Below are 53,910 nucleotides of genomic sequence, written 5' to 3'. Positions count from 1 at the left end.
ACGTGACCAATCCCCTGGCCTTCGAGGACGGTCGGCTGCGACTGGCGCCGGTCGAGTCGGACAGTGTGGGCGAGCAGATCCAGCGCGCGTTCCCGGACGCCCGCGTGGTGAAGACCCTGAACACCCTCAACTGTGCGGTCATGGTGGACCCGGGCCGGGTTCCGGGTTCGCACCAGGTCTTCGTCTGCGGCGACGACGGTGCCGCCAAGGCCGCGGCGGTCGCACTGCTGGGCTTGTTCGGCTGGCCGGCCGACCGCGTGATCGATCTCGGCGGCATCGAGGAGTCCCGGGCGGTCGAGATGTGGCTGCCGCTATGGATGGGACTCATGCGGCATTTCGGCGACCCGGACTTCAACCTCGAGATCAGAAGGCCCGGCTGATGGGAGGGAACGGGCCTGCTCCGCCCGGCGCCGGCCCCGGAAACCGACCGGGCAACCTCTTGAACTAGAAGCTACCGAGCGGTAATCCTTGCTGACAGGGTGTCCAGGAAGCCCCGGCGTCGCCCGATCCGCCGACAGGAGCAGGAGCATGTCCGCACAGATCTCGTTCCCCGTGGAGTCCCCCCGGGGTCGCCGCACGGTCTCCGTCACCTACCGCCGCACCGGCAGCGGTGAGCCCCTCCTGCTGCTGCACGGCATAGGGCACCACCTCCAGGCCTGGGATCCGGTGCTGCCCGCGCTGGCTGCGGAGCGCGAGGTGATCGCGGTGGACCTGCCCGGTTTCGGCGAGTCGCCCGCACTGCCCGACGGTCTGCCGTACGACCTGGCGCATGTGGTGCCGGCGCTGGGCGCGCTGTGCGAGGCACTGGACCTGGACCGCCCGCACGTCGCGGGGAACTCGCTCGGCGGACTCCTGGCACTGGGGCTCGGCAGGGCGAAGCTGGTGCGGTCGGTGACCGCACTGTCGCCGGCCGGCTTCTGGACACCGGCCGAACGGCGTTACGCCTTCGCCGCGCTGCTGGCGATGCGCCGGGGAGCACGCACCCTGCCGGTGCCCATGGTCGAGCGGATGTCCCGTTCCGCGGCGGGCCGAGCCGCCCTGACCAGCACCATCTACGCCCGGCCGGGCCGCCGTTCACCGGAGGCGGTGATCGCCGAGACGCTCGCGCTGCGCCACGCGCCCGGCTTCGAGCAGACCCTCGCAGCGGGCCGCGAGGTGCTGTTCGCCGACGACATCCCGGGCATGCCGGTGACCGTGGCCTGGGGCACCAGGGACCGGCTGCTGCTGCGCCGCCAGGGGGCCCGCGCCAAGCAAGCCATCCCCGGCGCCCGGCTGGTGCGCCTGCCCGGCTGCGGCCACGTCCCGATGAACGACGACCCGGCACTGGTGGCGCGCGTCATCCTGGACACAAGCCGCTGACACCGGTTCCCGCGGCGGCCGTGGAGCCGCCGCGGGAGGGCGGTGCGGGGCTGCCGGGCACGGCGAAGACCCCTCGGCTGCCCCCGCCAGGGCCGGCCAACGCGGCACGGACGGAGGGGACCCGGACCGGGCACCGGACGATCGGCGACCCGGACGCCGCGCAGGTCGGACCGGCAACGTCCCGGCCGTGCACCCGCCGTTGCCGGCCGACGAAACCCCGTAAAGCGTCGGCCAGTTGAGGGTCCCCCGAATGCGGCGCGAGTGTTCATCCGGGGTTCGTGCGCCCGCCGTTGCGGGGCAGTAGGCATGGGGCGTACTCCCGAGTCCGCCGTCCGCACCGCTTCCGGAGGCACATCGATGTCGCTCCTGCCCCGCAGTTCGTCCACCCGCCGCACCCTGCTGCGCGGTTCGCTGGCCGTGCCGGCCGCCCTGGCCCTGCCCGCCGTCGGGGCCGCGGCACCGGCGCTGGCGCTCTCCGGGCGCCCGCGTGCCGCCTGGGGCGTGCAGGCCGGGGATGTCACGGACTCCTCCGCACTGGTGTGGGTGCGCGCGGACCGCCCGTCGCGGATGATCGTCGAGGTCTCGGCCACCGAGTCGTTCCGCAACAGCCGACGCCGGTACGGTCCGCTCCTCGGCCCGGGTACGGACTTCACCGGAACCACGGCACTGAACGGGCTCCCCGCGGGCGAGCAGATCCACTACCGCGTGACACTCGCCGACCCGGACGACCCGCGCCGCACCGGCGAGCCGGTGTACGGCACCTTCCGGACGGCTCCGGCACTCCGGCGGGCCGGAACGCGCTTCCTGTGGTCCGGCGACATCGCGGGACAGGGCTGGGGCATCAACCCGGACATCGGGGGCTTCCGCGTGTACGAGGAGATGCGGCGGCTGGACCCGGACTTCTTCCTCTGCAGCGGTGACACGGTCTACGCGGACGGGGTGATCCTGCCCAGCGTGACCCTGCCGGACGGCCGGGTGTGGCGCAACGTCACAACGGAGGAGAAGTCGAAGGTCGCCGAGTCGCTGGCGGAGTTCCGCGGCGTCTTCCGGTACAACCTCCTCGACCACAACACACGGGCCTTCAACGCACAGGTCCCCACGATCGCGCAGTGGGACGACCACGAGGTCCGCAACAACTGGTACCCGGGGCAGATACTCGACGACAGCCGCTACACGGAGAAGAACGTCGATGTGCTCGCGGCCCGTTCGATGCGGGCCTTCAGCGAGTACTTCCCGGTCTCCACGCTCCGCCCCGGGGCCCGCGAGGGCCGGATGCACCGGGTGGTCCGGCACGGTCCCCTGCTCGACGTGTTCGTCCTGGACATGCGGTCGTACCGCAATGCGAACTCGCCCGGACGCCAGGCCGACGACTCGACGGGCATCCTCGGTGCGGAGCAACTGGCCTGGCTGAAGCGGCAGCTGCGCCGTTCGCGTGCGGTGTGGAAGGTCCTCGCCGCGGACATGCCACTGGGTCTGGTCGTGGCGGACGGGGCGACGGACTTCGAGGCCGTCGCCCAGGGCGACCCCGGGGCGCCGCTCGGCCGGGAGCTGCAGATCGCCGAGCTGCTGCGCTTCATCAAGCACCACCGGATCACCGGCACGCTGTGGCTGACGGCCGACGTGCACTACTCCTCGGCGCAGCACTACGAGCCGTCACGTGCGGCGTTCAAGGACTTCGCGCCCTTCTGGGAGTTCGTCTCCGGACCACTGGCGGCCGGTGGTTTCCCCGCGAACGCGCTGGACGGGACGTTCGGACCGGACCGGGTCTTCGTGCACGCGCCGACCCGTGCCAATGTGTCGCCCATGGAGGCCCCGCAGTGTTTCGGCGAGGTCGACGTCGACGGCGAGAGCGGCGACCTGACGGTACGGCTGCGCGCGGAGGGCGGCACGGTGCTGTTCAGCAAGGTGCTGCGGCCCGGGCTGGTCGGGCAGTAGCAGGAGGAGCGGCCGCCGTAAGGCCCTTGGCCCGGTCCGGGCGCAGGCCCGGACCCGGGTCCCGGCGCCCGGACGCGGACCCGCCTCCGGACCCGACTCGGCTGGGCGCTCCGGCGCCCTCCGTTGCGGGAGGGTGCCCCGCGCCCATCTGTACGGACCTGCTGCGCACTTGTCAGCCGGCGGCGGAGCGCGCCGGGCACAATACGGCGCACCGGCGGTCGAATTGCGACCCAAACCATCAAACAAGTTGACAAAATAGACGAAAACGCACTTAACCCGTCAGTCACAAAGCGTTCGTGATCACGCAACACCCCTCGGCCAGAGTGATGCCATGACCGAGACGATTTCCGCGAAGAACGCCCGCCGTCGTCACCACTGGCGCCGGGATCTTGTCGAGCTCGCCGCCCTCTTCACCGCCGTCGCCGTCGCCGACGCGATCGCGAACATGATCGCCCACGGTCCGGACGGGCCGTTCCTCCTCGTCACCTCCGCGGTGGCCCTGATCGCCACAGCCGCGTTCCACACCTGGTGGGCGCGTCGCCACAGTCATGCGCCTCCTGGTTCCCATACCGCCGGCACGGCGGAGGCGGAGCCCGCGTCCTCGCCCGCCGGACCGCCGTCCGGTGGCCCGAGCGGCACCTCGCTGTGGCGGATGCGCACCACCGTGCGCGACGAGCCGGGCAGTCTGGCCGCCCTCTGCACGGCGTTCGCCCGCCGGCACGTCGACATCCTGAGCCTCCAGACGCACCCGCTGGGGAACGGAACGGTGGACGAGTTCCTGCTGCGCGCACCGCTGGACCTCACCGCCTCGCAGCTCACCCGTGAGGTGTCCGCGGCCGGTGGCTGCGACACCTGGATCGAGCGGGCCGACGCCCACGATCTGGTGGACACCCCGACCCGGCTGCTGGGCCTGGCCACCCGGACCGCCCTCGACGCCGCCGAACTGCCGCTCGCCCTCAGGCAGCTGCTGGGACGCTGCACCATCCGTTCCTGGCCCGCCGTCCCCCCGACCGGTCGGCGAGAGGCCGTGCCGGCGCCGGTCGAGGGCGTGCTGGACGGTACGGAGATGCGGTTGCGCGACCCGAACGGCGGCGTGATCACCGTCGAACGCCCGTATCTGCCGTTCACCCCGACCGAGTTCGCCCGCGCCCGTGCCCTCGTCGAGCTGGACGCACGTCTCGGGCCGCGCATGCCGCGCAGCGAGGACGTGCTGACGCTGCCCGAGGGCAACGCCATCACGATCCGCCGGGTGGGCCAGGGCGACCTCGTCGCCGCCCGGGCGATGCACGACCGCTGCTCCGAGCGGACACTGGGCCTCCGGTACCACGGTCCGGTGGCCGACGCCGACCGCTACCTCAACCATCTGCTCAGCCCCCGCTTCGGCCGCACCCTCGCCGTGCAGACGGTCTCCGGCCGTCTGGTCGCGCTCGGCCACCTGCTCTGGGACGGGGACGAGACCGAGGTGGCGCTGCTGATCGAGGACGAGTGGCAGCACCGGGGCATCGGCTCCGAACTGCTGCGCCGACTGGTCGCGATGGCCGTCGAGGCGGGCTGCGACAGCGTGTACGCCGTCACCCAGTCGTCGAACACCGGAATGGTCGCGACCATGCGCGGGCTCGGTCTCCCCCTCGACTACCAGATCGAGGAGGGGACCTTGGTGATCACCGCACGGCTGGATGCGACTCCGGTGCGGTCCCGCCCGCCGTACGAGCAGGCCGAGCGCTGAGCGCGGCGTCCAGGTCCCGCCACAGGTCCTCGACGTCCTCCAGCCCCACGGACATCCGCAGCAGCCGGTCGCTGACGCCGGCGGACCGCCGGTCGCCCTCGTCCACGATGCGGTGACTGATGGAGGCGGGGTGCTGGATGAGGGTGTCCACACTGCCCAGGCTGACCGCCGGGGTGATCAGCCGGACTCCGGCGATGACCTCGTGCGGGTCGCCGTGCACCTCGAAGGCGACCATCGCACCACCCAGTTTCGGGTAGTGCACCCGCGAGACCCTGGGGTCGTCCGCCAGCCGCGCCGCCAGCTCCGCGGCAGCCGCCGACGCGGCCCGGACCCGTACGGGCAGCGTCGAGAGGCCCCGCAGCAGCAGATAGCCGGACAGGGGGTGCAGCACGCCGCCGGTGGCGAAGCGCACCTGGCGCAGACCGCGGGCGAACTCCTCGTCGCAGGCGACGACGCCGGCCAGGACGTCGCCGTGGCCGCCCAGGTACTTCGTGGCGCTGTGCAGCACGATGCGGGCGCCGCTCTCCACGGGCCGCTGGAGCACGGGGGTGGCGAAGGTGCTGTCGACCAGCAGCGGCACCTCGCCGCAGGAGTGGGCCACGGCCCGTATGTCGATCTCGGCCAGGGTGGGGTTGGCGGGCGTCTCGACCATGACCAGGCCGGTGTCGGGGCGGATGGCGTCCGCGACGCCCGCCGGATCGGTCCAGGTGACCTCGGAACCGAGCAGGCCCGCGGTCAGCAGGTGGTCGCTGCAGCCGTAGAGCGGGCGGACGGCGACCACGTGCCGCAGGCCCAGGCTCGCCCTGACGAGCAGGACGGCGGAGAGGGCCGCCATGCCGCTGGCGAAGGCGACGGCGCTCTCGGTGCCCTCGAGCCGTGCCAGTGCCGCTTCGAAGCGTGCCGTCGTGGGGTTGTCCAGCCGGGCGTAGACCGGCGGCCCGACGGGCTGGGCGCCGGTGGCCGCGAACTCGTCGATCCGGGCCGCCTCGGCCCGGCTGTCGTACGAGGGGTAGGTGGTGGACAGATCGATGGGTGCGGCGTGCAGGCCCTGCCCGGCGAGATCTTCGCGGCCGGCGTGCACCGCCGCGGTGGCCAGGGCCCATGGGGTGGGGGCGTCGGTGTCCATGGCGGAAAGGTGAACGACTACCGACAGGTAGCGTTCGATTGGCGTGTTACGTTCGGCCCATGGCCGATTCCGTCGTACTGGACGCGGTCGATCTGCACATACTGCGCCTGCTGCAGAACGACGCACGGGCCACCTACCGTGACCTCGCCGCCGAGGTCGGTGTGGCTCCCTCCACCTGCCTGGACCGGGTGGCGCGGCTCCGCCGCAGCGGGGTGATCCTCGGCTACGAGCTGCGCGTCGATCCGGCGAAGGTCGGCAGGGGGCTCCAGGCCCTGCTCTCCGTACAGGTCCGGCCGCACCGACGGGAGCTCATCGACCCCTTCGTCGAGCGCATCAGGGCGCTCCCCGAGTCACGGGCGGTCTTCCACCTCACCGGGCCCGACGACTACCTGGTGCACGTGGCCGTGAAGGACACCGCCGACCTCCAGCGGCTGGTCCTGGACGAGTTCACCTCCCGCCGTGAAGTGGCGCGGGTCGAAACCCGGTTGATCTTCCAGCAATGGGACTGCGGCCCGCTGCTGCCGCCCATGTCAAGCCACTGATCGGCGCATACTGATCGCCTGAGGGTGATGACGCGGACACCCGTTGCATACGAGGATGGCGGCATGCCAGACACCTCGAGCAGCCCGCTGCCCCGACAGGTCGCCGACGCCCATGTCGATGCGCTCATCACCCTTGATCCGGTCACCGGAACGCACCTGGGAGTGAAGGAGAGCTCCCGCCGGCTCCCGGACTACTCGCCCACGGGGCAGGAGGCAGTCGCCGAACTCATCCGCATCACACTCGCGCGGCTGACCGAGGCGGAGCGGCAGCCCGGCGCGGACAGCGAGGCCGAGCGGCGCTGCGCCCGGCTCCTGCGCGAGCGGCTCACCGCCAAACTCGCCGTGCACGAGGCCGAGGAAGGCCTGCGCACCGTGGGCAACATGCGGTCGCCGGCCCACAGTGTGCGCCAGGTGTTCACCATGATGCCGACGGAGACCGACGAGGACTGGTCGGCGATCGCGGAGCGGCTGCGGGCGGTCCCCTCGGCGCTGTACAGCTACCGGGTCTCCCTGGAAGCCGGTCTGGAGCGCAAGCTGTACGGCGGTCCGCGCGCGACCGCGACGTTCATCGGCCAGCTGACCGAGTGGGCCGGCAGCGGGCGCGGCTGGTTCGAGGAATTCGCGGATGCCGGTCCCGAGCCGCTGCGGACCGAGCTGGACTCCGCCGCACGGAGCGCCACCGAGGCGGTGGTCGAGCTGCGGGACTGGATGCGTGACGTGTACGCACCCGCCGTCGCCGACGCCCCGGACACGGTGGGACGTGAACGGTACGCGCGCTGGGCGCGCTACTTCAACGGCACCGATCTGGATCTCGACGAGGCCTACGCGTACGGCTGGTCCGAGTACCACCGGCTGCTCGACGAGATGAAGGCCGAGGCGGACAAGATCCTTCCCGGTTCCGGTCCGTGGGAGGCGCTGGCCTGGCTCGACGAGCACGGCAGGCACATCGAGGGAGTCGAGGAGACCCGAGTCTGGCTGCAGAACCTCATGGACGAGGCAATAGCGGCCCTGGACGGCACCCACTTCGAACTGGCCGAGCGGGTCCGGCGGGTGGAGTCGCGCATAGCGCCGCCCGGAGGGGTGGCCGCGCCCTACTACACGGGCCCTTCGGAGGACTTCTCCCGGCCGGGACGGACCTGGCTCCCGACCATGGGCGAGACCCGGTTCCCGGTCTACGACCTGGTGTCGACGTGGTACCACGAGGGCGTACCGGGCCACCATCTGCAGATCGCGCAGTGGGTGCACGTCGCGGACCGCCTGTCCCGGTACCAGGCGACGATCGGTCACGTCAGCGCCAACTCGGAGGGCTGGGCCCTCTACGCGGAACGGCTGATGGACGAGCTGGGGTTCCTCGACGACTCCGAACAGCGCCTCGGATACCTCGACGCGCAGATGATGCGTGCCTGCCGGGTGATCGTGGACATCGGCATGCACCTGGAGCTGGAGATCCCCGCGGACTCCCCGTTCCACCCCGGTGAGTACTGGACTCCCGCGCTGGCACAGGAGTTCTTCGGGCGGCACAGCGGCCGGCCCGCCGAGTTCGTGGAGAGCGAGCTGATCCGCTACCTGTCGACGCCCGGCCAGGCGATCGGCTACAAACTCGGAGAACGTGCCTGGCTGCGGGGCCGGGAGCACGCCCGCAGGGCCCACGGCGAAGCCTTCGACGCCAAGGCCTGGCACATGGCGGCGCTGTCCCAGGGACCGCTGGGCCTCGACGACCTGGTCGAGGAGCTGTCGCGGCTCTGACCCGTCCGGCGCGCGGCACAGGGCCGCGCGTCGCCGTACCGTCGCCTGTTCCCCCTCCCCCGATCGAGGAGATCACCTTCCTTGCCTCCCCGGTTCCTGTTCTGCGGCGATCCCCTGCGGCCCCGGCGGCCGGACGCCGCGTTCGAGGAGGAGTCCTCGGCGGTACGGGCGGCAGGCGGCGGAATCGCCCTCGTCGACCACGACGCGCTGCTCGCGGGGCGGGCCGAGGAGGCCGTCGCACGGGTGTGCAACACACGTAGCGCTGCTCGTGATGGGACTCGTTGAACGGGGTCGTGAGCCTCGCTCGGTGAACCCCTGTGCGCCGGCCGCAGAAGGGTCTGCCCCACCCTTTTCCAGGGGGCTTGTGAGAGCGTCGACGCCGGCCGGGGCCGAACGCCGGCGCCGACGCGCGAGAGCCCCGGCGGGCCGTCAGTCTCTGACCGCGGCCGTCCGGTGGCGGAGCGCGGAACCGTGCCGCTCCTTGACGACCTCCAGCTGTGCGGGGATGCGGCGGCGCAGATCCGCGACATGGCTGACGATGCCTACGCTGCGGTCCCGTTCCCGCAACGAGTCCAGGACGTCGAGCACCTCGTCCAGGGTCTGTTCGTCGAGGCTGCCGAAACCCTCGTCGATGAACAGCGTGTCGAGCCGCACTCCCCCGGCCTCGTCGGTGACGACATCGGCGAGCCCGAGGGCGAGTGCGAGGGAAGCGAAGAAGGTCTCGCCGCCGGAGAGGGTCGCGGTGTCCCGGGCACGTCCTGTCCATGCGTCCACGACGTGCAGCCCGAGCCCGGCGCGCTTGCCGCCCCTGCGCACATCGGAGTGGACGAGCGTGTAGCGGCCCCCCGACATGCGGTGCAGGCGCACCGTGGCCGCGGCAGCGACCTGCTCCAGCCGGGCCGCCAGCACATACGACTCCAGTCGCATCCGGCGGGTGTTCTCCCCGGAGGTGCCCGCCGCGAGGGCCGCGAGCCGCGACACCCGGTGGTACTCGTCGCGCAACGGCCCGAGCCTGCGCACCTCGTCGGCGGCCTGCCGGGCGAGCGCCGCCAGGGATGCGCACCGGTCGTGTGCGGCGGCGAGGGCGGCCGTGGCGTCACGGGCGGCCCGCTCGGCGGCGTCGTACGCGGTGCGGGCCGCGCCGGGGCGGGCCGGCGGCAGGCTTCCCGCCGCCGTGGTCGCGGCGTCGCGGAGCCGTTCCGCGACGCCGGCCTCCTCGGTCTGCCAGGCGTCCAGCCGATGCTGGGCGGCCCGGTGCTGCGCATCGTCCAGCAGCGCGGCCGCGGCCTGCGCCGGGGTGTCGAACCCGGCGCGGAAAGCGGCTTCGGAGAGCCGCCCGTCGGCCTCCTTGAGGATGCGGGCCGTGGTTTCCAGCGCGCGGGCCGCCTCCGCTGCCGCGGCCACGGCACGTGCTGTCCCTTCGAGGGCGGTCGCCCGCTCGGCGACGGTGCCGGACCCGCCGCCGGCCTCGGCCAGCCGGCGTCGGAGGACCAGCCGTTCCTCGGCGAGCGTTTCGATCCGGGAGGTGCTGCCGGCCATCCGACGCTCTGCCTGCCGGCGGGCGGCGAGCCGTTCGCCGTGTTCCCGCTCGGCGCGGTCGAGCTCCAGGTGGGCGGCGTGCGCGTCGGCGGCGCGGGCACGCGCCTCGTCGTGCTCCTGTGCCAGACGCTCGGCCTGCGCGGCGAGTTCGGCGAGGGTCGCCCCGCCCGCCCCGGCCGCGGCTACGGCGAGGTCCTGACTGACGGCTGCGAGCTGCCGTTCGGCGTCGGCGCGGGCGGCCTCGGCGGTGCGGCACTCCTCGAGGGCGGTGTCCTCGGCGACCCGGTCGACCCGGCCGGGGGCGGTCCGTGCGGGGTCGGGGTGCTCGGTGGCACCGCACACCTTGCACGGCTCGCCGACCCGGAGTGCGGTGGCGAGTTCGGCGGCGATGCCGTCGAGGCGACGTTCGCGGAGGTCCAGCCAGCGGCTCCGGGCCGCCAGTTCCGCCTTCTCGGCGGCGGTCACGCTCTGCCGGGCCGCATCGGCGCGGGTCTCCAGCCCGTCGCGACGCTGCGCGGCATCGCGTCGGGCACGCGCCGGTTCCAGCCGGGCGGACAGCTGCTCGGCACGGGCGGCGGCCTGCTGTGCGGTGTCGATCCGCTCCTGGCACGCGCGGCGCAGGTCGTCCCAGCCGGCCAGCCATTCGTCGGCCTCGCGCAGTCGGCTCTCGTCTTCCTTCCCCTGGCGGTCGAGCGCGGCGAGTTCCTCGGTGATCTCCTCGCTGCGCGCCTCGTCGCGACGGGCGGCCTCCAGGCCGCCCAGGTCCTGGCGCAGGCGGTCCGCGGCAGCGGCGAGCTGTTCCGGGCCCGCCTCGGCGAGCTCGGCGGGGAGGCCGGCACGCGCCCGGGCGTCGGTGTCGCGCGCCCGGGCGTGCTCGCGTTCCGCCGCGTCATGGGCGGCGAGCGGCGCGGCGACCCGTTCGGCCTTGCGGGAGCGTTCGAGCAGTGCGCCGACCCGGTCTCGCTCCTCCCGGGCGGCGGCGAGGGCGTCGGCGCGGCGCCGGGTCTCGGCGTACTGCTCCTGGAGCTCAGCGAGCCGTCGCTGCTCGTCGAGCAGGTGCCGGGCCTCGTTCTGCCGGTTCTCCGCGGCCCGGGCCGTGTACTCGGCGTGGTCGAGGCGCTCGCGGGCCTCGGTGCGGACGACGGCTGCCCAGGCGAGGACGGCGTCGGTGAGACCGGCGTCGCCGGGTTTGTGTTCGGGCAGCGGCCAGGCGCGGGTGTCCGCGGTGTCGCCTGCGGCCTGCGCCATGCGCTGGGCGAGGGCGAGCAGCCGTGCGTCGCCGGTGTGCACCCGGTCCGCGGCCGCGCGGCCCAGGGCGGCGAGGCGTTCCTCCACGTCCTTGAAGCGGCGGGTGTCGAAGAGCCGTCCGAGCAGTCTGGCGCGCTGTTCGGCGTCGGAGCGGAGGAACTGCGCGAACTCCCCCTGGGGCAGCAGGACCACCTGGCAGAACTGCTCGCGGCTCATGCCGCCGAGGAGCTCGGTGATCTCGACGCCTATCTCCTGGAGGGAACGGCTCAGGGCGTGCCAGTCACCGGTCCGCGGATCCCGTTCGCGGAGCCGGCACTGTGCCGGTTCGGTGGTGGTGCCGGCGCCGCGCCGCTTGGGGCGCTCCTGTGCGGGGCGGCGGGTGATCTCCAGGTGCCGGCCCGCCACGGTCAGTTCGAGGACGACCTCGGTGGGTGTGCCGGCCGGGGCGTGGTCGCTGCGCAGTGCGGCTCCGGGGCCCTGGCGGGCGCCGGGCACCGCGCCGTACAGCGCGAAGCAGACGGCGTCGAGTACCGAGGTCTTGCCGGCCCCGGTCGCGCCGTGCAGCAGGAACAGGCCGGCGGCGGCCAGGGCGTCGAAGTCGACCTCGTGCCGGCCTCCGAAGGGGCCGAAGGCGGTGACGCGGAGCCGGTGCAGCCTCATGCCGGCACCTCGCGTGCCGCGGCAGCGGTCCTGACGTGCTCGAAGGCGTCGCGGAGCACGGTCCGTTCCAGGTCGTCGGGTCCGGTGCCGCCGCGTACATGGGCCACGAAGTCCTCCGCGATCTCCTGGTCGGTCCGGCCGTCGAGGCGCTCGGCGTACGAGGCCGGGGAGTCCTGGCCGGTGCTCTCGGGCTCGTAGTAGAGGGAGACGGTGTGCGGGAAGCGCGTGGCGAGCCGTGCCATGGCGTCGGTGGGCCGGGTGGGGTCGGTGAGGGTCGCCTCGGTCCAGGAGCCGGTGTGCGGTTCGAGTGCGGGATCGTCCAGCAGGTCGGCGAGACGTCCGCGGATACGCGCGAGGGGGCGCGGCACAGGGCAGTCGATCCGCTCCGCGGTGATCTCGCCCGCCGGGCCGAGGTCGACCAGCCACATGGTCTTGCGGTGGTGGGTCTCGGAGAAGGAGTAGGCGAGCGGTGAGCCGGAGTAGCGGACCCGGTCGGCGATCGTCTGGCAGCCGTGCAGGTGCCCGAGGGCGACGTAGTCGGCTCCGGAGAACACGCCGGCGGGGACCGACGCGACGCCGCCGACGGTGATGTCCCGTTCGCTGGCGCTGGGTTCGCCGCCGGTGACGAAGGCGTGGGCGAGGACGACCGAGCGGGTGCCGGGGGCCCGGGAGGCGAGGTCGGCGCGGACCCGTTCCATGGCCGCGGTGAGCACCGCTTCGTGGCTGGATCGTTCCGCCCGCAACTCGTCGCGTACGAAGGCCGGTTCGAGGTAGGGGAGGCCGTAGAACGCGACGTCCCCGTGTTCGTCGGACAGGACGACGGGGGTGCCGCAGCCGGCCGGATCGGTCCGCAGGTGGATCCCGGCCTTGTCGATGAGGCCGGAGCCGACGCCCAGCCTGCGGGCGGAGTCGTGGTTGCCGGAGATCACGATCGCCGGTACGGACAGGTCCGCGAGCCGGTGGATGGCCCGGTCGAAGAGCTCGACGGCGGTCAGCGGCGGGATCGCCCTGTCGTATATGTCCCCTGCCACCAGCACCGCGTCCACCTCGTGCTCCCGCACGGTCGCCACGAGGTGGTCGAGGAACGCGGCCTGGGCGTCGAGAAGGCTCACCCGGTGGAACGACCGTCCCAGGTGCCAGTCCGACGTGTGCAGGATTCTCATGATCGGGAGATTAACGGTGGGGTCCGACAACGCGTGGGGCAATCGGGGTTTCCGTCCGCTCGGCGGCCGTACCGCGGACGCCACGCGCGCGTCAGGCGTCGCCGTACGCCTCCCCGCCCAGTTCGAGTGCGGCCGTGCCCGCGGTGGTGTCGGCGAGCCAGGCGTGGAACGCCTCGACATCCGCCTCCGGGAGCCCGACCTCGATGGTCACCGCCTCGCCGTAGTGCACGGCGCGCACCGCCCGGCCGGTGGCGCGCAGGTCGTTCTCGAGCTTCCCGGCGCGGCGGTGGTCGACGGTGACGACGGCGAGCCGGAAGCGCTGCCGGGTGAGCGTGCCGATCGCGTCGAGGGCTTCGCCGACGACTCCGCCGTAGGCGCGGATCAGGCCGCCGGCGCCGAGCTTGACCCCGCCGTAGTACCGCGTGACCACGGCCACCACGTAGCGCACCTCGCGGCGCATCAGCATCTGCAGCATCGGAACCCCGGCCGTCCCGCCGGGCTCGCCGTCGTCGCTCGCCTTCTGCACCGCCGCGTCGGCTCCGATGACGTACGCGAAGCAGTTATGCGTCGCGGTCGGGTGCTCCTTGCGGATCCGTGCGACGAACTCCTGGGCCTCCTGCTCGGTGGCGGCGGGCGCGAGCGCGCAGATGAACCGCGATCGGTTGATCTCGGCCTCGTGCACGCCCTCGCGGGCGATGGTCCGGTACTGCTCCTGCATCCCGCCACCCTATGCGCCCCTCCGGGAATCCCCCGAACCCGTCGTCGGTTGCGGAGAGGAGGAAACCGCGCCGACCAGTGGAGGCAGCACGTGTACGGGGACGCCGAGACCGTTCGCAGGATCCTGACCGAGTCCGGGGACACCTGGGCCGTCGTGGGACTGTCCACCAACGAGAGGCGCGCCGCGTACGGGGTCGCGCGGGTGCTGCAGCGCTACGGGAAGCGCATCGTGCCGGTGCATCCGAAGGCGGAGTCGGTGCACGGCGAGCAGGGCTACGCCTCGCTGGCGGAGATCCCCTTCCCCGTCGACGTCGTGGACGTGTTCGTCAACAGCCACCTCGCGGGCGAAGTCGCGGACGAGGCGGTGGCGGCCGGTGCCAGGGCCGTGTGGTTCCAGCTCGACGTGATCGACGAGGAGGCCTACGGGCGGGTGCGGGCCGCGGGCGTCGACATGGTCATGGACAAGTGCCCGGCGATCGAACTCGATTCCCTGCGTTAGCGGATCGTAGGGTTCACGTGGTCGACGTTCTCGTTCCTCGCCTGCTCCTCTCCCGTACCGGAACCATCCGGCCTCGTGCAGACGACGAGAATCCTGACCGTCGTGGAGGCGGCGCCGAGCACTTCGGCCAGTCGGTCCAGCCGACGCGTGCCGAGGACCACCAGTCCCGTGTGCGCGGACTGCCGTACCAGCGCCTGTGCCGGGGTCGCGTCCGTGATGAACGTCGTCACCTCAAGCCCCGGCTGCCGTTCATGGCCACGCGCCTCGGCCCTGTCGAGCGCCTCGTCCCCCAGCTGACGCAGGGCCTTGTGTGTGCGGTCTCCTCGACGCCGCGCACGTGACGGATGACAGGCAGCACCGCGCGGACCGGCTGGAGGGGCACCCCCGGCGGACGGCTGTCTCGGCCGCCCAGGCCAGGGCGGCGTCCCGTTCCACGATGTCGACGCCGAAGGCGATCGGGAGTGCTTCACCGGCAGATGCCCTGGCCACTCCACCTGTCCGCATCCCACGCGTCGGCAGCCGTCGGCTGCGGCCGGCTCATACCTGCACGCTGCGCAGGAGGCGGTCGACGCGGCAGGACCGAGTGGCCCCCTTCATGGAATCCGATCGTCCGTGAACCTGCGTTCCTGGGGACCTTCGGACCTCGATGATGCCTCTTCGGCCCCTGCGATCTTGCACCTGGTGCGGTGGACTGGACGTATGTCGTAACCGCCATACCGAGGAGCCTGGTCATGGCTGTACTCGCACGCAAGCAGAAGTTCCCGTTTCCCGACCTGCCCGAGTGGTTCGAGGCCTTCCCCACCCGATTCACCATGCCGGCCATGGCGGATCTGTACGCGATGAGGCTCGAGGAGTACACCGAGGAGGGCCGGTACGTCGTCCGGGCCGAACTCCCCGGCATCGATGTCACGGACCTCGACGTCACCGTCGACGACGGCGTCCTCACCATCAAGGCCGAGCGCACCGAGCGCGAGGTGGACAAGCACCGCAGCGAGATCCGCTACGGATCCCTCACCCGCAGTCTCACGCTGCCCAAGAGCGCGGACGAGAACGACGTCCGAGCCGAGTACGCCGACGGCATGCTGACCGTCAGCGTGGGCCTCGGCGAAGAGAAGCCGGAACCGAAGCACATCGAGATCAAGCACACCGCGTGAGTCGCGCCCCTAGGATGCCTGGACGGACTGCTGCACAGCCCGCCCAGGCGCCTCGCGCAAGGGGCTTGCCCGCCGTCGTGGCCGTGAGCGGGACGTCGCCCCTCGCACCCGCGATCAGGGCGTTCGGCCCCCGCAGAGGGTTCTCGGCCCCACCGTCACCTCCCGTCGGCCAGTGAGGCTGGACGGGCAGCCGCACATGGCCGCTGAAGGAGATCCCGCACCAGGCCCGGGGTTCCTCGCTGGATCCCGCTGAAATGATCAGTGAGCCGAATGAAGGGCCTGAAACGTCCCCGCCTCGGTGAACGCGTCGGTGATCGGCGCGATGAGCGAGGCGAGGCGGCGGGCACCCGCGTCGCCGATCGGCGCCCACAGCGCGGCACAGTGCTCGTCCGTCTCCACCTCGATCCGCTCGCGCGCCGCGCTGCCGGCGTCGGTGATCGTGGCGTCGGAGTCGAGCCAGCCGCGCGCGGCGAGGCGTGCCGTCGCCGCGGCCCACTCCTCGTCGTTCCACTGGCGGGTCACCCGAGCGAGGGCCGTGGGAAGACGACCCGTCGCGGTGTGCAGAACGAGGCAGTCGCACGGCCCGAGACCGTTGTCGGCGAGCACGACGAGATGCGCGTCACCGCGCCATTCGCGCGCCACCGTGATCTGCTGCCACAGCGCGACGAGTGGATCGGACGGAAGCGCGACCGACGCGTTCGCGGCGGCCAGCACCTTGCCGACGTAGTCGGCACCGGCGACGACCGGATCAATCAGCGATCGCGCCTCGGAGAGTCGGTCGCCCGCGAGATGCACGCCGACGCGCCGCATCGCCCGCCCGGCTGCCAGGAAGCGGGCGGCCTGCCACTGCTCGGGCAGCGCGGCGTCCCAGACGCCCGCCATGGCCCGCACTGCCCGCGGGCTGAAGTTGTAGAAAGCCGCGAGCGTGACCTGCCACGGAACCGCGCCCATCGCGGCCGACCGGAAGGCGAGGTACGCCGGTCCGCGGTCAGTCACGCCGAGCTTGGCCGCCTCATGGGCGCTCTCGGGGGCGAGGTAGATGAACAGGTGGGCCGCGCTGATGGCGCGGCTGACTTCGCGGACGGCGTTCAGGTCCATCAGGCCGTCGCCGGGGTGGACGGCGTCGGGAAGGTCGGTGAGGTGCATCGCGGTTGCTTCTCCCGGGAGTTGGACGGCGCCGTCAGGCGGGGGTCTCGGCGGTGGCGATCAGTACCGCGCGGCCGAGGATGTGACCGGCCATGGTGAAGCCGAGGGCGGCCGGGGTGGCGTCGGCGGGGACGCCGATGGAGGCGACGTCGAGGGCGTGCACCACGATGAAGTAGCGGTGCAGGCCGTGCCCGGCCGGCGGGGCGGCGCCGATGTAGCGGGCTGCGCGGGCGTCGTTGGGCAGCTGGTAGGCGCCTTCGGGCAGGCCTGAGCCGGTGTCGTCGCCGGCGCCCTCGGGCAGCTCGGTGACCGTGGCGGGAATGTCGGCGACCGCCCAGTGCCAGAACCCGGACCCGGTGGGAGCGTCGGGGTCGTAGACGGTGACGGCGTAACTCTCGGTGCCGTCCGGGGCGCCGCTCCAGGACAGCTGCGGAGATATGTCCTTCCCGCCGGGCAGGCCGGAGGCGTGCTGCTCGTGCGGCCAGGCGGCTCCGTCGGCAACGGTGGTGCTGGTGACGGTGAAGGACGCCGCCTCGGGGAGGCGGGCGAAGGGGTCGTTGGCGTACACCGCGGTGTTCCTTTCCGGCTGTGCGCTGGGGCGGTGGTGCGGCCGGTCATCGAGCCGCAGAGTCGACGGAACGGCGCCGTCGATGACTCTCGTCCACCATTAAATCGACCGTAACACAGATAATCGATTATTCAAGGGATCGTCTATGCTGAAGCCATGACTGGCACGCTCCACAACCCGGCTCCCTCCGGGAAGCAGATGCTTTCCGAGCAGGTCTACGCACACCTGCGGGACGCGATCATGCGTGGGGACTACGCCCCCGGTGACGCCCTCAAACCGCAGGACCTCGCCAAGGAACAGGGCGTGAGCCTGGCCGTCGTGCGCGAGGCGCTCGTACGGGTGGTCGGCGAGGGGCTCGCCGACCGGCTGCCCAACCGCGGATTCGCGGTCCCGTCCTTTTCCGACCGTCGCTGGCAGGAGATCGCGGAGGCCCGCCGAACCACCGAACCGGCCGTACTGCGCATGTCCATCGAGCGCGGCGACGTCGACTGGGAGGCCCGCGTGCGGGCCGCCCACCATCGCCTGGTTCGCACCCCGGCGTACGTGCCGGAGGAGGGCGAGTACTACAGCGGCGCGTGGTCCGAGGCCCATAGGGGCTTCCACCGCACCCTGCTGGAGGGGTGCGGCAACCCCGTCCTGCTGGAGACCTTCGACCGGTTGTGGACCGCGAGCGAACTGGCCCGCCGCTGGTCGGCACACCGCAACCCCGACCGGGACGGCTCAGAGGAGCACCGCAGGCTGGAGGAGGCGGCGCTGGCCCGCGACGCCGACACCGCAGCCGCGGTACTGGTTCAGCACCTCACCCTGACCGCGGCCGCTCTGGCCGACGACTCCGTTCCGGAGGGCGCGTAAGCATCGTTGACCCCGGCGGCGGGCGCTTTGGCAGTGGGCCGTGCGTCATTCGTCGCCCGGCCCGTCTGTCCCTTGCGGGCCTTCACGGCGGTCGGCGGCCGGGTGGATGCGACCGCCGTCGCCGGTCCTGGCGGGTCGCGGCGCGGAGGTGTCGACCCGCCAGGGCCGAGGGCTGTTCACCAGGAACGTACGACGGCCTCCAAGACCTCGTGGACGGTCTTCGCGGGGTGGCCGATGGTGGCTTCCAGTGTGGGGGCGGTGGCATTGAACTCGCCATTGCGCGATGCGGCGAACATCGTCAAGGAGAACTCGGCCGCCGACTGCGGCATCCCGCCGGCGACTGCTGCGGATATCCACTCGTTGTCGTCCATGACGACTCGGGTGACCGTCCGGCCGGTGATGCGGCTGAGGATTTGGGCGACGTCGGCGAAGTCCAGCGCATGGAAGGCCGTCAGCGGCGGTGTGATCCCTTCGAGTGCTCCGTCTTCGGTCAGAGCGAGGGCCGCGGCTTCTGCCAGGTCCTCGTGGGCCGTCCAGGACACCGGGCCGTCCTGCGGCACGGCGAGCGTGCCGGTCTCCAGCGCCGCGCCTATGTGGCAGCGCAAGGTGGAGGTGTAGAACCCGTTGCGAAGGGCGGTGTAGGGGACTGCTTGCCGCTTGAGGTGCTCCTCGGTGGCCGCGTGGACCTTCTGCGGAGGGAAGAGCGACGCGGGAGAGGCAGCCTGGTGGCTCGTGTACAGGATGCGCCGGGCGCCCGCTTCCCGCGCTGCGTCGATGGCGGCCCTGTTGGCGGTGAACGCGCCGCCGCCTCGGATGGCCGCGGAGACGACCAGGACGCGCTCGGCACCTTCGAAGGCGTCCTTCAGGCTGTCGGGTTCGGTGAAGTCGCCCGCTCGGACTCGGACGCCGCGCTCGGCGAGGTCGGCGGCCTTGCTCACGTCGCGCACACTGACGCCGATCCTGTCGGCCGGTACCCGCTCCAGCAGGCGGTTGATGATCAGTGACCCGAGGCGACCGGTGGCTCCGGTGACGATCAGCATTGGTGGCTCCCATCCGATGACGTTTCCAGCGGAACGAAAATTACGGTAACACCGATAATTCCGTTGGATGCAACCGCATGTGTCCATGCGGGGGTGGTCGACCAGTGCCGACACCTTCGGGCAGGTGGTACAGCAGAGAGTTGGCAGTATCAGCGATAGCATCACCTGTCACGCGCGGGCGATACCATCGTTTCCATGGCACCGAACACGCAGCGACGGGACACCACTCGGGACCGCATCGTGAAGGCTGCGGCCGACCTGCTGCGCGACCAGGGGCCGACCGCGGTGACCACGCGTCGCGTGACCCACGAGGCCGGACTGCAGCCTCCTGCCATCTACCGCTTCTTCCAGGGCAAGGACGACCTGCTGGATGCCGCCGCGGAGCATGTCTTCGCCGAACACGTGGCGAGCAAGCAGACCACCGCGCCCTCGGACGACCCTGTAGAAGACCTCCGCGCCGGATGGAACATGCAGATCAGCTTCGGCCTGGCCAACCCGTACGTCTACGGCCTGTTGCTCGACCCGGCCCGCGCACGCGACACCCCGGCACAGGTCAAGGGTGTACTGATCCTTGCCGAGCGTGTGCACAGAATCGCGGCCGCCGGGCGGCTTCGGGTGAGCGAGGAACACGCCGTCAACCTCATCCGCTCGGCGGGGGTCGGGACCGTCCACACCCTGCTGACCCTGCCACCAGAGCAAAGCGACCCGCACCTGGCCGATGCCGCCTTCGACGCGATCGCTCGCGCCATCCTCACAGATGAGCCCGCCGTCTCCGCACAGGACCCGGCGGCCGTCGTTGCGGCCTTCCGCACCGTCCTGCCCGAACTGCCCGGTCTCAGCAAAGCTGAGGCCACGCTTCTCGACGAGTGGCTGCGACGCTGATCCAGTACCGCGCTACGGCCTGGCCACGATGGCAAAGTCTCGACCACCACTTCCGGAAAGCGCCTCGTGTGCGCTGTGAGCGGAAGCCCCTCACGCGGCAAGAGCGGGTCCGCCGTCCCAGCGGATTCCCTTCTCACTGCGGATGCGTGCGCGCCCTCGGTGTTTCCCGACGACGGCCGAACGCTGACCCTCTGACGGCGTATCACCCCGGGAGGACCGACGTATCAGCCGTCGAGCAGCGGAGCCTTCTCCGTGCCGTGGAAGACCTGCGGCACCTTCCGGGCGGCGTCGACCACAGCAGCCAGATCTGACAGTTCCTGCGTGAGCTGCCAGAACAGGTCGTCAAAGGCGATCATTCCGATGAGGCGTCCCTCGGCCACCACGGGAAGGTGACGCACCTGGACGGACCTCATGAGGAGGATGGCGACCGCTACGGCGGTATCTGCCTCTACGGTCACTGGGTCAGTGGACATGACCTCCTTCACCGGGGTCCGCGGTGACAGGCCCCGGGCCATCGCACGAACCACCAGATCCCGATCGGTGACGACGCCGATCACCCGGTCACCGTCGACCACGGGGAGGGCTCCGACGCCTGCACCGGCCATGTGGCGTGCGGCGTTCTCGAGCGACTCCTCCTTGGACACACAAGCCGGCGGTGCATTCATCATGTACTGAATTTGCATACTGACAGCCCCTCGGGGCGTCGAGGCCGCATCCACGGCTCATCACGGCACCGGGTGATCACCGGCCACGTGGGCGCTGCGCTGCTACAGCCCTTGCGACAGCAGCAGCTCATGGGCCATGCGAGCGCCACGCGCCGCTTGCTCCTCCTGCTCCGTATCCTGTGACGGATTCTGTTCAAGGCCTTCGGCAAGCGCCCTGATGGCTCCGGCGAGCGTCTCCACCTGCGATTCCAGCCGGCGCAGGCGCTCATCCGTGGTCTGAGGCACGTGTCCGTGTCCGCTGTTCCCCGTCGTCATCATCAACCTCCGCGACAGTGGGATGTGCGGGCCGACCCGTAGGGGGCTCATCTCTGCGGGGCCCGCGGGGATCCGACGAGGCGTTCTCTCCTCGTGCGTACTTCCCAGACTCGTCTCCCCGGCGAGTCCTTGCAGAGGGCCGAAGGTCCCTCCCTGGCGGCTGCCCGGCCCGTCACCGATCCGTGGCGAGCAGCCGTCGGGACACCGGCCGTGGGCGCAGTACCACTGACCTCGCGGGCTTCCAGGGCATGCCGATCGGAACATCGTTGCAGGTCAGCGAACCGCGAGCCTGTTGAGTCAGCGGCATTGGCTGTAGGCGACATTCGTCGCCCGGGCCGAGGTGCAGGGACGGCGTCGCGGTCCGCACGGGGCCGGGGCTTCGTTCGGATCCTGCCGGGCCCGCGGTTCCGGCACCGCATCTCGCTGCATTGTCGTCGGTCACCGACGCTCCGCGTCGATTTCCCCCACGCCTCGCGACGCCTGGCACCAGAACCCGTTCCCTGATCCGGCCTGATCCAGACGAGAGACCCTGTCGGCCCCCTCGGCCTGGACCGGTCGGCCCTGCGCCTCGCCCGACGGGGCTGTGGTGCCGTGGAAATGAGCCGAGGGCCACCAGAGACACGGCGGAGCGAAACAGCGCACCGTGCAACCGGGTCCGCGAGAAGCAGGCGGCCCCCGGCTCCACGAACGGTCCTGGATGCGTGCGGTTCCGGTGGCCTCCGATCAGTACCGGACCCTCACCGTGCGGCCCGGTTCTGGCTCGGCGACTCTGGAGGCAGGAGCAGGCGTCGGGAGGAGCGCCCATGCGCTGGGAGACGATCCACAAGGGCACTGTGCCGGGCGCCGCGCCGAATCTCGCCGACTATGAGCAGGCTCGCTCTGGTTTCACCTGGTCGCAGGCGCGCAACGAGCTGGCTGGTCTGCCCGGTGGCGGGCTGAACATCGCGCACGAGGCGGTCGACCGGCATGTCGGCGCGGGCCGTGGAGACAGGGTCGCGCTGCGGTGCATCGCCCGCGACAACGCCGTCTCGACCGTCACCTACGCCGAGCTGGCCCGCCGTACGGCCCGCTTCGCAAACGTCCTGCGATCGTCCGGCGTCGGCCATGGCGACCGCGTGTTCACCCTGCTCGGCCGTTGTCCCGAGCTGTACACGGCGGTGCTGGGCACGCTGAAGAACACCAGCGTGCTGTGCCCGCTCTTCTCCGCGTTCGGCCCAGACCCGGTCGAGCAGCGGCTGCGGCTCGGCGATGCCCGGCTCCTGGTCACCACCGCCCCCCTGTACCGACGGAAAGTGGCGGAGCGACGGTCGTCGCTGCCCGCGCTCGAACATGTACTCATCGTAGGGACCGGGGCGGAGGAACTGCCTGGCACGGTCTCCTTCGACGAGCTGATGTCCGCCGCACCCGACGCGTTCACCATCCCGCCGACGTCGCCCGACGACATGGCTCTGCTGCACTTCACGAGCGGAACCACGGGCGCTCCCAAGGGTGCGATCCATGTCCACGAGGCGGTGGTGGCCCACTACGCAACGGCCGCTTACGCGCTCGATCTGCATCCCGATGACGTGTACTGGTGCACCGCCGACCCCGGCTGGGTCACGGGCATGTCGTACGGAATCATCGCCCCGCTCGTCCACGGAGTGACGGTTGTTGCCGACGAAGGCGACTACGACGCCCGGCGCTGGTACCGGATTCTCTGCGAGCAGCGGGTCAGTGTCTGGTACACCGCGCCCACGGCCCTGAGGATGCTGATGCGCTCCACTCCCCGGGAGGGTCCGTACGACCTGCCGCGCTCGTACGACCTGTCCGAGCTGCGCTTCATAGCCTCGGTCGGCGAGCCCCTCAATCCTGAGGCAGTGGTGTGGGGCCGGGACGTGCTGGGTCTTCCGGTGCATGACAACTGGTGGCAGACCGAGACCGGCTGCATCATGATCGCGAACTTCGCGGCATGCGACATCCGGCCGGGTTCGATGGGACGTCCGCTGCCGGGTGTCGAGGCAGCCGTGCTGGAGCGAGGCGAAGACGGTCGGGCGCTCATCACCGACGGCCGGGTGACGGTGGTCGACAGCCCCGGCGTCGAGGGTGAGTTGGCGTTGCGGCCCGGCTGGCCGTCAATGTTCCGCGGCTATCTGCACGACAGGGAACGCTACGAGGCCGCGTTCGCCGACGGCTGGTATCTGACCGGCGACCTGGCCCGGCGGGACGCCGACGGCTGGTACTGGTTCGTGGGGCGCGCCGACGACGTCATCAAATCGGCGGGACATCTGATCGGGCCGTTCGAGGTGGAGAGCGCACTGATGGAGCACTCATCGGTCGCGGAGGCCGGAGTGATCGGCCGACCGGACCCTGTCGCCGGCAACATCGTCAAGGCGTTCGTGTCGCTGCGCCCCGGCATCGCGCCGAGCCCCGATCTGGAACGGGAACTGCTGGCCTTCTCCCGGCGCAGGCTCGGCCCCGCTGTCGCGCCTCGGGAGATCGCCTTCGACCAGAACCTGCCCAGGACCCGTAGCGGCAAGGTCATGCGCCGGCTGCTCCGTGCGCGTGAACTCGGCTTGCCCACCGGTGACTTGTCGACCTTGGAGGGATCCGCATGACCTCGGCCCGCGGCAGCCGCACCCGGAAGACCTCCGCGACGTCGAAGCCTGTGAGGAAGGCCGCGACGGACAGGCCGAGCGCACGAAGCGGATTTCCTGCCGACCGGGCGGCCGCCGAGCACAGGATGGATCTGCTCGAGGCGATGCTGCGCATCCGGCGTTTCGAGGAGCGATGCGTCGAGCTGTACAGCGCCGCGAAGATCCGCGGCTTCGTCCACCTCTACATCGGCGAGGAGGCCGTCGCCGTCGGTGTCAACGAGGCGCTGAACCCCGAGGACGCCGTCGTCTCCACCTACCGCGAACACGGCCACGCGCTGGCCCGGGGCATCACCGCCGAGGCAGTCATGGCCGAGATGTACGGCAAGACGACCGGCTGCAGCGGAGGGCGGGGCGGATCCATGCACCTGTTCGACGCGAGCCGCCGCTTCTACGGCGGCAGCGCGATCGTCGCCGGCGGGCTCCCTCTGGCCGCGGGGCTCGCGCTCGCCGACCGGATGCGCGGACTGCCCCGTGTCACGTGCTGCTTCTTCGGCGACGGGGCCTTCGCCGAGGGGGAGTTCCACGAGACGGCGAACCTCGCCGCCCTGTGGAATCTGCCACTGCTGCTCGCCTGCGAGAACAACCTCTACGCCATGGGCACCTCGCTCTCCCGGGAGCACGCGCAGACCGATCTGGCGATGCGTGCCGCCTCCTACGGAATGCCCGCCTGGGCCGTGGACGGCATGGACGTCGAAGCCGTCGAGCAGGCCGCCCGCCGGGCCGCCGAGGGCATCCGGGCCGGCACCGGACCGCACTTCCTGGAGCTGCGCACGTACCGCTTCCGCGCCCACTCCATGTACGACCCGGACCGCTACCGGGACAAGGCGGAGGTCGGGCAGTGGAAAGCCCGGGACCCGATCACCCGGCTCATCGACCGCACGCGCGAGCAGGGCCGGCTGAGCGACGAGGAGCTCACCCGGCTGGAGCAGCAGGTCACCGACGAGCTCGACCGCGCCGTCGAAGCGGCCGAGCAGGCGCCCGAGGAGCCGGTCGAGGACCTGCTGCGCCATGTCAGCAGTACGCCGACGGAGGTGAGCTGACCATGGGCGCAGGCGGGCAGCCCCAGGAACTCAAGACGACCTACCGAGAGGCCCTGCGGGAGGCTCTGCGAGAAGCCCTGAGCTCCGACGACCGCGTCTTCCTCATGGGCGAAGACGTGGGCCGGTACGGCGGGTGCTTCGGCGTCAGCCTCGGCCTGCTGGAGGAGTTCGGACCGGAGCGGATCCGCGACACCCCGCTCTCGGAATCCGCATTCGTGGGTGCGGGCATCGGCGCGGCGCTGGCCGGATTGCGGCCGATCGTCGAAATCATGACCGTGAACTTCAGCCTGCTCGCCCTCGACCAGATCCTCAACAACGCGGCCACGCTACTGCACATGTCGGGCGGTCAGCTGCCGGTACCGCTGGTGATCCGTATGACGACCGGCGCGGGACGGCAGCTCGCCGCACAGCACTCGCACAGCCTGGAGGGCTGGTACGCCCACATCCCCGGCATCCGTGTGGTGGCTCCGGCCACCATCGATGACGCCCGCAACATGCTGGCCGCGGCGCTGGCCGACCCCGACCCGGTGCTGATCTTCGAGCACGGCAGCCTCTACAACGCCTCCGGTGATGTCCCCCCGGCCACCGCCGTGGACCTGGACCACGCCACGGTCCGCCGTCCCGGCACCGACATCTCCCTGATCACGTACGGCGGTTCGCTGACCAAGGCCCTCGACGCGGCGGACGAGCTGGCCGCCGATGGCATCGACGCCGAGGTACTCGACCTCCGATCCCTCCGGCCCCTCGACGACGCGGCCATCGCCGCCTCGGTGGCCCGTACGCACCGAGCAGTGGTCATCGACGAGGCATGGCGCACCGGCAGTCTGGCCGCAGAGGTGTCCGCCCGCATCTCCGAGGGTTCGTTCTACGAACTGGACGCCCCCGTGGAGCGGGTGTGCAGCGCAGAGGTGCCCATTCCGTACGCCAGGCGGCTCGAGGATGCGGCCTTGCCGCAGACCGCCGACATCGTGGCAGCGGCGCACCGGGCGGTGGACTGACCATGGGCGAGTTCACCATGCCGTCCCTGGGCGCCGACATGGACGAGGGCACGCTCCAGGAGTGGTTGGTGCAGCCCGGTGCGCGGGTCCGTAAGGGCGATCCCGTCGCGGTCGTCGAGACCGCGAAGTCCACCATCGAGGTGGAGTGCTTCGAGACCGGGACGGTGGGAAGGCTGCTCGTCGAGCCGGGCACGACGGTGCCGGTCGGCACTGCGCTCGCGCTGATCGAGCCCGCCGCAGAGGTATCCGCGACACGCGAGGAGCGTGAGAAGGCCGAGAAGGCCGAGGTGCAGCGCCCGCATCGGCCGGAACGGGAGCGTGCGACGCACCCGGCCCGGCCCGAGCCCGCCCGCCTTCCGGTGTCATCCGCCGCCGCCCACGAACACGGGCACACCGAAGCCGGCCCGTTGCTCCGGCACCTCGCGGAGCGCAGCGGCGTCGACCTGGAAGCCCTCCATGGATCCGGGCCCGGAGGGCGTGTCACCCGGAGCGACATCGAGCACGCCGCCGGGGCTGCGCCGCGGCCGGCACGGATACGGGCGACTCCGCTGGCCCGACGGCTCGCCGCCGAACTGGACGTCGATCTGGCCGCTGTGGCCGGGACGGGCACCGACGGCGCCGTGCGTGCCGCAGACGTGCGCCAAGCAGCCCCGGGGCCGGCAACCGCAGCCCCACCCGCGGGCCGCAACGCCGCCCGGGCACGTCTCCCCGAGGACCGCGCAGCCGCGATGCGCCAGACGATCGCCGCACTGATGACACGTGCCAACCGCGACATCCCGCACTACTACCTGTCCGCAACCGTCGACATGGCCGCCGCGATGGACTGGCTGCACGAGCACAACCGGCACAGTCCGGTCGGCGAACGGCTGCTTCCCGCAGCCCTCCTGCTCAAGGCCGCGGCCCGCGCGGCCCGGGAGGTGCCCGAACTCAACGGCTTCTGGACCGACGACCAATTCGTCCCGGGCGGCGGCGTACACCTCGGCGTGGCGATATCGCTGCGCGGCGGTGGGCTCGTCGCCCCCGCCCTGCACGACGCCGACGCTCTCCGACTCCCGCAGCTGATGGCCGGTCTGAAAGACGTGGTCGCCCGCGCCCGCACGGGTCGACTGCGTGGATCCGAAGTCTCCGAATCCACGATCACGGTCACCAACCTCGGCGATCAGGGTGTGGAGACCGTGTTCGGCGTGATCTACCCGCCCCAAGTGGCCCTGGTCGGCTTCGGACGGGTCGTCGACCGGCCGTGCGCTGTCGACGGCCTGCTCGGCGTCCGGCCTGTGGTCACGGCCACCCTGTCCGCCGACCACCGAGCGACGGACGGCGCTGTCGGAGCTCGCTATCTGACAGCCGTGGACCGCCTGTTGCAGAACCCGGAGCAGCTGTGAACCGAGCCGAAGCACTGGATGTGGTCAAGGAATCGATCGCCAGCGTCATCCCCGACGCCGACTTCGCCGCTCTGGGGCCTGACGACTCGTTCCGCGACGCTCTGGAGATGGACTCGCTGGACTTCCTGAGCTTTGTCGAGACCGTCGGTGAACGGACCGGGATCCGCATCGAGGACGAGGACACGCCACAGCTCACCACGCTCTCCAGCTGCACCGACTTCCTCATCGCCCGCACGGCGGCGTGAGCCGCCACGGCGGCGGCCGGACCGATCAGTCACAGCCGGTGCGTATCCGGGCGCCGTCACTTCGTGCAGCGCCGAGGCGCCGCCGCGCTCCCTCTCCACCGGCAGGACCGCATCTTGATTCCGCCGCGTCCAGTCGTCCTCGACGACCGGTGTGCCACGTCGAACGCTGCTGCTGAAAGACGGCGGGGACAGTCCGTCGGACGTCCAGGGCCGGCGCGGACTCCGCCCCCGACCAGGCGCGGGTCTTGTCGGTTCAGCGGCGTCGCAGGGTTGTCGGGGTGCGCTCGAGGTCGGCCGGAGCCGGTTGTGCGGCAGCTCGGCCAGGAGGGCACACGGTGCGGGCGGGAGCTCCATCGTCCCCACCGCCTTCTTTCCGGACATTACAAGCCTCTGTGAATACCGTCGCACCGCCCTGGAGCCATCGCGACATGCGAACCGCCCCGGACCCGGGGCCTTCGGCCCGGTTGCACCGCGCCGGTTTGCAGCGATGGTCGAGTCATACGGCCGGTCGGCCCACCTCCGTGCCCCTTAAGGCCCTGGAGCCGGCCGCCTTCCCGCCAGAGGCTGAAGCCGAGAGCACGACCACGGCGGTCCACACCTGCGAGAGGAAGCCAGCCATGAAGCACAGCAAGATCGGCAGCCTGATGGTGAACGACGTCGTCTCGGTGATTCCGCAGACCCCGTTCAAGGAGGTCGCCAAACTGCTCGCCCTGCACGGGATCAGCGGTCTGCCGGTGGTCGACACCGATGACAAGGTGCTCGGTGTCATATCCGAAAGCGACCTCATACTCCGGCAGGCGGGCGTTCCACCCGAGCCGGGAGCCATCCGCGGCGCACGGCCGGCCTGGCGATCGTCGCCGGCGGGCGGCGACGACACCGCAAGCGGCACAGAAGCCGAGGCAAAGGCGATGAGCGCCCGGGAGCTGATGTCGCACCCCGCGATCACCGTCAAGGCCGGCGACACCATCGCCGTGGCCGCCCGCACCATGGCGGAGCATCGCGTCGAGCGGCTGCCCGTGGTCGATGAGGAGGACCGCTTGGTGGGCATCGTGACCCGCCGCGACTTGCTGCAGGTCTTCCTGCGGCCGGACCCTGACATCCGCCGGGAGATCGTCGACGAGATCCTGGATCAGACGCTGTGGCTGTCCCCGGACTCGGTCCAGGTGCATGTGATCGACGGTGTGGTCACTCTCGAAGGACGGTTGGAGCGGTTCAGCGACATACAGGTCGCGGTGCGGCTGGCGCAGGAGGTGGACGGCGTGATCTCCGTCATCGACAAGCTGACCTACCGCATGGACGACTCCGGCTCGCGCCCCGCCCGGAAGAAGACTGCCATCGTTCCCGACGACGCCGAGCGCGACAGGATGCATTGGGAAAGATCACCGTGATCAGAGGGCACGGTCACTTCGGCGCGCTACCCCGCAGGAGGAGGTCCGAGGTGCTTGAGACTCCGCGCATCTTGAGCGATGTGAGACCCGGCCGGTGGTGGCCGTCGGGCGCGACAGGCCCTCCGAAGAGATCGTTCGGACCATGGAGCGGTGGAGGTCAGGGCGCCCCGAGGGCGGCGGGCGGGTCATCGGTGCCGTTTCCGAGGCGCAGCACGATCTGCGTCCCAGGCTCGTGCTCCACGTGACGGACCTGCGCGTCGGGCCCGGGGAACACCGGCGTCACCTCGTCCGTGTCCGACCAGCGCAGACCGCCGGGAGGCGTTCCATCCGCATGGTGCAGTCCGACAATCTCGCCGTCGCGCCTGGTAGCGCCGGTCTTCTGGCTTTCGATGACGAGTTGATCGCCAAGGTGAGCTCGCACGATCGCCACCGCTTCCTCAGAATGCTGCTGTACCCAACGTGCCACGCACGGCGTGCCGCCGCACGGGCCGGCAAGCCCTGCCCCGGGGGGTCGACCAGACCGGTCTCGGGACCAATAGCCCCTGGGCCTCGGCTGGTCACCCCTGGGCCACTGGTTCCCGACACGCTCGACACGTGACCACAACTGGCTGTCACGGGCCTCGAAGGGGAAGGCGACATGCACCACCGAACGGTCGCAGAGCTCATGACCCGACAGGTTGTCCGGGCGCGGCGTGACCTGCCGTTCAAGGAGATCGTCAAGCTGCTGGCGGACAATGACGTCACCGCCGTACCCGTGGTGGACGAGCACGACCGCCCCATGGGTGTCGTGTCCGAGGCCGACCTGCTGCGCAAGTCCGCGGACCAGGCCGACCTGTCCGGCAGGACGCCGATTCCGCGTCTGGAGGCGTGGGAGCGGGCCAAGGCCGAGGGAGCCAGGGCAGAGGAACTGATGTCGGCCCCTGCCGTGTGCGCACGTCCGGAGTGGACCGTGGTGGAGGCGGCCCGCCTGATGGAGGTCCATGGCGTCAAGCGGCTGCCCGTGGTGGACGAGACGGACAAGCTGCAAGGCATCGTCAGCCGCAGCGACCTGCTGCGGATCTTCCTGCGCCGTGACGACGCCATCCGCGAGGAGGTCATCCGGGATGTGCTGCAGCAGACGATGGGCCTCGCTCCCTCGGAGGTGACCGTCGAAGTGCGCGAGGGGCAGATCACCCTCGGCGGGTCCGTCGAGTACAAGAGCCTGATCCCCATCATCGAACGGCTGTGCCGGAGCGTGGACGGCGTGGTCTCTGTCACGGAACACATCGGGTACCGGAGTGACGATGCCAGGAGTTCCGCGACAGGCACATGATTCCAGTACCGGGAAGAGCCCACGGGCCTACGGCGGGATCGTGGGCCCTTCCCGGACAGGACGACAGTCACCCGGTGATCTCGATGCGGTGCGGCTTGGCGTTCTCGTCCATCCGGCTGCGCAGATCCTCAAGTTCGCGGAACGGATCCCATAGAGGGAGTGGCCCCTGCTGCTGGAGGGAGTGCCCACTGCTGCGACGGACCCGCTTCGGGTTCGTCGGTCATTGGGCCGCGGCCGCCTGTCACATGCTCGGCCCGGTGCTTCGTGCCCGGCTCCGGGGCCGTGTGGCGGAGACCAGCGTCTCCTCCTCGATACGACGCCGGACTTGGTCGGCCAGTGCGCCCAGTCGCTCGGAGACCGTCGCAGACGGCGCCACCGGGGCTCGGATCAGCCGGGCCTTCGGCGGCAGTTCGGCCAGATCGGTTGCGAACCTCTCCCGGCATCCGCCGAGCGTGAGCCTCGCTCTGGTGCGCTGCCCCTTCTGCATCACCGTCTCCAGCAACGGCCGCGCGCCCTCAGGCGGCTGCTCGTCGGCGAGGCCGATGATGTCGGCGTAGCCGGCGCGACGGAATACCTGCTTCGGGCCAGGTGCCGTCACCTTCGCAGCAGAGAGCTTCATCACCGGGCGGCCGTCGTATTCCACCATCTTGTACGCCGAGTCCAGATACGGGGCGTCGGCCGAGACCCCGACGCGCGTACCGACGGCGTAGGTGTCGATCGGCGTACCGGAACGGACCAGTTCGTCCACGGCGTATTCGTCGAGACTTCCGCTGGCGACGATCCGTACGTCCGACAGCCCGGCGGCGTCGAGGATGGCGCGTGCCCGTACCGCCAGGGCTCCGAGGTCGCCGCTGTCCAGCCGGATGGCCGAGCCGGGCCCGCGGTCCAGGTCCCTCAGCACGCGTGCCGCGACGTGGACACCCCGCTCGGTGTCGTAAGTGTCCACCAGCAACGTCACCGGACCGGGGTGGGAGCGAGCGAAGGTGCGGAACGCCTCCTCCTCCGTCGGGAACGCCTCGACGAACGAGTGGGCCATGGTGCCGACCGCGGGGATGCTTTCGGCCGTGGCCGCCGCCACGTTGCTGGTCCCTGCGAAGCCCACCATGGCGCCCAGCCGGGCCGTCTGGAATCCGGCCTCGGGGCCATGGGTGCGCCGCAGGGAGAAGTCCACGACCGGGTGCCCGGCCGCGGCGAGCACGCACCGTGCGGCCTTGGAGGCGATCATCGTCTGATGGCTGAGCTGGTTGAGCACGTATGTTTCGGCCAACTGTGCCTGTGGAAGCGGAGCGGTCACCTCCAGCAGCGGCTCTCCCGCGAGCACGATCCGCCCCTCCGGCACCGCCCGTACCTGGCCGCTGAACTCCAGGCCGAGCAGCGGCTCCAGATCCCGCCGCGGCCGGTGCAGCGCAGCTGCGAAGGCATCGACGTCCTCGGAACCGACACGGAGACCGGACAGGAAATCCAGTGCCGACTCCAGTCCCGCGGCGACCAGAAAGCCGCGGTCGCGCGGCAGGTTGCGGACGAAGAGACTGAACGTCGCCGGAGCGGTCATCCCCTCCTGCAGATACGACATCGCCATCGTCACCTCGTACAGATCGGTGGTCATCGCATCGGACATCACCTCACCTCCTCGGTGCCAGTACGGCCCTCCGGCCTGTCACTGGTGGAAGCGTGCGGACCAGCCGGGCTCAACCAGGTCCCACTCTGCGTCCCACTGCGCGTACCTCCTACGGTCCAGCACCAGGCGCATCCCCGCCCTCGCGGCGAAGACCCCCATCCCCACCGCCACCGCCGTCATCCCACCCGCCAGCCAACCCGTGGCCGTCGCATTGGCCATGGTCATCGGCGGAGTCCTCATAGTCCCCGCACGGTCCACCCACACGTGTACGGCAGCGCCCTCGCGCGTTCCCGCCTCCACCCGCGCGATCCCGGACCTCTCCTTGCCATCGGCCCCGGTCCAGCTGACCCGTGCCCGCTGCACGACGTCCCGGGCCGGATCTCCCTCAGCGGGCCCGAGCACCCGAGCGGTGATCTCCTGCCGTTCCGCCGACTGGGCCTGCACGATGCGCATCGAGGACTCGTACGACGCCAGCCCGGCACTCGCTGAGGCCGCCGGCAGTCCGAGGACGAGCACGAGCATCAGGAAGCGGAAGAACCAGGATTCGACCCTGTCGGACGTACGCCTCAGGGGGTTTGCCCCCTTGGACGAGTGTCTCCGGGCCGAGGGGTGAGGGCTTGATGCGTGCGGCGAACCTTGTGCACTCATGGCTTGTTCCTCCAGCTGTCGCTGGTCAGTTCCCCACCACGGTCGAACAGCCACGGCCCACCGTCACTGGGCCGAAGGTCCCCGGTGGGCGGCCACCCGGACTCCACGTGCTGACGGACTCCGTTCCCCGGCCGTCGACCGTCATATCTGCGGAACGACCACGACGGGACGCCGCGTCCTCATGCGAAACCTCGCTCGACGGCCGCAGCGTAGGAGCACTCTTCCCGGCCCGTTCCGAGGCAGCGGCGATCAGATCGCCCGCGTCGTGGTCCGGCGCGACCGCGTGGACGAGGTGGAGCGGCACCTCATGGCGGGCGGCTTCGTCGGCGGCCCACTCCACCGCCTCCAGGCTCGCCTCGGACCCGTCGATGCCGACCACCAGGGGAATCGCCACCGCCCTCACCACCTGCCCCGCACCTCTCCGAGCCCTGCCACAGCGCGGTCCGCATGCGCAGCCGGACGCTTTGGGGTACTCCTCGAATCAGAAGGAGCTGTACTCGGCGTGCCGACGCAGGCCACGGCACGCGGACTCATGCACCGTTCACCGTCATTCCAGCTTCTTACGAGACGGAGGCAGTCGCCATGGAGGCAGTGATCACCGTGGGTCTCGACGGCTCGCCGGAGAGCCTTGCCGCCGCCCATTGGGCCGCCGACGAGGCCGAGCGGCGCAAGCTCACGCTGCGCCTGCTGCATGCGTGGCCCATGCTGGTTCCGGAACCGGCCCACCTGCCTGCGGAAGTGGATCAGAACTACTGGGCGAAGCGGATTGTGCACAATGCGCGGGCGGAGCTCCAGGCACGCCATCCGGGCCTCACAGTTGTCGGCGACCTGGTCGCCGAGGATGCCGAGGACGCTCTCCTGCAAGCGGCGTCGGAGTCCGAGATGACCGTCCTCGGTTCGCGGGGGCTGAGGCCCGTCGAGAGCTACTTCCTCGGCGACATCAGCATGTCTGTGGTGGGACGGGCCGAGCGGCCAGTGGTCCTTGTACGTGCCGAGGAGCGCGAAGGAGGGCGTCCGCCCGTTCCAGGTGCGGCAGGTGCCGTCGTGGTGGCACTGAAGCTCCATGGCCCGTGCGACGACCTGCTCGAATTCGCCTTCGCCACCGCCGCGGCGCGAGGCGTGCCTCTTCGAGCCGTCCATGGCCGAAGCGTGCCGGTCCATGCGTACACCTGGGGCGTAGACCCTGACGTCAAGCAAGAGATCGCACAGGACGCGCAGAAGCACTTGGGCCAAGCCCTCCGCCCCTGGCGCGAGAAGTTCTCCGGGGCGGAGGTAATCGACGTGATCCAGCTCGACAGCCCGGCCAGGGCCGTCGTACGCGACGCCGAGAGCGCCGGGCTGCTGGTCGTCGGCCGACGCAAGCACCGTCCCCCCTTGGCACCACGCCTGGGCCCCGTAGCCGAAGCCGCCATCCACCACGCACGTTGTCCGGTCGCCGTCGTCCCCCATGACTGACGCGAACCACGGCACAGAGCCGACGATTGCGGCACAGCCGGCCGACGCGTCCGCGCTCCGGTCCGGCACGGGCTACGACGCTCCGCCGCTTCCGCGTGCAGAGGTGCGCGAGACCCACACCGCGATCGTGTTCTTCGTCCGTGACCGCGCCTACAAGCTCAAGAAACCGGTCGATCTGGAGTTCCTGGACTACACCACCGTGGCCGCTCGGCGGGCCGCGTGCGAGCGGGAGGTCGCCCTCAACCGCCGCTTCGCCCCCGACGTCTATCTGGGTGTGGGGGAGATCCGCGATCCGAACGCGGAGGCGCCGGAACCGCTCGTCGTGATGCGCCGCATGCCGACTGACCGCCGGCTCTCCCTGCTGGTGCGGGAAGGCGCCGCCGTCGACGACGCCCTCAGGGCCGTCGCCCGGCAGCTCGCCGCCCGTCACGCGGATGCCCTCCGCAGCCGAGAGGTGGACCAACAGGGCAGCCGGGACGCCCTGTTGTCGCGCTGGGAAGCGAGCTTCGCCCAGGTCCGCGCGCTGACCGGCAACGGCCCTGTGCCCGAGGGCGTGGAGGAGATCGAGCAGCTCGTACGCCGCTATCTCGTCGGCCGCGACAAGTTGTTCGCCCTGCGCATCGAACAAGGCCGGATGGTGGACGGCCACGGAGACCTGCTCGCCGACGACATCTTCTGCCTCGACGACGGCCCGCGTGTCCTGGATTGCCTGGAGTTCGACGACCACCTCCGCTATGTCGACGGCTTGGACGACGCCGCCTTCCTCGCCATGGATCTGGAACAGCTCGGTGCCCCGGAGGCCGCGGCGCTTTTCCTCGCCCAGTACAGCGAGTACTCCGGCGACCACGCGCCGCCCTCCCTGTGGCACCACTACGTCGCCTACCGCGCTTTCGTCCGTGCCAAGGTCGCCCTGATCCAAGCCCGCCAAGGCGCGCCCGGCGCGGACCCCGCCGCACGGCGACTGACCACCACAACCCTGCGCCACCTGCGTACCTCCGCCGTCGGCCTGACCCTTGTCGGCGGGCTCCCGGGTAGCGGGAAGTCGACGCTCTCCGGCGCGCTGGCCGATCGCCTGGGTGTCACGCTGCTCAGCAGCGACCGCCTGCGCAAAGAACTGGCGGGCATCCCAGCGGACCAGCCTGCTGCCGCCGCCTACGGCGAGGGCCTGTACACGCCCGAGTGGACCGCCAGGACCTACGCGACCCTTCTCGACCGCGCATCCACACTGCTGTCCTCCGGGGAATCCGTCGTCCTGGACGCCACCTGGTCCGATGCGGGGCAACGCGAAGCGGCCCAACGCATGGCCGAGCGCACCAGCTCCGACCTGGTGGCACTGCACTGCCAGGTTCCGGCCGATCTCTCGGCATCCCGCCTGACCACCCGTGCCCTCGGACCGTCCGACGCCGGCCTGGACGTGGCCACTGCCATGGCGGAGAAGGAGCCGCCGTGGGAGCAGGCCCTCACAGTGGACACCAGCGGCTCCTTGGAAGCCGCTGTCTTCCAGGCGCTGGCGGCCGTGCGCCCGTACGGCACCGGCCAGGTTCCGGTCTTCCGCCCGTCCTACCTGGAGCCGGACTGACTCGCCGGGCAGCGATCCGCTCTCGATGCGCGCCATTTCCGCGAGGTTCGCGCCCTTGCCCCCGAGCAGATCGACCTTGTCCCGGCGCCCTCGGCGAAGTCGTACACATAGGTGACCATGACAGGTTGCCTTTCTCTTCCGTGGGTACCGTGTGCCGTCCGGGACGGCATTCCGGGGCCGGGAGCGGTTCGTCAGTCGTGCGGTACGACCGCGACGGGGGCCACGGAGTGGCGCAGAACCCCATGGGTGACGGCACCGATGTGGGTGCCGATCCGCGCGCGGCGAGCCCGACGTCCGACGGGGTGACGACGCTGCGGACACCGTTTCGTGATTCCCGGGGTCCGCTCCCCCCGTCAGCGTGCTGTCGCCGGATCGCCCCACCGGGTGTGGCGTTCCTCGTCCTTGTTCCAAAGGAAGAAGGGGACCAGCCCACGTCTTCCACGGTGGCCGCCCGGTGGCATGTGCGGAGGAGCGGCAGGCCCCTGCCTGGGGACGATGGGCCCGCAGACGGCGTGTGCGATCCGCGGAGGGGCTCTTCCGATCCGCCCCGGGATTCAGGCAGGGGCCGACCCCGGTCGGCCGGTGCTGCCAGTCGTGCTACGCGGCCGGTCGGCCCCACGTGTCGGGCCGACCGGCCCTCGTCGAGCAGCCACCGGCTGCGTGAAGATCGAAGGACAGAGGGACGGCCGCAGCGGTCGTGCCCACCCGACCCTGTGCGGAGGCCATGACATGACTCGCCCTGTCGCTGTAGGAGTGGACGGATCCCCCGAGAGCCTGGCCGCCGCCGACTGGGCAGCCCGCGAAGCCGAGCTCCGTGGGCTGCCGCTCCGTATCGTCCATGCCTGGCTCTGGCAGCCCCTGGACGTACCGATCGTCCAGGACAGGGAGACACAGGCCCAGTCGGCCGACGCCGTGCTCCGGGAAGCCGAGACCCGCGTGTCCGGCCGGTACCCGGACCTGGCCGTCAGCGCCGAGGTGGTGCCCGACACACCGGTATCCGCCCTGCTCACCGAGGCCGAGCGGTCCGAGATGCTGGTGCTCGGCTCGCGAGGTCACGGCGCCCTCCTCGGTTTCCTGCTCGGCTCATACGGCCAGCAGGTGATCGCGAGCGCGACGTGCCCGGTGGTGTCGGTCCGGGCCCTCGACCGGCAGACACACGAGCCGGAAGCCGGCGAGGTCGTCGTGGGCCAGCAGGGTGAGGCCGAGGACAGTGACGCCGTCCTGGAGTTCGCCTTCGAGGCCGCTGCCGCGAGAGGCGCCGCCGTTCGAGCGGTGCGGGCCTGGAGTCTGCCGCCCGTCTTTGCCTACAGCCCGGGGTCGATGCGCCTGGCCGACGAGGCGGGAGGACTGGAACCGTTCGAGAGGAAGGCGCTGGAGCAGGCGCTCGCTCCCTGGCGGAAGAGGTTCCCCGGCGTGCCGGTGATCCCGCACGTCGAAATCGGCAGCGCAGGGCAGGTGTTGCTGTCAGCCGCCTCGCAGGCCCAGCTGCTCGTGCTGGGCCGCCGGGTACGCCGCTCCCCCGTCGGTACGCGCATCGGCTCGGTGGCACATGCCGCCCTGCACCATGCCGCCTGCCCCGTCGCGGTGGTGCCACACGCCTGAGGAGCTTCTCGGCACGAGGCGGGACAGAAGCTGCCGGGATCGAGTCCTGCGATACCCGCGGCGCCTTCCCGGGATCAGGTGCCGAGGCCGTCCACCACCACGGCGCCGGGCAGGTCGGCGAAGGCCCTGCCGGGGAGGATCGGTTTGCCGCGGCGACGGCCGCTGCCGACGAGTACCCACTCGGTGTCGACCACGGCGGAGTCGACCAGCAGTGGCCCGTGCGCGGGGAGCCCGATCGGGGTGATGCCGCCGTACTCCATGCCGGTCTCGCCGGTCGCGGTGCCCATCGGCGCGAACGAGGCCCTGCGTGCGCCGAGCCGGGCGCGGACGGTGCCGTTGACGTCGACCCGGTTGCCGGCCAGGACCAGGCATGCGGCGAGCGCGGTGCCGCCGCCTCGTTTGCCCGCGACGACCACGCAGTTGGCGGAGTGGTCGAGGAGCTGCCGGCCGTGGTGCTCGACGAAGACCGCGGTGTCGGCGATCGCCGGGTCGGTGTCCAAGTAGACGAGCTGCTCGGCGGGCACCTCGCCCCGCCAGGAGCGGACCGCTCCGGCGACGGGGGCGACGAGCTCGTCGAGGCACCGGCGGGCGGGCCGGGCGTCGGTGAAGTCTCCGATGGGTGCGCGCATACGGGCACGCTGACAGTCGTGTGAGGCGGGGGCGGCGGTCTCGGCGGGGGCGGCGGTCTCGGCGGCCGCCCGGTCCGCTGCACGTCCGGACCGGGGCATCCCGTTTCCGCGGGTGGTGGAGGCCGGCGAGCAGTCCCGGCTGACCGGAGGCGGAATGAAGCCCGGGGTCGGCCCGGGTCAGCGGACGGCCGGCACGGAGATGGCGAGGGTGAACTCGGCCGGTTCCGTCCCGTCGTTGCGGTAGGTGTGCGCGGCGCCGGCGGCGAAGGAGGCCGAGGAGCCGGCCGGGACGCGGTGCTCGTTGCCGTCGACGACGAGGGTGAGCTCGCCCGCCGTGACATGGATGAGCTCGGCGGTGCCCGCGGGATGCGGGTCCGAGGAGCTGCCCTCGCCGGGCATCAGCCGCCAGTGCCAGAGCTCCAGCGGTCCCGGGGCCTCGGTGCCGGCGAGGAGCAGGCTGTGGCTTCCCGCTTCGGTGGACCACATGCGGACGGCCTGCGAGGGGGGCACCACGCGGACCTGCGGGCCGGCCTCGAAGTCCAGCAGCGTGGTGATGCTCACGCCGAGTGCGTCACCGATCTTGACGACGGTGCCGAGGCTGGGGTTGGTGCGGGCCTGCTCGATCTGGATGAGCATGCCGCGGCTGACGCCCGCCCGGGTGGCGAGCGCTTCGAGGGTGAAGCCGCGCTCACCGCGCCAGCGCTTGACGTTGCGCGCCAGGGACTGGGCGAGCAGATCGAGATCCGACACATTCCGTCCATTATTTTGAATGACAGGGTTCAGTTTACTGAACTACGGTGGGCTGTACCCAACGTTCACTGCACTGTACTGCGAGGACCGGAATGACGGCGCTGTTCGCCCTGGCAACCAGCCTTCTCTGGGGGCTGGCCGACTTCGGCGGTGGTCTGCTCACCCGACGGATGCCCGCCCTGACGGTCGTCGTCGCGTCCCAGACGATCGCCGTGCTGGTGCTCGGCGCCGTCGTGGCCGCCACCGGCGGCTTCGCCGAGGCGGGCCCGCAGCTGTGGTTCGCCGTGGCCGCGGGAGTCGTGGGCCCGGTCGCCATGCTCGCCTTCTACCAGGCGCTCGCCCTCGGTCCGATGGGCGTGGTGTCACCGCTCGGGTCCATCGGCGTCGCCGTTCCGGTCGGGGCCGGGCTGATGCTCGGCGAGCGGCCGGGGGTCCTCCAGTTCGCGGGGATCGCGGTGGCGGTGACCGGGGTGATGCTCGCCGGCGGCCCGGAGCTGCGCGGGGCCCCGGTGCGACGGCAGGCGATCCTGCTGACCGTGCTCGCCGCATTCGGTTTCGGCGCCGTGATGACCCTGATCGCGGAGGCTTCCACGACGGTCACCGGGCTGTTCCTGGCGCTGTTCGTCCAGCGGGTCACCAACGTCGCGGTCGGCGGGGCCGCGTTGTACGCGTCGGTCCGCCGGGGAGCCAGGGCACTCCCCGCGGACGGAGGAGCACGCCTGCTGTCGGCCGCCTTGCCGGCTCTGGCCTTCGTGGGGCTCGCCGATGTCGCGGCCAACGGCACCTACGCGATAGCGGCCCAGCACGGACCCGTCACGGTCGCCGCCGTCCTCGCCTCGCTCTATCCGGTGGTCACGGCGCTCGCGGCGCGGGGCGTGCTGAAGGAGCGGCTGCGCGGTGTCCAGGCCGCGGGTGCGGGCCTGGCGCTGGTCGGCACGGTGCTGCTGGCCAGTGGCTGACGGCGTCAGGCCTCGCGCCCGAGCCTGCGCTCCAGCTCGCCCAGGTCGTGTTCGAGCTCCCGCTCCAGCGCCGCGACGGCGAGCAGCTGCTCGGTGGTGACGCCGTCGGGAAGGGGGACCGGCGCGGGCGTCCGCAGCGGCGGCTGCCAGCCGGTCTCCGGCTGCCAGCGCCGCACGACACGGGCCGGCGCCCCCGCGACCACCGCGTGATCGGGCACTTCGCCCCGGACGACGGCGCCGGCCGCGACGACGACGTTCCGCCCGAGCCGTGCGCCCGGCAGGATCACCGCCCCGGTGCCTATCCAGCAGCCCGGGCCGATCTCCACGGGGGCCGAGCGCGGCCACTGCCGGCCGACGGGCTCCTCCGGGTCGTCGTAGCTGTGGTTGGTGGACGTGATGTAGACGTACGGGCCGCAGAACACGTCGTTGTGGATCGTGATCGGGCCGTCCGCGACGACGTGGCTGCCCCGGCCCAGCACGACACCGTCACCGAGCCGCACGACGGGATCGGAGCCGAGGTCGAGGCCCGGCATCATGCCGGCGGTGAGGGTGACCTGTTCGGCGATGATGCAGCATTCGCCCAGCTCGATCCACCGCTCTCCGAAGACCGTTCCCTGGGGGAACGCGAGGCGGGTGCCGGCACCGATCCGCCGGAACCGCAGGGGCCCGGGGCGCTCGGCGCTGACCGTGCCGGCCTCCTGGATCCACTTCCAGCCGCGGAGGACGGCGCCCGTGGCGACACGGCGCCGCCAGGCGGTCAGCTTGGGGGGAAGGATTCGGATCCTGGGCACCCGGCCACGTTACTCATCCGTAGACGGGAGGCGGAGAGCCGGGACCTGTGATCTTGGGCTCAGCCCGTGGACTCGGCCGGCCCGGCCCGGGCACACGCCCGTGATCACGCCCCGGCGCGCACAGTTGGTACGGGGGTGACTACCGTTCCTCTGCGCGAACGGGCGGACGGAGGAGATCGAGATGACGATGGCGGACCGGGCACTGGTGATGGGTGTCGGCGGCAAGGAGCCGCGGATCGACACGGAGGCGTTCACCGCACCGATGTCCGTCGTGACCGGGGAGGTCACGATGGCTGCGGGATCGAGCGTCTGGTACCACGCGGTGCTGCGCGCCGACTGCGGGCCGATCTCGATCGGCGCGGACAGCAACATCCAGGACCAGTGCACGCTCCACGTCGACCCCGGGTTCCCCGTGTCCGTCGGCGAGCGGGTGTCGATCGGCCACAACGCCGTGGTGCACGGCTGCACGGTCGAGGACGACTGCCTCATCGGCATGGGTGCCACGATCCTCAACGGCGCGGTCATCGGTGCCGGTTCCCTCGTCGCGGCGCAGGCACTGGTGCCGCAGGGCATGCAGGTCCCGCCCGGTTCGCTGGTCGCCGGGGTGCCCGCGAAGGTCCGGCGGCAACTGACGGACGAGGAGCGCGAGGGCATCAAGCTGAACGCGGTGATGTACGTCGAGCTGGCCAAGCACCACCGGGCCGCGGTGGCATCGCTCGGCGAGGACTGACGGGCGGCGCCCAGCCGGCCGGGCCGGAGCGCCGGACCCGTGACGGGCCGGAGCGCCGGACCCGTGACGGCCGCGGTGACCCCTACGATCAGCCGATGGCCTTCTTCGTGATCCGCCGCCGCTCGCCGTACTCCGTCGAGGAGACCTGGCACCGCGTCACCGATTGGGAGCGGCACTCGGGCACGGTCCCGCTGGCCCGGGTCGCGGTCACCACGCCGCCGCCGACCTCCGTCGGCACGGTCTTCGTCGTCCGTCAGGGATGGGGACGGCTGGGTTTCGACGACCCGATGGAGGTCGTCCGCTGGGAACCGCCGACCCCCGGCGGGCCGGGCCGCTGCCGGGTGGAGAAGCGCGGCCGGGCGGTGACGGGCTGGGCCGAGTTCGAGGTCGGCGAGGACACCGAGGCGGCCGCCGAGGCTCGGCGCGCCGTCCTGGTCTGGCGCGAGGAGCTCCGGCTGCGTGCCGTTCCGCGTGCGGCCGACCCCCTGGTCACGGCCGTGGCCCGAGTGGTCTTCGGACGTGCCGTCACGGCACTCCTCGGCGACGGCGACCGTCGGCACTGAACGGGCCCGCGCCTGCCCCGGGCGGCGTCAGCCCGCCCCTGGCGGCACGTCCTGCCCGGCGCCGAGCTGATGGTCTGCCCAGACGTAGCCCACGGGCAGCAGGTCGGTGACGGATACGCTCCGCAGGCCGTCGGCTGTGGCGACGATGACCTCAAGGCCCGGGAAATAGTCGAGGAGGACCTGACGGCACCGGCCGCACGGCGGAACCACCCCCCGGTCGCGGTCTCCGACGGCGACGACCGTGTCCAGTTCGTGGATGCCCTGGGCAGCGGCGGTGCCGATGAGGACCAGCTCGGCGCAGGGACCTCCGGTGAAGTGGTACGCGTTCACCGCGGTGACGATCCGACCGTCCCGGGAGCGGGCGGCGGCCGCCATCGTGTGGTTGTCGCCCCGGCAGCGCGTGCGCGCGACGCGGGCCGCCGCCTCCACGAGTTCCAGGTCGACACGGCCGTCGGGTCCGTGGTCGACACGGCCGTCGGGTCCGCGATCGACACGACGGGAAGAGGTGGGCATCTGCCGGGCTCCCTGCGGTGTGCCGGGCGACGTGGGCCCGGGTGACGCGCTCCGCCGACAGGCGAAGCCTTCGGTCGTGCTCCCCCAGGGCTCACGCGCGGGCAGGCCCGCACCGTCCGGGCGGAGGAGCGGTGGACGGTGACCGGGGCAGGTGTCGAGCAGGCTGCCTTCGGGTTCCGTACGAGCGGCAGCACCTCACAGCAGGCCTGGCTCGGACCCCGGGGCCGGCCGGCCGTACCCGGCTCAGTCGGAGACCGGCACCCGCTCCGACGCTTTGTCGGAGGTGCTCTTCGTCTCCGCACCGGACGCGGCCGCGGCCTTGCTCGCGCGGCGCTTGAGGATCAGCATCGAGGTGAGCCCGACGAGCACCGCCGCGACCAGGCCCAGCCAGGAGAAGCGCTTGAGCCAGGCCTCGGCGACGATGCCGACGTAGTAGATGACGGCGGTCGTGCCGCCGGCCCACAGGATCCCGCCGAAGACGTTGGCGATGAGGAACTTCCAGTAGGGCATGCGAAGCACCCCGGCGAGCGGGCCGGCGAAGATCCGCAGGAGGGCGACGAAGCGGCCGAAGAACACCGCCCACATGCCCCACCGCTCGAAGGAGCGCTCCGCCATGGCGATGTTGGCTTCGCTGAAGTGCTTGGGGAACCTTCGTCCCAGCCGGGCCAGCAGGGGACGGCCGCCGCGCCGGCCGATGGCGTAGCCGATCGAGTCGCCGATGATGGCGCCTGCGGTGGCGCACGTGCCGAGGACCACGGGGTCGACCTCGCCGTGCTGGGAGGCGAGCAGCGCCGAGCTCACGAGGATGATCTCGCCGGGCAGCGGAATGCCCAGGCTCTCGAGTCCGATGACCACCCCCACCAGGAGGTAGATGCTGACCGCCGGGACGGTCTCGAGCCACTCCTGGATATGCAAGGCAGTTCCTCCCGTGTGATGTGCCGCTGCCCGGCGTGCGCGTAGGGCGCACGCCGGGAAGCCTACCCCGGGGAGGCGAACGGGGTGGTTACGCGTTGGGGCGCAGCGTCCAGACGACGGTCATCTCCCCGGTGACGGCGCCGTCCTCGCGCTGGATGGCGATCTCGACCGGGAACTCGGGGCGCCCGCCCGCGTCCAGTTCCGCGACCACGTCGGCCACCGGGCGGCCGAGGGTGGCGGTCGCGGTGACGACGCCCATGGCGAGCTTCTTGTACGCGATCTCCGCCTTCACGGCCAGCGGAACGGCGCGGGAGAGCTGGTCACCGAAGGCGGCGATCACGATCGCGCCGCTCGCGGACTCCGCGAGGGTGAACATCGCACCGGCGTGCGGGCCGCCGATGTGGTTGTGGTAGTCGGCCTGGTCGGGCAGGCGGACGACCGCGCGCTCGGGCGTGGTCTCCAGGAACTCCAGCTTGAGGGTCCTGGCCATGGGGACCGTGGCGGCGAGCATCTCGCCGACGGACATCTGGTCTGCGCTCATGCCCCGCATTGTTACCCACGAGTAGCAGCGTTGGCCATCCCCGGCCGCAGGCCCGCTACGGCGACGACGACGGTGAGGTCCCACCCCTCCTCGCCTCCCCTTGGGCCGACCCGCCGACGTCGCGGGTCCGTCGCAACCCCGTTGCAGGGCTGTTGCAGGCGGGACCGGCCGTAGCAGCCGTCGGAGGCCCCCTCTATCGTTGTCGGCCATGTGGCCAGGACAGCAGCCGCCCGGGGGCGAGCAGAACCCGCAGGACCAGCAAGCGAACCCGTACCAGCAGCCGGGGTACCAGCAGCCGAACCCCTATCAGCAGCAGGGGTACCAGCAGCCCAACCCGTACCAGCAACAGCCTGGTTCGCAGCCGGACACGTACCAGCAGCCGAACCCGTACCAGCAGCCGACCGTGCCGCAGTACGCGGTCCCGGGGCCGCCGCAGCCGGGGCAGGGCAACCGGAAGAAGACGGCCGTCGTGGCCGTCGTCGCTGCCGCCGCGGTCGTCGCCGCGGCCGTCATCACCGGTGTCCTCGTACTGAAGGAGGACCAGGACCAGCCCCCGGTCGTGGCGAAGCCGACCGCTTCCGCCCCGGCCTCCCCGGACGCCTCCTCCCCCGCCGCCGGCGACAATCCGCGCGGCGGAGCCGAGATCAAGCCGGTCGTCGCGGGCTGGAAGGTCGTGGTCAACCCCCGCTACGGCACGGCGTTCGACGTGCCGGCGGACTGGGAGGTGTCGTCCAAGGGCACCGTCAGCGGTTTCGGGGACGCCACGAAGCCGGACGACCTCGGGATGATGGTCGCCATGACGGCGCCCGCGTACTACAAGAGCAAGTGGTGCACGCAGGACTCCGACAAGGACGGCTACGAGGAGACCTCCGAGCTCGCGGGTGTCGGGACCAAGGGCGCGAACGGCGCCAAGAGCACCGACGAGGTCGCCGAGACCCAGGCGCAGGCATGGGCCTACGCCGCGTTCGCCCAGCCGGAGAAGGGCAAGATCAAAGCCGTCAAGGCCAAGCCGTTCACCACGACCTCGGGCCTCCAGGGCAGCTTCGCCACGGCCAAGGCGGTCGGTGTCGCCAAGAAGGGCAAGTGCGACAGCGACGGCAAGGCGGCCTCCTTCGGCTTCAAGGCGCAGAACGGTGACTACGCCGCCTGGGTCCTGTACGCGGCGACCGGTGTGTCCGGCGAGGTCCCGGACGCGACCATCCAGAAGGTCGTCGGATCGCTGCGGCTGATCGGCCCGCCGGCCAGCTCCTGACGTATCGTTCCGGCCGGCGCGGATGCGACGCCGGCCGGAACGGTTTGCACGACGTGGTGGGGGCGGCGATAGTCCCCGGGTGAGTTCCCCGGCCTCCGCCCCGCCGCGCTTCCGCCGCCCCGTCTGGGCGGGACGCAACTACACACTGCTGACCGCCGCGGCGGTCGTCACCAATCTCGGCACCCACGGAGCGCTGATCGCGTCCGCCTTCGCGGTGCTCCAGGCGGGCGGCGACGGTGGCGACGTCGGCCTGGTGGCGGCCGCCCGTACGCTGCCACTCGTCCTGTTCCTGCTGATCGGCGGCGCCATTGCCGACCGGGTGCCCAGGCACCGGGTGATGGTCGCCGCGAACGCGCTCAACTGCCTGTCGCAGGGCGTCTTCGCCATGCTCGTCCTGGCCGGCGAGGCGGAGCTCTGGCAGATGATGCTGCTCAGCGCGCTGTGCGGCACCGGCCAGGCGTTCTTCAATCCCGCCGCCGAGGGCATGCTGATGTCCAGCGTCACCGGAGAGCAGGCGGGGCGCGCATTCGCGCTGTTCCGGATGGCCATGCACGGCGCCGGGATCGGCGGGGCCGCGCTCGGCGGTGCGATGATCGCCGCGATGGGGCCCGGCTGGGTGCTCGCCGTCGATGCCGCCGCCTTCGCCGTGGCAGGCACGCTCCGCGCGTTCCTCGACGTGGGCCACATACCGGAGCGCACCCCGGGCGGCGGAATGCTCGCCGATCTCCGGGACGGCTGGCGGGAGTTCACCGGGCGCCCCTGGCTGTGGGCGATCGTGGCCCAGTTCTCGGTGGTCGTGGCGGTCGTCGGTGCAGCGGAGTCGGTGTACGGGCCGCTGGTCGCCCGCGACGAACTGGGCGGCGCCGGGCCATGGGGACTCGCCCTCGCGGCGTTCGGCGTCGGCACGCTGTGCGGCGCCCTGCTCATGATCCGCTGGAAGCCCCGCCGGCTGCTGCTGGCCGGGACGCTGTGCGTCTTCCCCCTCGCCCTGCCCTCCGCAGGGCTCGCCGTGCCGTTGCCGACTGCGGCCCTGGCAGCCGTGATGTTCGTCAGCGGGGTGTCGATCGAGGTGTTCGGGGTCTCCTGGATGACCGCGCTGCACCAGGAGATCCCCGAGGAGAAGATGTCCCGGGTCGCGGCCTACGACTGGTTCGGTTCGACGGCGATGCTGCCCGTCGCGACCGCCGTGGCCGGACCCGTGGAGGGCCTCGTCGGCCGGACCCCGGCCCTGTGGGGCTGCGCCTCACTGGTGGTCGTGGTGACGGCCGCCGTGCTCTTCGTACCGGACGTGCGGAACCTGACGCGGCGTCCGGACGGGCCGCCCCTCACGGGACCGGCGCGGCCCTCGCCGGGGAAGTCCGGCGAGGAGCGGTCAGCCGATGCTGAAGGCCCCGTCGGGCGGCTCGGGTGAGGGGCTCGCGTCCGTGTCGTGCACCGGGCGGGCCCCGGCGGTGAACCGCCGCAGCCCCGGCCCGTGCTCGACACGGGCCGGGAAGGCGTCGGAGGCGCTGCGCCGGGCCAGTTCCGCGATGTCCAGGGGCGCGCGCGAGGCGAGCAGCACCGCGTTGCCGAACCGTCTGCCGCGCAGGACGGACGGTTCGGCGATCAGCGCCAGTTCCGTGAACACTTCTGCGAACGTGGCCACTTGCGACCGCAGGAAGCCGAACGGCGCCCCGTCGGCGAGGTTGGCCGCGTACACACCGTCCGCCCGCAGCACCCGGGCGGCGGCCCGCGCGTACTCGACGGACGTCAGATGAGCCGGCACGCGCGATCCGCCGAAGACGTCGGCGATCAGCACGTCGACGGTGTTCGCCGGCGCTGCCTCGGTCCACGCGCGGGCATCCGCCGCGTGCACGGTCACCCCTGAGTCCTCGGGCAGCGGCAGATGCTCTGCCACGAGGCCGAGGAGGGCGCGGTCGGCTTCGACGACGTCCTGGCGGGAGCCGGGCCGGGTGACCGCCACGTAGCGCGGCAGGGCCAGCGCACCTCCCCCGAGGTGCAGTACGTCGAGCGGGCGGCCCTCGGGGGCGGCGCAGTCGAGGACATGCGCGAGCCGCTGCGCGTACTCGAACTCCAGATGTGCGGGCTCGTCCAGGTCCACGTATGACTGGGGCGCGCCGTCCACGGTGAGCAGCCAGGCCCTGGGACGGTCCACATCGGGCATGAGCTTCGCGGTGCCCTGGTCGACGGTCCGGACGACAGGTATCGGGTCGTTCACCGCCCCATTGTCCCGCGCCGCCACGCCGCCCCGCGCGGGAGCGCCGTGGCGGGCGCGTACGGGCCCGTCGCCGCTCCGCCCGCGGGCGTGAATCCGCCGTGCGGGGCTCTGCGGGGCACACCGGGCCGCGGCACCCGGGCGGCCGGGCCGCGCCGACGTGGTGGCTGACCCGCCGTGCGGGGCTCTGCGCGGGCCCTGCGGGCACGCCCAGCGGCGCAGTCCGGGCGGCCGGCCGCGCCGACGTGGCCGGCACACCGCGTGTCCGGCCGGAATGCCACGCGCCCCGGCCGGACACCGGTCGCCGCACCCGGCAGGCCGCCGCCCGTCGCCCGGTCCGGTCCGGTCCCGTCCGGTCCGGTCCGGTCCGGTCAGAACACCTCGGTCACCGTGCCCGCGCCCACGGTGCGTCCGCCCTCGCGGATCGCGAAGCCGAGGCCGGGCTCCAGCGGCATCTCACGGCCCAGTTCCACGATCAGGTCGACCGTCTCCCCGGGCCGGGCCACGGCGGCCTCGCCGAGGTCGATGTCGCCGACGACGTCCGCAGTGCGGATGTAGAACTGCGGGCGGTACCCGGTGGACACCGCGGTGGTGCGCCCGCCCTCGCGCCCGGACAGCAGATACACCTGCGCCGAGAAGCGCCGGCGCGGGGTGATGCTGCCGGGCGCCGCCACGACATGGCCCCGGCGGACGGTGTCGCGCGCCACTCCGCGGAGCAGCAGCGCCACGTTGTCGCCCGCCTCCGCGGATTCCATCGGCTTGCCGAAGGTCTCCAGGCCGGTGACGACGGTGGTGACGTCCGCCCCCGGCACCTCCACGGCGTCGCCGACCCGTACGGTGCCGCGCTCCACCGCCCCGGTGACCACCGTGCCGCGTCCGGTGATGGTGAGCACGTTCTCCACGGGCAGCAGGAACGGCGCGTCCGTATAGCGCACGGGCGTCGGCACATAGGTGTCCACGGCGTCGAGGAGCGCCTCGATCGCGCCGGTCCAGCGCGGGTCGCCCTCCAGCGCCCCGAGCCCGGAGACCCGGACGACGGGCACGGCGTCACCGCCGTATCCGTGCGCGGTGAGCAGTTCGCGCACCTCCAGCTCGACCAGGTCGGTCAGTTCCGGGTCGCCGGCGTCGGCCTTGTTGAGAGCGACGACGATGTGGTCGACGCCGACCTGACGGGCCAGGAGCACGTGCTCGGCGGTCTGCGGCATGATCCCGTCGAGCGCGGAGACGACGAGGATCGCCCCGTCGAGCTGTGCCGCTCCGGTGACCATGTTCTTGATGTAGTCGGCGTGGCCGGGCATGTCCACGTGGGCGTAGTGCCGGGTTCCGGTCTCGTACTCGACGTGCGCGATGTTGATGGTGATGCCGCGCTGCGCCTCCTCGGGGGCGCGGTCGATGCGCTCGAAGGGAACGAACGTGCCGGATCCCCGGTCGCTGAGGACCTTGGTGATGGCTGCGGTGAGGGTGGTCTTGCCGTGGTCGACGTGGCCCATGGTGCCGATGTTGAGGTGCGGCTTGGTGCGCACGTATGCCGTCTTGGGCATGGTTCCTTCCTGGAACACGAAGCGGTGAGGGACCCCCGGGCCTTGCCGACCCTCCCCCTGTGGGGTCCACCGGACGGTCCGGGAAGGGTCAGCTTCGTGCGCCGTCCAGGAAAACGGCGGCAGCCTTCGGCGCATCCGCGACTGCGGACGGCGCTGCGACGAAGGCGTACCGGAACATGCACCGATCCTCGCCCGCCGGCCGGTGGGGTGTCGAATGGTTTTCACAACGTGTGCACGGCACGGCGGTTGCGGGCGGGGCGCCCCTGCCGAAGGCCCGCCGGCCCGCGGCCCCTCCGCTCAGAGGTTCTTCAGTGCCTCGCGCACGGAGAGGGGCGCCAGCCGGTCGCGGTGACGCTCCACGAAGTCGCGGACGGCTTCCGGGTCGGTCTTGGCGTACTCGCGCAGGCTCCAGCCGATGGCCTTGCGGATGAAGAAGTCGGGATGCCCGGACCTGCGCAGGCAGTAGCCGAAGAGCCGGCCCGCGTCGGTGGACTCCTTGTAGCGCAGCTGGTGCAGCAGCGCGGCGCGGGCGATCCAGAGGTCGTCGTCCTCGATCCACGCGTCCATGTCGCGCCGGAGCGCCGGGGCCGCGGCGACCAGCGGCCCGACGACGTGCGCGGCGAGCAGGTCGACCGTGTCCCACCAGGGCACGTCCGTGATCAGCCGGCGCACCACGGGGAGGAATCCGGAGCCGCAGCGGTTCGCGTGGCGGCGCAGGTAGTCCACGGCGAAGTAGTGGTACTCGCGCTCGGGCAGTCGCCAGCAGCGGAGCGCGATCGCCGTGCAGTCCGCCTCACCGGGGCGCGGCAGCCCGACCAGCACGGTGCGGGAGAGCGCACGCCGCTCCGGTGTGCGGATGCCGAGGAACGGCGCGACGTGCTTCATGTACGCGGCCGCCTCGGCCGCCCGCTGCGGATCACCGGCCGCCGGATAGGCCCGGGTGAGCCGTTCCATGACGGTGTCCGCCAGCGGACTCCCGGACCCTTCGACGACGGTCATGCGGTCACCTCCCTGCGACCCACGTTACGGCGAACGTTCACCCCCGTCGGTTACTCTCGCCGGGATGTTCGAGCCCTCTCCCCAGCCCTCCGCGACGCTCGCCCTGCGCTGCACCCGGGCACTGCTGTCGCCGTGGGCACGGTTCGCGCTGCTCGTCTCCGTGCTCGTGGCCGCCGTGTCGGCCGTGCTGCTGTACGAGCCGCAGCGGCTGCTCGCGGACGGCTGGCCGGTGCAGTTCGAGGGCGCGGGCGCGGTGGCGCTGTTCGGCCTCGCGTACGGCCTGTGCGTCGCGGCGTTCGTACCGCGCCCGCTGCTCAATCTGGCGGCGGGCGCCCTCTTCGGGTCCGGTCCGGGCCTTGCGGCCGCCGTCGCCGGTACGGTGCTGGGCGCGGGGATCTCGTTCGGTCTCGGCCGGGTGCTGGGACAGGACGCGTTGCGTCCCCTGGTGCGGGGGCGGTGGCTGGAGGCCGCGGACGGGCAGCTGAGCCGGCACGGTTTCCGGTCGATGCTGGCGATCCGGCTGTTCCCGGGGGTGCCGTTCGCCGCGGCCAACTACTGTGCGGCGGTGTCCCGGATGGGCTGGCCGGCCTTCCTGTCGGCCACGGCCCTGGGCACCGTCCCGAACACCGCGGCGTACGTGCTCGCGGGGAGCAGCGCCTCGTCGCCCACCTCGCCGGTCTTCCTCGCCGCTTCGGGCTTCATCGTGGTGACGGGCCTGGCGGCGGCAGCGGTCGCCTGGCGCAGCAGGCGGCGGCTGAGCGGTCGCTGACGCCATACCGGATGCGGAGCGCGGTACCTGCCCGACACGCCGTCACCTCGGGACGGTACGCTGCGGACCGGTCGGCAGTCGATCAGTCGCCGACCGTATCCGTATGTGTACACCGCCCCATGGGCTCGATGAATTCCGGGATGGCCACGCCCCATGAGTTGGTTCGAATCGTTCATTCTCGGACTCGTCCAGGGGCTGACCGAGTTCCTGCCCATCTCGTCCAGCGCGCACCTGCGGCTCACCGCCGCGTTCGCGGGCTGGACCGACCCGGGCGCCGCGTTCACCGCCATCACCCAGATCGGCACCGAAGCGGCCGTCCTGATCTACTTCCGCAAGGACATCGGACGCATCATCTCGGCGTGGTCCCGGTCCCTGGTCGACAAGTCGATGCGCGGTAACCACGACGCCCAGATGGGGTGGCTGGTCATCATCGGCTCGATTCCGATCGGTGTGCTGGGTGTCACGCTCAAGGACCAGATCGAGGGTCCGTTCCGTGATCTCCGGCTCACGGCCACCATGCTGATCGTGATGGGCATCGTCCTCGGTGTCGCCGACCGCCTCGCGGCCCGCGACGAGGAGGGCGGCCGGCACCGGGCGGCCGTACAGCGCAAGACGCTCCAGGAGCTGTCCGTGAAGGACGGCCTGATCTTCGGTGTCTGTCAGGCCATGGCGCTGGTCCCCGGCGTCTCCCGTTCCGGTGCCACGATCAGTGGTGGGCTCCTCATGGGCTACACCCGTGAGGCCGCGGCCCGTTACTCCTTCCTGCTCGCCATTCCGGCGGTGCTGGCCTCCGGTGTGTTCGAGCTGAAGGACGCGGCCGAGGGCGGTCACGTCTCCTGGGGTCCGACGATCTTCGCCACGGTGATCGCGTTCGTCGTGGGCTACGCGGTGATCGCGTGGTTCATGAAGTTCATCACCACCAAGAGCTTCATGCCGTTCGTGATCTACCGCATCATCCTCGGTCTGCTCCTGTTCGCCCTCGTGGGCTTCGGCGTCCTGGAGCCGAACGCGGGCCAGTTCGAGTGACGACGCCTAGAGATTTCTAGAGAGTATTGGAGGATGGTCGAGCCTGCTCGGCTTGATCATCTCCCAGTTCGTCTCCCACTTCTCCCAGTGGGAGCGGGCCGGGGGAGGGCGTCCCCTGGGGGGTTCCTGACCGCCCTCACCCCGGCCCTACGCCCGTCGACTGCCGTCTACAGCCTCGGGGCGCTCAGCCCGTGATCCGCAAGAGGGGCAGATCCGGGCCCCGGCGGAGCGGGAATCCCACCCGCCGAGCTCTTACTTTGCGTGACATGTGTCACATGTCCCGCGACGTCGCTTACCCCGGACCAAGATCAAATAAAGCCCGGAATCCCGTGCTGACAAAATGATCATGGGGCCTGAGCGTTGACGGAGTGCACCGCCCCGCCCCTGACGACCAGGCCTGGATCGACGCCATCCGCCGCGCCATCGGTCTGCGCGTCCGGGACATCCGCATGTGGCGGAACCTCACCCAGGAAGAGCTCGTCGAGCTCGCCGGGATCTCACGGACAACGCTTCAGCAGATCGAGGCCGGCTCTAACGACGCAAAGATCAGCCACCTGCTGCGACTCGCTCGCGCGCTGCGCATCTCGCTGACCGACCTCCTCGCAGACGGGCCCATACCGCCAGACGAGTGACTGGCGGTGGCTTTATCAACCTAGTTGCGTAACGAGCGTTCACGTCAGTGCTCCTGAATTACGGATCAGTAACGTTGCCACTGAACGCCCACCTGACCTGCGCGAGCGGTCATTCCGCCCGCCCCGGGCCGCCGCTCCGGGGCGGGCGGGGTCATGCGGTGGCGGCCTGCTTGGCGGCCCGCCACGCTGCCCGCAGTTCGCCGGCCTGCTTGCAGTCGCGGCCCGTGGTCCGGCAGTCGGCACAGCCGCTGACGTGGGCGATGAATGCGCGGTAGGCGGTGAGGACTGCGTGGGAGGTGGCGCGTAAGGCGCGCGTGGCCGGTCCGCGCCCTTCGCTGGCAGTGGTGGCGTCTCTACAATCTGGCATGTTGACCTCTTCACCAGGTTGACCGCACCCCCGGGCCGACGACACGGCTGCGGGGGTTTCTCCTGCTCAGAGGCTACCGCTACATACCGCCCCATGGTGCACCATGGAGCCACCTACCAATATCCGGCGCCCAGCAGCGCCATACGTTCCGGCCATGAGCCCCGAGCCCTTTGAGTACGTGTACCTGCGCGTGGCTGACGCGGTGGAGCAGGACATCCGCTCCGGCCGGCTCCCGTATGGGGCGCGGCTGCCGAATGAACGGGACATGGGCGCGCAGTACGGTGTGGCGCCCGGTACCGCGCGGCGGGCCGTGCGGGAGCTGCGGGACCGCGGCCTGGTGGTGACGATGCCAAACAAGGGGACGTTCGTCTCCGGCCGACCTGCTGACAGTGGCGGGGCGTAGCCTGTCGGCATGATCGGTGAGCGCACCGCGGATGAGGTGAACGCAGAGATCCGCGCCTTGTGGTCACGGGGCGCCCTGTCGTCCGAGGAGAAGGCGCGCTACCACCGGCTGGTCGTGGAGTTCGCTGAGGCGCAGGAGCGGGAGCGTGTCTTTGAGCGGTGGCTCGCGGCCTAGGCGCGCGGGAGGATCTGCCGCGGCGAGAGGCCTGCGGCTTCCGTGAGGTGGTCTGTGCAGGCGTCGTCGTCGGCTATGGGCTGGTCGCAGGGGTAGCCGTGCGCCCAGAGGGGGCGGCCCAGGTTGTCGGTGCCGAACTCGCGGGTGACGAGGTACGGGCAGGTCAACGCCGCTCCTTCCTTCGCAAGGTCCATATCGGTAGCAACCTTGACATATGCGAACGAATTCCCGATTGCGCCGTCAATCGTACAGCAGGGGGCGGCGTAGGATCCGGGCGTGGCTATCGAACTGACCGACGACCTGATCGCGCTCGAGACGGCCGCCTGGGCGGAGATCCAGGCCGGCGCGCTGACCCCCGACACCGCCCTCGCCGTGCAGGCTGCGGTCACCGCGCACGCCGAGGCCACCGGGGAGAACCGGTACGAGGTCGAGCGGGAGCTGAAGCGGATCGTGCGGCACCCGGAGGGCTGACGCGCCTCCGCCCGTCGGTCGCTGTCCCCGGGTGGGGCCGACGGGCGGGTCCGGTGCGACTGCAGCCAGCAGACGCGGATGATGTGCGGCCAGTGTGGCATGGGCGCCGACAGCGGGCGGGGTGCCAGGTGGAGTCGTCCTCTCCCTTCAGGGCCTGCCGCGGGAGGGTGAGGAGCCGAGACGCCATGTGGAACGTGCACGGCTGCGGAACGTCTCGCCGGACAGCACGGCCTGTCGGTTGGCCTCGAACGCGCCAACCGCGCCTGGGGCGCGCAAGGTGCCGGGCGGGAACACGCATGCGGTATGGGCCCAGCCGGCGAAGATCTTCGTGACCAGCGCCTTTACCGGGTACGACTTCTTGCACATGGGACACTTTCCCGGGTAGCGCGAAGGTGTCCCAGGGCCGCGTTCTTCAGGCTTGGCCTTCGAGGGGCGAGGCCCGATCGGCGTGGGCGGCGCCGCTGACCGTTGCCCGGCGAGGCGGGCGCGTTCCAAACACGAACTGTGGCAGGGCTTGCGGGACCTACTCACCTCCGATGGGAGGCCAGCGAGCGACTCGCGACAGATGGCGCACCGCCCCTCGGGGTTCCGCGGCGCGCGGTCCCGGGGGGCCCTGGGCTTACGGCTCTTCACGTTGCGCAGCATAGTGATAACAGCCTGCTGCGCCCCGCGGAAGCAAGCAATCAGGTTCCGACCGGACCGGCGGGACCGCCCAGCGCATACCGTTCTTCCCCTAGCTGCTAGCGGTCCGTCCGGCGCAGGCCGGCTGCAGCGTTGTCGTCCCACTCGTCGGCCAGCTGCATGTAGCCAAGCATGGCCTTGCTGTTCGGTGCCCACCCGCCTTGCCGGGCGATGTTCACGGCGTCCTTCCCGTTTTTCCGGCCCTCG

Annotated in this window: 58 protein-coding genes and 1 pseudogene (2 of these 59 running past the window's edge); 32 read left to right on the top strand and 27 right to left on the bottom strand. The window is 71.3% G+C overall.

The features are described 5' to 3' along the window. The 4 genes from ACZ4Z5_RS13220 to ACZ4Z5_RS13205 form a co-directional block, all read left to right on the top strand. A protein-coding gene (locus ACZ4Z5_RS13220) for an NADPH-dependent F420 reductase (protein WP_468261494.1) crosses the window boundary here: on the top strand, positions 1–380 show its 3' portion. It extends 274 nt beyond the left edge of the window; only the last 380 of its 654 coding nucleotides appear in the window; its start codon lies beyond the left edge, outside the window; the stop codon is at positions 378–380. Between the two features lie 148 nt (positions 381–528). After that, positions 529–1,359, top strand: a complete 831-nt coding sequence (locus tag ACZ4Z5_RS13215; RefSeq protein ID WP_468261036.1) for an alpha/beta fold hydrolase — start codon at positions 529–531, stop codon at positions 1,357–1,359. A gap of 357 nt (positions 1,360–1,716) precedes the next feature. Beyond that, positions 1,717–3,294, top strand: coding sequence for an alkaline phosphatase D family protein (locus ACZ4Z5_RS13210; protein ID WP_468261033.1), 1,578 nt, complete (start codon positions 1,717–1,719; stop codon positions 3,292–3,294). Between the two features lie 331 nt (positions 3,295–3,625). Continuing rightward, the gene (locus ACZ4Z5_RS13205; protein WP_468261029.1) at positions 3,626–5,020 is read left to right on the top strand and encodes a GNAT family N-acetyltransferase; all 1,395 of its coding nucleotides are present in this window, start codon (positions 3,626–3,628) and stop codon (positions 5,018–5,020) included. Here ACZ4Z5_RS13205 and ACZ4Z5_RS13200 read toward each other — a convergent pair. After that, complete coding sequence (locus ACZ4Z5_RS13200) at positions 4,956–6,146, bottom strand: trans-sulfuration enzyme family protein (protein WP_468261026.1); 1,191 nt, start codon at positions 6,144–6,146, stop codon at positions 4,956–4,958. The genes ACZ4Z5_RS13205 and ACZ4Z5_RS13200 overlap by 65 nt on opposite strands. 59 nt (positions 6,147–6,205) lie before the next feature. Between ACZ4Z5_RS13200 and ACZ4Z5_RS13195 the strand changes: the two genes are divergently transcribed. The 3 genes from ACZ4Z5_RS13195 (at position 6,206) to ACZ4Z5_RS13185 (ending at position 8,719) form a co-directional block, all read left to right on the top strand. Continuing rightward, complete coding sequence (locus ACZ4Z5_RS13195) at positions 6,206–6,688, top strand: Lrp/AsnC family transcriptional regulator (protein WP_468261023.1); 483 nt, start codon at positions 6,206–6,208, stop codon at positions 6,686–6,688. 63 nt (positions 6,689–6,751) lie between these two features. Next, positions 6,752–8,434, top strand: a complete 1,683-nt coding sequence (locus ACZ4Z5_RS13190; RefSeq protein ID WP_468261019.1) for a DUF885 domain-containing protein — start codon at positions 6,752–6,754, stop codon at positions 8,432–8,434. An 81-nt stretch (positions 8,435–8,515) separates the two neighbouring features. Further along, positions 8,516–8,719, top strand: coding sequence for a hypothetical protein (locus tag ACZ4Z5_RS13185; RefSeq protein WP_468261016.1), 204 nt, complete (start codon positions 8,516–8,518; stop codon positions 8,717–8,719). 144 nt (positions 8,720–8,863) lie between these two features. Here ACZ4Z5_RS13185 and ACZ4Z5_RS13180 read toward each other — a convergent pair whose 3' ends face one another. The 3 genes from ACZ4Z5_RS13180 to ACZ4Z5_RS13170 all read right to left on the bottom strand — a co-directional run bounded on the left by ACZ4Z5_RS13180 (position 8,864) and on the right by ACZ4Z5_RS13170 (position 13,762). Beyond that, positions 8,864–11,881, bottom strand: coding sequence for an AAA family ATPase (locus tag ACZ4Z5_RS13180; RefSeq protein ID WP_468261014.1), 3,018 nt, complete (start codon positions 11,879–11,881; stop codon positions 8,864–8,866). Beyond that, complete coding sequence (locus ACZ4Z5_RS13175; protein ID WP_468261011.1) at positions 11,878–13,044, bottom strand: exonuclease SbcCD subunit D; 1,167 nt, start codon at positions 13,042–13,044, stop codon at positions 11,878–11,880. The genes ACZ4Z5_RS13180 and ACZ4Z5_RS13175 overlap by 4 nt, the downstream gene beginning before the upstream one ends. Positions 13,045–13,135: 91 nt before the next feature. Further along, a complete protein-coding gene (locus tag ACZ4Z5_RS13170) occupies positions 13,136–13,762 on the bottom strand; it encodes a YigZ family protein (RefSeq protein WP_468261008.1) in 627 nt (208 codons plus the stop codon). A 90-nt stretch (positions 13,763–13,852) separates the two neighbouring features. Between ACZ4Z5_RS13170 and ACZ4Z5_RS13165 the strand changes: the two genes are divergently transcribed. Continuing rightward, entirely contained in the window at positions 13,853–14,260 is a 408-nt protein-coding gene (locus ACZ4Z5_RS13165) for a CoA-binding protein (RefSeq protein WP_468261005.1), read from the top strand. Here ACZ4Z5_RS13165 and ACZ4Z5_RS13160 read toward each other — a convergent pair. Continuing rightward, a complete protein-coding gene (locus ACZ4Z5_RS13160; RefSeq protein WP_468261003.1) occupies positions 14,257–14,490 on the bottom strand; it encodes a hypothetical protein in 234 nt (77 codons plus the stop codon). The two genes, ACZ4Z5_RS13165 and ACZ4Z5_RS13160, sit on opposite strands and share 4 nt — an antisense overlap. A gap of 501 nt (positions 14,491–14,991) precedes the next feature. Here ACZ4Z5_RS13160 and ACZ4Z5_RS13155 point away from each other — a divergent pair. Continuing rightward, the gene (locus ACZ4Z5_RS13155) at positions 14,992–15,414 is read left to right on the top strand and encodes an Hsp20/alpha crystallin family protein (RefSeq protein WP_468261000.1); all 423 of its coding nucleotides are present in this window, start codon (positions 14,992–14,994) and stop codon (positions 15,412–15,414) included. Between the two features lie 258 nt (positions 15,415–15,672). Here the strand turns inward: ACZ4Z5_RS13155 and ACZ4Z5_RS13150 are convergent, their stop codons facing one another. Both ACZ4Z5_RS13150 and ACZ4Z5_RS13145 read right to left on the bottom strand, forming a co-directional pair. Then, complete coding sequence (locus ACZ4Z5_RS13150; protein ID WP_468260997.1) at positions 15,673–16,560, bottom strand: SCO6745 family protein; 888 nt, start codon at positions 16,558–16,560, stop codon at positions 15,673–15,675. Between the two features lie 34 nt (positions 16,561–16,594). Continuing rightward, entirely contained in the window at positions 16,595–17,128 is a 534-nt protein-coding gene (locus ACZ4Z5_RS13145; RefSeq protein WP_468260994.1) for a YbhB/YbcL family Raf kinase inhibitor-like protein, read from the bottom strand. A gap of 156 nt (positions 17,129–17,284) precedes the next feature. Here ACZ4Z5_RS13145 and ACZ4Z5_RS13140 point away from each other — a divergent pair, with 156 nt between their 5' ends. Beyond that, positions 17,285–17,980, top strand: coding sequence for a GntR family transcriptional regulator (locus ACZ4Z5_RS13140; RefSeq protein ID WP_468260991.1), 696 nt, complete (start codon positions 17,285–17,287; stop codon positions 17,978–17,980). A 176-nt stretch (positions 17,981–18,156) separates the two neighbouring features. Here ACZ4Z5_RS13140 and ACZ4Z5_RS13135 read toward each other — a convergent pair whose 3' ends face one another. After that, positions 18,157–19,020, bottom strand: coding sequence for an NAD(P)H-binding protein (locus tag ACZ4Z5_RS13135; protein WP_468260988.1), 864 nt, complete (start codon positions 19,018–19,020; stop codon positions 18,157–18,159). Positions 19,021–19,215: 195 nt separating this feature from the next. On the opposite strand from ACZ4Z5_RS13135, the gene ACZ4Z5_RS13130 reads away from it, so the two are divergent. Then, positions 19,216–19,902, top strand: coding sequence for a TetR/AcrR family transcriptional regulator (locus ACZ4Z5_RS13130; protein WP_468260985.1), 687 nt, complete (start codon positions 19,216–19,218; stop codon positions 19,900–19,902). Positions 19,903–20,126: 224 nt separating this feature from the next. Here the strand turns inward: ACZ4Z5_RS13130 and ACZ4Z5_RS13125 are convergent, their stop codons facing one another. Beyond that, complete coding sequence (locus tag ACZ4Z5_RS13125; RefSeq protein WP_468260982.1) at positions 20,127–20,570, bottom strand: CBS domain-containing protein; 444 nt, start codon at positions 20,568–20,570, stop codon at positions 20,127–20,129. Positions 20,571–20,669: 99 nt separating this feature from the next. Next, positions 20,670–20,852 carry a hypothetical protein gene (locus tag ACZ4Z5_RS13120; RefSeq protein ID WP_468260979.1) on the bottom strand — a complete coding sequence of 61 codons (183 nt, stop codon included), beginning with the start codon at positions 20,850–20,852 and terminating at the stop codon, positions 20,670–20,672. 833 nt (positions 20,853–21,685) lie between these two features. Between ACZ4Z5_RS13120 and acsA the strand changes: the two genes are divergently transcribed. The 6 genes from acsA (at position 21,686) to ACZ4Z5_RS13090 (ending at position 28,568) form a co-directional block, all read left to right on the top strand. Continuing rightward, positions 21,686–23,476: an acetate--CoA ligase gene (gene acsA / locus ACZ4Z5_RS13115; RefSeq protein ID WP_468260976.1), complete on the top strand. Its 1,791-nt coding sequence runs from the start codon at positions 21,686–21,688 to the stop codon at positions 23,474–23,476. 125 nt (positions 23,477–23,601) lie between these two features. Beyond that, entirely contained in the window at positions 23,602–24,555 is a 954-nt protein-coding gene (pdhA, locus tag ACZ4Z5_RS13110) for a pyruvate dehydrogenase (acetyl-transferring) E1 component subunit alpha (RefSeq protein ID WP_468260973.1), read from the top strand. Positions 24,556–24,557: 2 nt separating this feature from the next. Then, positions 24,558–25,553, top strand: a complete 996-nt coding sequence (locus tag ACZ4Z5_RS13105; protein WP_468260970.1) for an alpha-ketoacid dehydrogenase subunit beta — start codon at positions 24,558–24,560, stop codon at positions 25,551–25,553. Positions 25,554–25,555: 2 nt separating this feature from the next. Further along, entirely contained in the window at positions 25,556–26,935 is a 1,380-nt protein-coding gene (locus tag ACZ4Z5_RS13100; protein ID WP_468260967.1) for a 2-oxo acid dehydrogenase subunit E2, read from the top strand. Further along, a complete protein-coding gene (locus tag ACZ4Z5_RS13095) occupies positions 26,932–27,180 on the top strand; it encodes an acyl carrier protein (protein ID WP_468260964.1) in 249 nt (82 codons plus the stop codon). Before ACZ4Z5_RS13100 ends, ACZ4Z5_RS13095 begins: the two co-directional genes overlap by 4 nt. A 392-nt stretch (positions 27,181–27,572) precedes the next feature. Beyond that, positions 27,573–28,568, top strand: coding sequence for a CBS domain-containing protein (locus tag ACZ4Z5_RS13090; protein WP_468260961.1), 996 nt, complete (start codon positions 27,573–27,575; stop codon positions 28,566–28,568). A 220-nt stretch (positions 28,569–28,788) separates the two neighbouring features. On the opposite strand, the pseudogene ACZ4Z5_RS13085 reads toward ACZ4Z5_RS13090, so the two are convergent. Further along, positions 28,789–28,989, bottom strand: a pseudogene (locus ACZ4Z5_RS13085) (DUF1918 domain-containing protein); the annotation flags it as partial. 216 nt (positions 28,990–29,205) lie between these two features. Between ACZ4Z5_RS13085 and ACZ4Z5_RS13080 the strand changes: the two are divergent. Beyond that, a complete protein-coding gene (locus ACZ4Z5_RS13080) occupies positions 29,206–29,880 on the top strand; it encodes a CBS domain-containing protein (protein ID WP_468260958.1) in 675 nt (224 codons plus the stop codon). 241 nt (positions 29,881–30,121) lie between these two features. On the opposite strand, the gene ACZ4Z5_RS13075 is transcribed toward ACZ4Z5_RS13080, so the two are convergent. From ACZ4Z5_RS13075 to ACZ4Z5_RS13065, 3 genes are read right to left on the bottom strand one after another with little or no spacing between them, the layout of a single operon-like run. Then, positions 30,122–31,498, bottom strand: coding sequence for a nicotinate phosphoribosyltransferase (locus ACZ4Z5_RS13075; RefSeq protein WP_468260955.1), 1,377 nt, complete (start codon positions 31,496–31,498; stop codon positions 30,122–30,124). A 39-nt stretch (positions 31,499–31,537) separates the two neighbouring features. After that, complete coding sequence (locus tag ACZ4Z5_RS13070) at positions 31,538–32,146, bottom strand: Rv1733c family protein (RefSeq protein WP_468260952.1); 609 nt, start codon at positions 32,144–32,146, stop codon at positions 31,538–31,540. A gap of 25 nt (positions 32,147–32,171) precedes the next feature. Further along, on the bottom strand, positions 32,172–32,540 hold the full coding sequence (locus ACZ4Z5_RS13065; protein WP_468260949.1) for a universal stress protein: 369 nt from the start codon (positions 32,538–32,540) through the stop codon (positions 32,172–32,174). Between the two features lie 188 nt (positions 32,541–32,728). Here ACZ4Z5_RS13065 and ACZ4Z5_RS13060 point away from each other — a divergent pair, with 188 nt between their 5' ends. The 3 genes from ACZ4Z5_RS13060 to ACZ4Z5_RS13050 all read left to right on the top strand — a co-directional run bounded on the left by ACZ4Z5_RS13060 (position 32,729) and on the right by ACZ4Z5_RS13050 (position 36,782). Next, a complete protein-coding gene (locus ACZ4Z5_RS13060; protein ID WP_468260947.1) occupies positions 32,729–33,601 on the top strand; it encodes a universal stress protein in 873 nt (290 codons plus the stop codon). 103 nt (positions 33,602–33,704) lie between these two features. Then, complete coding sequence (locus ACZ4Z5_RS13055; RefSeq protein WP_468261491.1) at positions 33,705–35,180, top strand: bifunctional aminoglycoside phosphotransferase/ATP-binding protein; 1,476 nt, start codon at positions 33,705–33,707, stop codon at positions 35,178–35,180. 729 nt (positions 35,181–35,909) lie between these two features. Then, entirely contained in the window at positions 35,910–36,782 is an 873-nt protein-coding gene (locus ACZ4Z5_RS13050) for a universal stress protein (RefSeq protein WP_468260944.1), read from the top strand. Positions 36,783–36,856: 74 nt separating this feature from the next. Here the strand turns inward: ACZ4Z5_RS13050 and ACZ4Z5_RS13045 are convergent, their stop codons facing one another. Together ACZ4Z5_RS13045 and ACZ4Z5_RS13040 are read right to left on the bottom strand one after the other, a co-directional pair. Continuing rightward, on the bottom strand, positions 36,857–37,411 hold the full coding sequence (locus ACZ4Z5_RS13045) for a YbaK/EbsC family protein (protein WP_468260940.1): 555 nt from the start codon (positions 37,409–37,411) through the stop codon (positions 36,857–36,859). 177 nt (positions 37,412–37,588) lie between these two features. Further along, positions 37,589–38,161, bottom strand: coding sequence for a helix-turn-helix domain-containing protein (locus ACZ4Z5_RS13040; protein WP_468260937.1), 573 nt, complete (start codon positions 38,159–38,161; stop codon positions 37,589–37,591). A gap of 92 nt (positions 38,162–38,253) precedes the next feature. Here ACZ4Z5_RS13040 and ACZ4Z5_RS13035 point away from each other — a divergent pair, with 92 nt between their 5' ends. Beyond that, positions 38,254–39,120 carry an EamA family transporter gene (locus ACZ4Z5_RS13035; RefSeq protein ID WP_468260934.1) on the top strand — a complete coding sequence of 289 codons (867 nt, stop codon included), beginning with the start codon at positions 38,254–38,256 and terminating at the stop codon, positions 39,118–39,120. Between the two features lie 5 nt (positions 39,121–39,125). On the opposite strand, the gene ACZ4Z5_RS13030 is transcribed toward ACZ4Z5_RS13035, so the two are convergent. Beyond that, positions 39,126–39,911, bottom strand: coding sequence for an acyltransferase (locus ACZ4Z5_RS13030; RefSeq protein WP_468260931.1), 786 nt, complete (start codon positions 39,909–39,911; stop codon positions 39,126–39,128). Between the two features lie 187 nt (positions 39,912–40,098). Here ACZ4Z5_RS13030 and ACZ4Z5_RS13025 point away from each other — a divergent pair, with 187 nt between their 5' ends. Continuing rightward, positions 40,099–40,641, top strand: coding sequence for a gamma carbonic anhydrase family protein (locus tag ACZ4Z5_RS13025; protein ID WP_468261488.1), 543 nt, complete (start codon positions 40,099–40,101; stop codon positions 40,639–40,641). 95 nt (positions 40,642–40,736) lie between these two features. Beyond that, positions 40,737–41,204: an SRPBCC family protein gene (locus ACZ4Z5_RS13020; RefSeq protein WP_468260928.1), complete on the top strand. Its 468-nt coding sequence runs from the start codon at positions 40,737–40,739 to the stop codon at positions 41,202–41,204. Positions 41,205–41,231: 27 nt separating this feature from the next. Here the strand turns inward: ACZ4Z5_RS13020 and ACZ4Z5_RS13015 are convergent, their stop codons facing one another. The 3 genes from ACZ4Z5_RS13015 to ACZ4Z5_RS13005 form a co-directional block, all read right to left on the bottom strand. Further along, positions 41,232–41,717 carry a cytidine/deoxycytidylate deaminase family protein gene (locus ACZ4Z5_RS13015; RefSeq protein ID WP_468260926.1) on the bottom strand — a complete coding sequence of 162 codons (486 nt, stop codon included), beginning with the start codon at positions 41,715–41,717 and terminating at the stop codon, positions 41,232–41,234. Between the two features lie 243 nt (positions 41,718–41,960). After that, on the bottom strand, positions 41,961–42,632 hold the full coding sequence (locus ACZ4Z5_RS13010) for a DedA family protein (RefSeq protein ID WP_468260923.1): 672 nt from the start codon (positions 42,630–42,632) through the stop codon (positions 41,961–41,963). 88 nt (positions 42,633–42,720) lie between these two features. After that, positions 42,721–43,158, bottom strand: coding sequence for a DUF4442 domain-containing protein (locus ACZ4Z5_RS13005; protein WP_468261485.1), 438 nt, complete (start codon positions 43,156–43,158; stop codon positions 42,721–42,723). 223 nt (positions 43,159–43,381) lie between these two features. Here ACZ4Z5_RS13005 and ACZ4Z5_RS13000 point away from each other — a divergent pair, with 223 nt between their 5' ends. Together ACZ4Z5_RS13000 and ACZ4Z5_RS12995 are read left to right on the top strand one after the other, a co-directional pair. After that, on the top strand, positions 43,382–44,425 hold the full coding sequence (locus ACZ4Z5_RS13000) for a DUF8017 domain-containing protein (RefSeq protein ID WP_468260921.1): 1,044 nt from the start codon (positions 43,382–43,384) through the stop codon (positions 44,423–44,425). Between the two features lie 22 nt (positions 44,426–44,447). Then, entirely contained in the window at positions 44,448–45,836 is a 1,389-nt protein-coding gene (locus ACZ4Z5_RS12995; RefSeq protein WP_468260918.1) for an MFS transporter, read from the top strand. Here the strand turns inward: ACZ4Z5_RS12995 and ACZ4Z5_RS12990 are convergent. The 3 genes from ACZ4Z5_RS12990 to ACZ4Z5_RS12980 all read right to left on the bottom strand — a co-directional run bounded on the left by ACZ4Z5_RS12990 (position 45,798) and on the right by ACZ4Z5_RS12980 (position 49,180). Continuing rightward, entirely contained in the window at positions 45,798–46,643 is an 846-nt protein-coding gene (locus ACZ4Z5_RS12990) for a spermidine synthase (RefSeq protein WP_468260915.1), read from the bottom strand. The two genes, ACZ4Z5_RS12995 and ACZ4Z5_RS12990, sit on opposite strands and share 39 nt — an antisense overlap. A gap of 368 nt (positions 46,644–47,011) precedes the next feature. Further along, positions 47,012–48,181: an elongation factor Tu gene (gene tuf, locus ACZ4Z5_RS12985; RefSeq protein WP_468260912.1), complete on the bottom strand. Its 1,170-nt coding sequence runs from the start codon at positions 48,179–48,181 to the stop codon at positions 47,012–47,014. A gap of 297 nt (positions 48,182–48,478) precedes the next feature. Beyond that, the gene (locus ACZ4Z5_RS12980; RefSeq protein WP_468260909.1) at positions 48,479–49,180 is read right to left on the bottom strand and encodes a DNA alkylation repair protein; all 702 of its coding nucleotides are present in this window, start codon (positions 49,178–49,180) and stop codon (positions 48,479–48,481) included. Between the two features lie 64 nt (positions 49,181–49,244). Between ACZ4Z5_RS12980 and ACZ4Z5_RS12975 the strand changes: the two genes are divergently transcribed. From ACZ4Z5_RS12975 to ACZ4Z5_RS12965, 3 genes are all read left to right on the top strand, one after another. After that, a complete protein-coding gene (locus ACZ4Z5_RS12975; protein WP_468260906.1) occupies positions 49,245–49,949 on the top strand; it encodes a TVP38/TMEM64 family protein in 705 nt (234 codons plus the stop codon). Between the two features lie 153 nt (positions 49,950–50,102). Further along, positions 50,103–50,975, top strand: a complete 873-nt coding sequence (locus ACZ4Z5_RS12970) for an undecaprenyl-diphosphate phosphatase (RefSeq protein WP_468260904.1) — start codon at positions 50,103–50,105, stop codon at positions 50,973–50,975. A gap of 368 nt (positions 50,976–51,343) precedes the next feature. After that, positions 51,344–51,607 (top strand): helix-turn-helix domain-containing protein, encoded by a 264-nt coding sequence (locus tag ACZ4Z5_RS12965; RefSeq protein WP_468260901.1) that lies wholly within the window; start codon positions 51,344–51,346, stop codon positions 51,605–51,607. Positions 51,608–51,758: 151 nt separating this feature from the next. Here the strand turns inward: ACZ4Z5_RS12965 and ACZ4Z5_RS12960 are convergent, their stop codons facing one another. After that, a complete protein-coding gene (locus ACZ4Z5_RS12960) occupies positions 51,759–51,974 on the bottom strand; it encodes a hypothetical protein (protein ID WP_468260898.1) in 216 nt (71 codons plus the stop codon). 154 nt (positions 51,975–52,128) lie between these two features. Between ACZ4Z5_RS12960 and ACZ4Z5_RS12955 the strand changes: the two genes are divergently transcribed. Beyond that, on the top strand, positions 52,129–52,377 hold the full coding sequence (locus ACZ4Z5_RS12955; RefSeq protein ID WP_468260895.1) for a GntR family transcriptional regulator: 249 nt from the start codon (positions 52,129–52,131) through the stop codon (positions 52,375–52,377). A gap of 9 nt (positions 52,378–52,386) precedes the next feature. Further along, positions 52,387–52,551 carry a hypothetical protein gene (locus ACZ4Z5_RS12950; protein ID WP_468260893.1) on the top strand — a complete coding sequence of 55 codons (165 nt, stop codon included), beginning with the start codon at positions 52,387–52,389 and terminating at the stop codon, positions 52,549–52,551. Here the strand turns inward: ACZ4Z5_RS12950 and ACZ4Z5_RS12945 are convergent. Beyond that, complete coding sequence (locus ACZ4Z5_RS12945; protein WP_468260891.1) at positions 52,548–52,745, bottom strand: hypothetical protein; 198 nt, start codon at positions 52,743–52,745, stop codon at positions 52,548–52,550. The genes ACZ4Z5_RS12950 and ACZ4Z5_RS12945 overlap by 4 nt on opposite strands. Before the next feature lie 82 nt (positions 52,746–52,827). Here ACZ4Z5_RS12945 and ACZ4Z5_RS12940 point away from each other — a divergent pair, with 82 nt between their 5' ends. Then, positions 52,828–53,022, top strand: a complete 195-nt coding sequence (locus ACZ4Z5_RS12940) for a hypothetical protein (protein WP_468260889.1) — start codon at positions 52,828–52,830, stop codon at positions 53,020–53,022. A 147-nt stretch (positions 53,023–53,169) separates the two neighbouring features. Here the strand turns inward: ACZ4Z5_RS12940 and ACZ4Z5_RS12935 are convergent, their stop codons facing one another. Together ACZ4Z5_RS12935 and ACZ4Z5_RS12930 are read right to left on the bottom strand one after the other, a co-directional pair. Then, on the bottom strand, positions 53,170–53,388 hold the full coding sequence (locus ACZ4Z5_RS12935) for a hypothetical protein (RefSeq protein WP_468260886.1): 219 nt from the start codon (positions 53,386–53,388) through the stop codon (positions 53,170–53,172). A gap of 374 nt (positions 53,389–53,762) precedes the next feature. After that, positions 53,763–53,910, bottom strand: partial view of a tyrosine-type recombinase/integrase gene (locus ACZ4Z5_RS12930; protein WP_468260884.1) — the final stretch only. It continues 926 nt past the right edge of the window; 148 of the gene's 1,074 nt are visible here — the last part of the coding sequence; the start codon falls outside the window, past its right edge; the stop codon is at positions 53,763–53,765.

The sequence above is a fragment of the Streptomyces sp. NPDC030222 genome (genome assembly GCF_055573115.1).
The sequence above is the reverse complement of the archived record's forward strand: the minus strand, read 5'-3'. Positions and strand labels throughout refer to the sequence as shown.

What these genes read in the sequence shown, in the direction of transcription:
- ACZ4Z5_RS13025 (WP_468261488.1), top strand. Translation starts at nt 40,099, where the DNA reads ATGGCGGACCGGGCACTGGTGATGGGTGTCGGCGGCAAGGAGCCGCGG.
- ACZ4Z5_RS13100 (WP_468260967.1), top strand. Translation starts at nt 25,556, where the DNA reads ATGGGCGAGTTCACCATGCCGTCCCTGGGCGCCGACATGGACGAGGGC.
- ACZ4Z5_RS13155 (WP_468261000.1), top strand. Translation starts at nt 14,992, where the DNA reads ATGGCTGTACTCGCACGCAAGCAGAAGTTCCCGTTTCCCGACCTGCCC.
- ACZ4Z5_RS13035 (WP_468260934.1), top strand. Translation starts at nt 38,254, where the DNA reads ATGACGGCGCTGTTCGCCCTGGCAACCAGCCTTCTCTGGGGGCTGGCC.
- ACZ4Z5_RS13005 (WP_468261485.1), bottom strand. Translation starts at nt 43,158, where the DNA reads ATGTCCGTCGGCGAGATGCTCGCCGCCACGGTCCCCATGGCCAGGACC.
- ACZ4Z5_RS13125 (WP_468260982.1), bottom strand. Translation starts at nt 20,570, where the DNA reads ATGATGAATGCACCGCCGGCTTGTGTGTCCAAGGAGGAGTCGCTCGAG.
- ACZ4Z5_RS13205 (WP_468261029.1), top strand. Translation starts at nt 3,626, where the DNA reads ATGACCGAGACGATTTCCGCGAAGAACGCCCGCCGTCGTCACCACTGG.
- ACZ4Z5_RS13070 (WP_468260952.1), bottom strand. Translation starts at nt 32,146, where the DNA reads ATGAGTGCACAAGGTTCGCCGCACGCATCAAGCCCTCACCCCTCGGCC.
- ACZ4Z5_RS12935 (WP_468260886.1), bottom strand. Translation starts at nt 53,388, where the DNA reads ATGTGCAAGAAGTCGTACCCGGTAAAGGCGCTGGTCACGAAGATCTTC.
- ACZ4Z5_RS13045 (WP_468260940.1), bottom strand. Translation starts at nt 37,411, where the DNA reads ATGCGCGCACCCATCGGAGACTTCACCGACGCCCGGCCCGCCCGCCGG.
- ACZ4Z5_RS13210 (WP_468261033.1), top strand. Translation starts at nt 1,717, where the DNA reads ATGTCGCTCCTGCCCCGCAGTTCGTCCACCCGCCGCACCCTGCTGCGC.
- ACZ4Z5_RS12960 (WP_468260898.1), bottom strand. Translation starts at nt 51,974, where the DNA reads ATGCCAGATTGTAGAGACGCCACCACTGCCAGCGAAGGGCGCGGACCG.
- acsA (WP_468260976.1), top strand. Translation starts at nt 21,686, where the DNA reads ATGCGCTGGGAGACGATCCACAAGGGCACTGTGCCGGGCGCCGCGCCG.
- ACZ4Z5_RS13190 (WP_468261019.1), top strand. Translation starts at nt 6,752, where the DNA reads ATGCCAGACACCTCGAGCAGCCCGCTGCCCCGACAGGTCGCCGACGCC.
- ACZ4Z5_RS12955 (WP_468260895.1), top strand. Translation starts at nt 52,129, where the DNA reads ATGAGCCCCGAGCCCTTTGAGTACGTGTACCTGCGCGTGGCTGACGCG.
- ACZ4Z5_RS13200 (WP_468261026.1), bottom strand. Translation starts at nt 6,146, where the DNA reads ATGGACACCGACGCCCCCACCCCATGGGCCCTGGCCACCGCGGCGGTG.
- ACZ4Z5_RS12945 (WP_468260891.1), bottom strand. Translation starts at nt 52,745, where the DNA reads ATGGACCTTGCGAAGGAAGGAGCGGCGTTGACCTGCCCGTACCTCGTC.
- ACZ4Z5_RS13060 (WP_468260947.1), top strand. Translation starts at nt 32,729, where the DNA reads ATGGAGGCAGTGATCACCGTGGGTCTCGACGGCTCGCCGGAGAGCCTT.
- ACZ4Z5_RS13020 (WP_468260928.1), top strand. Translation starts at nt 40,737, where the DNA reads ATGGCCTTCTTCGTGATCCGCCGCCGCTCGCCGTACTCCGTCGAGGAG.
- ACZ4Z5_RS13170 (WP_468261008.1), bottom strand. Translation starts at nt 13,762, where the DNA reads ATGCAGGAGCAGTACCGGACCATCGCCCGCGAGGGCGTGCACGAGGCC.
- ACZ4Z5_RS13050 (WP_468260944.1), top strand. Translation starts at nt 35,910, where the DNA reads ATGACTCGCCCTGTCGCTGTAGGAGTGGACGGATCCCCCGAGAGCCTG.
- ACZ4Z5_RS13015 (WP_468260926.1), bottom strand. Translation starts at nt 41,717, where the DNA reads ATGCCCACCTCTTCCCGTCGTGTCGATCGCGGACCCGACGGCCGTGTC.
- ACZ4Z5_RS13000 (WP_468260921.1), top strand. Translation starts at nt 43,382, where the DNA reads ATGTGGCCAGGACAGCAGCCGCCCGGGGGCGAGCAGAACCCGCAGGAC.
- ACZ4Z5_RS13105 (WP_468260970.1), top strand. Translation starts at nt 24,558, where the DNA reads ATGGGCGCAGGCGGGCAGCCCCAGGAACTCAAGACGACCTACCGAGAG.
- ACZ4Z5_RS13130 (WP_468260985.1), top strand. Translation starts at nt 19,216, where the DNA reads ATGGCACCGAACACGCAGCGACGGGACACCACTCGGGACCGCATCGTG.
- ACZ4Z5_RS13075 (WP_468260955.1), bottom strand. Translation starts at nt 31,498, where the DNA reads ATGTCCGATGCGATGACCACCGATCTGTACGAGGTGACGATGGCGATG.
- ACZ4Z5_RS13175 (WP_468261011.1), bottom strand. Translation starts at nt 13,044, where the DNA reads ATGAGAATCCTGCACACGTCGGACTGGCACCTGGGACGGTCGTTCCAC.
- ACZ4Z5_RS13150 (WP_468260997.1), bottom strand. Translation starts at nt 16,560, where the DNA reads ATGCACCTCACCGACCTTCCCGACGCCGTCCACCCCGGCGACGGCCTG.
- tuf (WP_468260912.1), bottom strand. Translation starts at nt 48,181, where the DNA reads ATGCCCAAGACGGCATACGTGCGCACCAAGCCGCACCTCAACATCGGC.
- ACZ4Z5_RS13140 (WP_468260991.1), top strand. Translation starts at nt 17,285, where the DNA reads ATGACTGGCACGCTCCACAACCCGGCTCCCTCCGGGAAGCAGATGCTT.
- pdhA (WP_468260973.1), top strand. Translation starts at nt 23,602, where the DNA reads ATGGATCTGCTCGAGGCGATGCTGCGCATCCGGCGTTTCGAGGAGCGA.
- ACZ4Z5_RS12980 (WP_468260909.1), bottom strand. Translation starts at nt 49,180, where the DNA reads ATGACCGTCGTCGAAGGGTCCGGGAGTCCGCTGGCGGACACCGTCATG.
- ACZ4Z5_RS12975 (WP_468260906.1), top strand. Translation starts at nt 49,245, where the DNA reads ATGTTCGAGCCCTCTCCCCAGCCCTCCGCGACGCTCGCCCTGCGCTGC.
- ACZ4Z5_RS13215 (WP_468261036.1), top strand. Translation starts at nt 529, where the DNA reads ATGTCCGCACAGATCTCGTTCCCCGTGGAGTCCCCCCGGGGTCGCCGC.
- ACZ4Z5_RS12995 (WP_468260918.1), top strand. Translation starts at nt 44,448, where the DNA reads ATGCGACGCCGGCCGGAACGGTTTGCACGACGTGGTGGGGGCGGCGAT.
- ACZ4Z5_RS12970 (WP_468260904.1), top strand. Translation starts at nt 50,103, where the DNA reads ATGAGTTGGTTCGAATCGTTCATTCTCGGACTCGTCCAGGGGCTGACC.
- ACZ4Z5_RS13180 (WP_468261014.1), bottom strand. Translation starts at nt 11,881, where the DNA reads ATGAGGCTGCACCGGCTCCGCGTCACCGCCTTCGGCCCCTTCGGAGGC.
- ACZ4Z5_RS12950 (WP_468260893.1), top strand. Translation starts at nt 52,387, where the DNA reads ATGATCGGTGAGCGCACCGCGGATGAGGTGAACGCAGAGATCCGCGCC.
- ACZ4Z5_RS13080 (WP_468260958.1), top strand. Translation starts at nt 29,206, where the DNA reads ATGCACCACCGAACGGTCGCAGAGCTCATGACCCGACAGGTTGTCCGG.
- ACZ4Z5_RS13135 (WP_468260988.1), bottom strand. Translation starts at nt 19,020, where the DNA reads ATGCTGATCGTCACCGGAGCCACCGGTCGCCTCGGGTCACTGATCATC.
- ACZ4Z5_RS13195 (WP_468261023.1), top strand. Translation starts at nt 6,206, where the DNA reads ATGGCCGATTCCGTCGTACTGGACGCGGTCGATCTGCACATACTGCGC.